Annotated in this window: 54 protein-coding genes, 2 pseudogenes and 1 other annotated feature (1 of these 57 running past the window's edge); of the genes and pseudogenes, 8 read left to right on the forward strand and 48 right to left on the reverse strand. The window is 41.5% G+C overall.

Annotation, left to right across the window (positions count from 1 at the left end; all coding sequences use genetic code 11):
* Window positions 1–447: 447 nt before the first annotated feature.
* A complete protein-coding gene (locus CLV36_RS14130) occupies window positions 448–693 on the reverse strand; it encodes a hypothetical protein (protein ID WP_102991508.1) in 246 nt (81 codons plus the stop codon).
* 209 nt (window positions 694–902) lie between these two features.
* Between CLV36_RS14130 and CLV36_RS14135 the strand changes: the two genes are divergently transcribed.
* Window positions 903–1,178 carry an integrase core domain-containing protein gene (locus CLV36_RS14135; protein ID WP_102991507.1) on the forward strand — a complete coding sequence of 92 codons (276 nt, stop codon included), beginning with the start codon at window positions 903–905 and terminating at the stop codon, window positions 1,176–1,178.
* A 300-nt stretch (window positions 1,179–1,478) separates the two neighbouring features.
* Here CLV36_RS14135 and CLV36_RS17735 read toward each other — a convergent pair.
* The 7 genes and pseudogenes from CLV36_RS17735 to CLV36_RS14165 form a co-directional block, all read right to left on the reverse strand.
* Window positions 1,479–1,622, reverse strand: a pseudogene (locus CLV36_RS17735) (sporulation protein YhbH); the annotation flags it as partial.
* 175 nt (window positions 1,623–1,797) lie between these two features.
* On the reverse strand, window positions 1,798–2,028 hold the full coding sequence (locus CLV36_RS17025; RefSeq protein ID WP_146130647.1) for a hypothetical protein: 231 nt from the start codon (window positions 2,026–2,028) through the stop codon (window positions 1,798–1,800).
* A 657-nt stretch (window positions 2,029–2,685) separates the two neighbouring features.
* Window positions 2,686–6,615 carry a helicase-related protein gene (locus CLV36_RS14145; RefSeq protein WP_106343108.1) on the reverse strand — a complete coding sequence of 1,310 codons (3,930 nt, stop codon included), beginning with the start codon at window positions 6,613–6,615 and terminating at the stop codon, window positions 2,686–2,688.
* A 34-nt stretch (window positions 6,616–6,649) separates the two neighbouring features.
* Window positions 6,650–9,940, reverse strand: a complete 3,291-nt coding sequence (locus tag CLV36_RS14150; protein ID WP_245888377.1) for a DUF1156 domain-containing protein — start codon at window positions 9,938–9,940, stop codon at window positions 6,650–6,652.
* Window positions 9,882–10,493: a DUF7680 family protein gene (locus CLV36_RS14155; protein ID WP_106343110.1), complete on the reverse strand. Its 612-nt coding sequence runs from the start codon at window positions 10,491–10,493 to the stop codon at window positions 9,882–9,884. Before CLV36_RS14155 ends, CLV36_RS14150 begins: the two co-directional genes overlap by 59 nt.
* A 14-nt stretch (window positions 10,494–10,507) precedes the next feature.
* The gene (locus tag CLV36_RS14160; RefSeq protein ID WP_245888378.1) at window positions 10,508–13,696 is read right to left on the reverse strand and encodes an ATP-binding protein; all 3,189 of its coding nucleotides are present in this window, start codon (window positions 13,694–13,696) and stop codon (window positions 10,508–10,510) included.
* A 251-nt stretch (window positions 13,697–13,947) separates the two neighbouring features.
* Entirely contained in the window at window positions 13,948–14,484 is a 537-nt protein-coding gene (locus CLV36_RS14165) for an HD domain-containing protein (protein ID WP_106343112.1), read from the reverse strand.
* Window positions 14,485–14,989: 505 nt separating this feature from the next.
* Window positions 14,990–15,239: a binding site (T-box leader), on the forward strand.
* 30 nt (window positions 15,240–15,269) lie between these two features.
* Here CLV36_RS14165 and CLV36_RS14170 point away from each other — a divergent pair.
* Entirely contained in the window at window positions 15,270–17,930 is a 2,661-nt protein-coding gene (locus CLV36_RS14170) for a valine--tRNA ligase (protein WP_102991500.1), read from the forward strand.
* Between the two features lie 47 nt (window positions 17,931–17,977).
* Here CLV36_RS14170 and CLV36_RS14175 read toward each other — a convergent pair whose 3' ends face one another.
* From CLV36_RS14175 to CLV36_RS14210, 9 genes are all read right to left on the reverse strand, one after another.
* The gene (locus CLV36_RS14175) at window positions 17,978–18,892 is read right to left on the reverse strand and encodes a glycosyltransferase family 2 protein (protein ID WP_102991499.1); all 915 of its coding nucleotides are present in this window, start codon (window positions 18,890–18,892) and stop codon (window positions 17,978–17,980) included.
* A 16-nt stretch (window positions 18,893–18,908) separates the two neighbouring features.
* Window positions 18,909–19,580 (reverse strand): methyltransferase domain-containing protein, encoded by a 672-nt coding sequence (locus tag CLV36_RS14180; protein WP_102991498.1) that lies wholly within the window; start codon window positions 19,578–19,580, stop codon window positions 18,909–18,911.
* 17 nt (window positions 19,581–19,597) lie between these two features.
* The gene (locus CLV36_RS14185; protein ID WP_102991497.1) at window positions 19,598–20,968 is read right to left on the reverse strand and encodes a hypothetical protein; all 1,371 of its coding nucleotides are present in this window, start codon (window positions 20,966–20,968) and stop codon (window positions 19,598–19,600) included.
* Window positions 20,969–20,991: 23 nt separating this feature from the next.
* The gene (locus CLV36_RS14190) at window positions 20,992–21,897 is read right to left on the reverse strand and encodes an ATP-grasp fold amidoligase family protein (protein ID WP_106343113.1); all 906 of its coding nucleotides are present in this window, start codon (window positions 21,895–21,897) and stop codon (window positions 20,992–20,994) included.
* A gap of 142 nt (window positions 21,898–22,039) precedes the next feature.
* A complete protein-coding gene (locus CLV36_RS18055; RefSeq protein WP_425436587.1) occupies window positions 22,040–22,285 on the reverse strand; it encodes a VVA0879 family protein in 246 nt (81 codons plus the stop codon).
* Between the two features lie 24 nt (window positions 22,286–22,309).
* Window positions 22,310–22,582, reverse strand: coding sequence for a hypothetical protein (locus CLV36_RS14195; RefSeq protein ID WP_102991495.1), 273 nt, complete (start codon window positions 22,580–22,582; stop codon window positions 22,310–22,312).
* Between the two features lie 56 nt (window positions 22,583–22,638).
* Window positions 22,639–22,956 (reverse strand): hypothetical protein, encoded by a 318-nt coding sequence (locus CLV36_RS14200; RefSeq protein WP_102991494.1) that lies wholly within the window; start codon window positions 22,954–22,956, stop codon window positions 22,639–22,641.
* A 101-nt stretch (window positions 22,957–23,057) separates the two neighbouring features.
* Entirely contained in the window at window positions 23,058–23,264 is a 207-nt protein-coding gene (locus tag CLV36_RS14205) for a hypothetical protein (protein ID WP_102991493.1), read from the reverse strand.
* Between the two features lie 97 nt (window positions 23,265–23,361).
* On the reverse strand, window positions 23,362–23,652 hold the full coding sequence (locus tag CLV36_RS14210) for a hypothetical protein (protein WP_102991492.1): 291 nt from the start codon (window positions 23,650–23,652) through the stop codon (window positions 23,362–23,364).
* Window positions 23,653–23,920: 268 nt separating this feature from the next.
* Between CLV36_RS14210 and CLV36_RS14215 the strand changes: the two genes are divergently transcribed.
* Both CLV36_RS14215 and CLV36_RS14220 read left to right on the forward strand, forming a co-directional pair.
* Window positions 23,921–24,505, forward strand: coding sequence for a helix-turn-helix domain-containing protein (locus CLV36_RS14215; RefSeq protein WP_106343114.1), 585 nt, complete (start codon window positions 23,921–23,923; stop codon window positions 24,503–24,505).
* A 74-nt stretch (window positions 24,506–24,579) separates the two neighbouring features.
* Window positions 24,580–25,326: a tetratricopeptide repeat protein gene (locus CLV36_RS14220; RefSeq protein ID WP_146130648.1), complete on the forward strand. Its 747-nt coding sequence runs from the start codon at window positions 24,580–24,582 to the stop codon at window positions 25,324–25,326.
* A gap of 141 nt (window positions 25,327–25,467) precedes the next feature.
* Here CLV36_RS14220 and CLV36_RS14225 read toward each other — a convergent pair whose 3' ends face one another.
* From CLV36_RS14225 to CLV36_RS14295, 15 genes are all read right to left on the reverse strand, one after another.
* A complete protein-coding gene (locus CLV36_RS14225) occupies window positions 25,468–26,193 on the reverse strand; it encodes an N-acetylmuramoyl-L-alanine amidase (protein ID WP_106343116.1) in 726 nt (241 codons plus the stop codon).
* Window positions 26,190–26,609: a phage holin family protein gene (locus CLV36_RS14230; protein ID WP_102993750.1), complete on the reverse strand. Its 420-nt coding sequence runs from the start codon at window positions 26,607–26,609 to the stop codon at window positions 26,190–26,192. Before CLV36_RS14230 ends, CLV36_RS14225 begins: the two co-directional genes overlap by 4 nt.
* A gap of 56 nt (window positions 26,610–26,665) precedes the next feature.
* Window positions 26,666–27,583, reverse strand: coding sequence for a hypothetical protein (locus tag CLV36_RS14235; RefSeq protein WP_106343117.1), 918 nt, complete (start codon window positions 27,581–27,583; stop codon window positions 26,666–26,668).
* Window positions 27,584–27,587: 4 nt separating this feature from the next.
* On the reverse strand, window positions 27,588–28,736 hold the full coding sequence (locus CLV36_RS14240; RefSeq protein WP_181353079.1) for a Gp37-like protein: 1,149 nt from the start codon (window positions 28,734–28,736) through the stop codon (window positions 27,588–27,590).
* Window position 28,737: 1 nt separating this feature from the next.
* Complete coding sequence (locus tag CLV36_RS14245; protein ID WP_106343119.1) at window positions 28,738–29,103, reverse strand: phage distal tail protein; 366 nt, start codon at window positions 29,101–29,103, stop codon at window positions 28,738–28,740.
* Window positions 29,104–29,132: 29 nt separating this feature from the next.
* Window positions 29,133–29,564 carry a hypothetical protein gene (locus tag CLV36_RS14250; RefSeq protein WP_219904919.1) on the reverse strand — a complete coding sequence of 144 codons (432 nt, stop codon included), beginning with the start codon at window positions 29,562–29,564 and terminating at the stop codon, window positions 29,133–29,135.
* Window positions 29,565–30,150: 586 nt separating this feature from the next.
* Window positions 30,151–30,435 carry a hypothetical protein gene (locus CLV36_RS14255; RefSeq protein ID WP_146130649.1) on the reverse strand — a complete coding sequence of 95 codons (285 nt, stop codon included), beginning with the start codon at window positions 30,433–30,435 and terminating at the stop codon, window positions 30,151–30,153.
* A gap of 731 nt (window positions 30,436–31,166) precedes the next feature.
* Window positions 31,167–31,652 (reverse strand): antitoxin YezG family protein, encoded by a 486-nt coding sequence (locus CLV36_RS14260; RefSeq protein ID WP_106343121.1) that lies wholly within the window; start codon window positions 31,650–31,652, stop codon window positions 31,167–31,169.
* The gene (locus CLV36_RS14265; RefSeq protein WP_245888379.1) at window positions 31,645–32,085 is read right to left on the reverse strand and encodes a DNA/RNA non-specific endonuclease; all 441 of its coding nucleotides are present in this window, start codon (window positions 32,083–32,085) and stop codon (window positions 31,645–31,647) included. The genes CLV36_RS14260 and CLV36_RS14265 overlap by 8 nt, the downstream gene beginning before the upstream one ends.
* 56 nt (window positions 32,086–32,141) lie before the next feature.
* The gene (locus tag CLV36_RS14270; protein WP_146130650.1) at window positions 32,142–33,302 is read right to left on the reverse strand and encodes a hypothetical protein; all 1,161 of its coding nucleotides are present in this window, start codon (window positions 33,300–33,302) and stop codon (window positions 32,142–32,144) included.
* A gap of 173 nt (window positions 33,303–33,475) precedes the next feature.
* Window positions 33,476–35,899 (reverse strand): pPIWI_RE module domain-containing protein, encoded by a 2,424-nt coding sequence (locus CLV36_RS14275; RefSeq protein ID WP_106343124.1) that lies wholly within the window; start codon window positions 35,897–35,899, stop codon window positions 33,476–33,478.
* A 2-nt stretch (window positions 35,900–35,901) separates the two neighbouring features.
* Window positions 35,902–39,276 carry a hypothetical protein gene (locus CLV36_RS14280; protein WP_106343125.1) on the reverse strand — a complete coding sequence of 1,125 codons (3,375 nt, stop codon included), beginning with the start codon at window positions 39,274–39,276 and terminating at the stop codon, window positions 35,902–35,904.
* On the reverse strand, window positions 39,254–40,396 hold the full coding sequence (locus CLV36_RS14285; RefSeq protein WP_106343126.1) for a restriction endonuclease-related protein: 1,143 nt from the start codon (window positions 40,394–40,396) through the stop codon (window positions 39,254–39,256). The genes CLV36_RS14280 and CLV36_RS14285 overlap by 23 nt, the downstream gene beginning before the upstream one ends.
* Before the next feature lie 202 nt (window positions 40,397–40,598).
* On the reverse strand, window positions 40,599–41,954 hold the full coding sequence (locus CLV36_RS14290; protein ID WP_106343127.1) for an ABC transporter ATP-binding protein: 1,356 nt from the start codon (window positions 41,952–41,954) through the stop codon (window positions 40,599–40,601).
* Between the two features lie 63 nt (window positions 41,955–42,017).
* Window positions 42,018–42,503: a GNAT family N-acetyltransferase gene (locus tag CLV36_RS14295; RefSeq protein WP_219904920.1), complete on the reverse strand. Its 486-nt coding sequence runs from the start codon at window positions 42,501–42,503 to the stop codon at window positions 42,018–42,020.
* A gap of 365 nt (window positions 42,504–42,868) precedes the next feature.
* Here CLV36_RS14295 and CLV36_RS14305 point away from each other — a divergent pair, with 365 nt between their 5' ends.
* Window positions 42,869–43,081 (forward strand): hypothetical protein, encoded by a 213-nt coding sequence (locus tag CLV36_RS14305; RefSeq protein ID WP_106343129.1) that lies wholly within the window; start codon window positions 42,869–42,871, stop codon window positions 43,079–43,081.
* Window positions 43,082–43,609: 528 nt separating this feature from the next.
* On the opposite strand, the gene CLV36_RS17430 is transcribed toward CLV36_RS14305, so the two are convergent.
* The 11 genes and pseudogenes from CLV36_RS17430 to CLV36_RS14350 all read right to left on the reverse strand — a co-directional run bounded on the left by CLV36_RS17430 (window position 43,610) and on the right by CLV36_RS14350 (window position 50,875).
* Window positions 43,610–43,771 (reverse strand): hypothetical protein, encoded by a 162-nt coding sequence (locus CLV36_RS17430; protein ID WP_181353080.1) that lies wholly within the window; start codon window positions 43,769–43,771, stop codon window positions 43,610–43,612.
* A gap of 147 nt (window positions 43,772–43,918) precedes the next feature.
* The gene (locus CLV36_RS14310; RefSeq protein WP_106343130.1) at window positions 43,919–44,575 is read right to left on the reverse strand and encodes a CPBP family intramembrane glutamic endopeptidase; all 657 of its coding nucleotides are present in this window, start codon (window positions 44,573–44,575) and stop codon (window positions 43,919–43,921) included.
* Window positions 44,576–44,672: 97 nt separating this feature from the next.
* Window positions 44,673–45,212, reverse strand: coding sequence for a DUF2199 domain-containing protein (locus CLV36_RS14315; RefSeq protein ID WP_281257263.1), 540 nt, complete (start codon window positions 45,210–45,212; stop codon window positions 44,673–44,675).
* Window positions 45,213–45,650: 438 nt separating this feature from the next.
* Complete coding sequence (locus tag CLV36_RS18060; RefSeq protein ID WP_425436589.1) at window positions 45,651–45,809, reverse strand: DUF7003 family protein; 159 nt, start codon at window positions 45,807–45,809, stop codon at window positions 45,651–45,653.
* Window positions 45,810–46,156: 347 nt separating this feature from the next.
* A complete protein-coding gene (locus CLV36_RS14325) occupies window positions 46,157–46,876 on the reverse strand; it encodes an N-acetylmuramoyl-L-alanine amidase family protein (protein ID WP_106343133.1) in 720 nt (239 codons plus the stop codon).
* Window positions 46,869–47,294: a phage holin family protein gene (locus CLV36_RS14330; protein ID WP_106343134.1), complete on the reverse strand. Its 426-nt coding sequence runs from the start codon at window positions 47,292–47,294 to the stop codon at window positions 46,869–46,871. Before CLV36_RS14330 ends, CLV36_RS14325 begins: the two co-directional genes overlap by 8 nt.
* Window positions 47,295–47,589: 295 nt before the next feature.
* Window positions 47,590–47,733: pseudogene (locus CLV36_RS17435) on the reverse strand (sporulation protein YhbH); the annotation flags it as partial.
* A gap of 46 nt (window positions 47,734–47,779) precedes the next feature.
* Window positions 47,780–48,226 (reverse strand): hypothetical protein, encoded by a 447-nt coding sequence (locus CLV36_RS14335; protein WP_106343135.1) that lies wholly within the window; start codon window positions 48,224–48,226, stop codon window positions 47,780–47,782.
* A gap of 3 nt (window positions 48,227–48,229) precedes the next feature.
* The gene (locus tag CLV36_RS14340) at window positions 48,230–49,063 is read right to left on the reverse strand and encodes a hypothetical protein (protein ID WP_106343136.1); all 834 of its coding nucleotides are present in this window, start codon (window positions 49,061–49,063) and stop codon (window positions 48,230–48,232) included.
* Entirely contained in the window at window positions 49,064–49,789 is a 726-nt protein-coding gene (locus CLV36_RS14345) for a DUF4244 domain-containing protein (RefSeq protein ID WP_106343137.1), read from the reverse strand.
* A 144-nt stretch (window positions 49,790–49,933) separates the two neighbouring features.
* Entirely contained in the window at window positions 49,934–50,875 is a 942-nt protein-coding gene (locus tag CLV36_RS14350; RefSeq protein ID WP_106343167.1) for an NAD-dependent epimerase/dehydratase family protein, read from the reverse strand.
* A gap of 464 nt (window positions 50,876–51,339) precedes the next feature.
* Between CLV36_RS14350 and CLV36_RS14355 the strand changes: the two genes are divergently transcribed.
* On the forward strand, window positions 51,340–51,780 hold the full coding sequence (locus CLV36_RS14355) for an endonuclease domain-containing protein (protein WP_022737721.1): 441 nt from the start codon (window positions 51,340–51,342) through the stop codon (window positions 51,778–51,780).
* A gap of 171 nt (window positions 51,781–51,951) precedes the next feature.
* Here CLV36_RS14355 and CLV36_RS14360 read toward each other — a convergent pair whose 3' ends face one another.
* Window positions 51,952–52,827 (reverse strand): cupin domain-containing protein, encoded by an 876-nt coding sequence (locus CLV36_RS14360; RefSeq protein ID WP_102993748.1) that lies wholly within the window; start codon window positions 52,825–52,827, stop codon window positions 51,952–51,954.
* A gap of 613 nt (window positions 52,828–53,440) precedes the next feature.
* On the opposite strand from CLV36_RS14360, the gene CLV36_RS14365 reads away from it, so the two are divergent.
* A complete protein-coding gene (locus tag CLV36_RS14365; protein WP_106343138.1) occupies window positions 53,441–54,763 on the forward strand; it encodes a vWA domain-containing protein in 1,323 nt (440 codons plus the stop codon).
* Window positions 54,764–55,083: 320 nt separating this feature from the next.
* Window positions 55,084–55,212, forward strand: coding sequence for a hypothetical protein (locus tag CLV36_RS17930; protein ID WP_281257264.1), 129 nt, complete (start codon window positions 55,084–55,086; stop codon window positions 55,210–55,212).
* 70 nt (window positions 55,213–55,282) lie between these two features.
* Here the strand turns inward: CLV36_RS17930 and CLV36_RS14370 are convergent, their stop codons facing one another.
* The 4 genes in view from CLV36_RS14370 to CLV36_RS14385 are tightly spaced (at most 23 nt apart) and all read right to left on the reverse strand, a layout consistent with a single transcriptional unit that may run on beyond the window.
* A complete protein-coding gene (locus CLV36_RS14370; RefSeq protein ID WP_106343139.1) occupies window positions 55,283–55,942 on the reverse strand; it encodes an ABC transporter ATP-binding protein in 660 nt (219 codons plus the stop codon).
* Window positions 55,943–55,965: 23 nt separating this feature from the next.
* Window positions 55,966–56,784, reverse strand: coding sequence for an ABC-2 family transporter permease (locus CLV36_RS14375; protein ID WP_106343140.1), 819 nt, complete (start codon window positions 56,782–56,784; stop codon window positions 55,966–55,968).
* On the reverse strand, window positions 56,781–57,635 hold the full coding sequence (locus CLV36_RS14380) for a hypothetical protein (protein ID WP_106343141.1): 855 nt from the start codon (window positions 57,633–57,635) through the stop codon (window positions 56,781–56,783). The genes CLV36_RS14375 and CLV36_RS14380 overlap by 4 nt, the downstream gene beginning before the upstream one ends.
* Window positions 57,635–57,671: the 3' portion of a hypothetical protein gene (locus tag CLV36_RS14385; RefSeq protein ID WP_106343142.1), read on the reverse strand. The gene runs 716 nt beyond the window's last position; only the last 37 of its 753 coding nucleotides appear in the window; its start codon lies off the right edge, out of view; its stop codon occupies window positions 57,635–57,637. Before CLV36_RS14385 ends, CLV36_RS14380 begins: the two co-directional genes overlap by 1 nt.

Genomic DNA, 57,671 nt, shown 5'->3' on the forward strand with positions numbered 1-57,671 from the left:
CTAAACATAGAAAAAACTCCTTATAGATTGTTTTTTATTGATTCGACAAAAAAGGCTGCTGACCCTGCCTTTCAAGGCAGTTTGTCAGCAGCCTCGATTAATTCTTCCTGATCCCACTTCACCCCTTACAGCTATAATTATCCACAACAATAAGATAACCCCCGTTCCCCCGTTATAGAAAAAACCGGACATCAAGCAAAACATACAATAGTCATAAAACATAAAAGCCGCCTTTCATTGATTGGCGGCTTAAGCTCTATTCTGAATGAGGCAGAATTGAACTGTAATTACCAAATTCGATATTTCTAAAATGACTTGTCACATCTTTTTTTGTAAATGAGGTACTAACTAATTTACTATTTTCATCAAATACATCAATTCGATAATCTCCATTTGCTTCAAATAGAAAGGTAATTAGCTGACCATCTTTCCATATTTTCCTGTTCTTTAAAAAAGCATATTACCCTCTTTGATAAATGAGTCGGATACCTTTCCTTGTGCATCATAATACAATACTCCACAGAAATAAATATTAAAAAAAACTTCAACTACATACTTAATCACTTCTTTGTCTTTGATCACGACTACATAATGCTTTCCATCTTCATGCAATTCTTTAGCCTCATCTTCTGTAATAGAAAATCGAGGTTTTTCATAATGCCTATTCCATTTCTTGTAATACTCTAGATTCAATTATTTTCAACTCCTCATTCAAGCGGATTAAGAATACGCCCTTTTTCGTCTCTGATAATGACATCCCTTTCAGAAGCAAAATCAAGTATTTGCTGTGGTACAGGTGTTCGTTGAATAGGTACCTCTAATATCAGATCTCCTTCTAAATTTTCATCTGACAATTCAGAATTGTTATGGCCTGAACCAACTCTTTGGGAAACGGTTGCCAAATGACGAGCCAACGTTATGTAAAAGCGTTGAAAGAGGCTGGAATTAAGCAAGAAAGAACGGGTTACAACAATCCTGACGCCGATGCTTACATTGAGCGTTGGTTTCGTACGCTAAAAGAGGATACGGTTTGGCTCCAAGAATATGGATCGTTCTTGGAAGCTAAACAGAACATTGATCATTACATAGCCTTTTACAATGATGAAAGGCCTCACTCTGCGCTTGGATATCTGTCGCCGCGAGAATTCCGTCAATCTGTAACTTCAAACGTTGCATAATTGTCTGGACATATGGGGTTCATTAAGGCGATTGTAACCGACTTTTTAAGTGGAGGAAGAGTTTTAGTTTCTTATAATATTTATCCTATTCTTTTGGGTTGTAGGTGTCCCTTGTTTAGCTATGAATTCGTGCGGCTATGTTATGGAAGAGCAAAATATTTTGAGCAGCGTTGTTATTCTCTTGAGTGATTTGTTCGGCAAAATCTTCTAAAACAATTAAGTAACTTAATCCCTATTTCCTCTCATAAAAGCCCCACCTCCCCAAGCTTCTACCCGGAGAGGTGGGTTTCTCTTTCCCCTTTACACTTCCCTCTTCCCAAAGAAATGCTTCAACGCCTCATATACTTGCGCTTTCTCCTTGATCACGAAATAGGAAAACCTATCTTCTTTTAAATGTCTGTATGCCGACATCAAAGTGGAATTTCTTTGGTACTGATTCAACTGCACAAGCTCTATACATTATTTAACCACCTGTTTACTTTACAGGTGGTTTCCCTCTATCAGTAGGCCTATTACCCTTATAACTCAATCATTATTATCCTCGAATATATCCCCAACCCACATGTAAATGTGTAAGTTCCCGGCTTGTCTGGTTTAAATTCAACGGTCGTTTCTCTGTTTAAGCCCCTGTTGAATATTGAAATCCTTCATGATAAAGTAGGCCAAGCACCCGCCGGGATAATTCTTTTGAAGCCGAAGCTTCGTTAGCAACAGCTTTCAACTTCACTTCTTCCTGCTCACACCAGCCAGAATTTCTTCTCCCAAGGGCGGAACGAAACACAATACGATCCCGATGATGACAACCGCTGCAAAGGCCAAGTATTCTTTGTATTTGACGATCCAATCCCATGCGGCGGACATCCCATCAACGACGACTTTGACGATTTTGTCACATACCTTACAAATCCAGTCCCATGCTTCTGAACAAACTTCCTTTGTTTTATTCCATGCACTGGAGACAGTTTACTTTGTCCAATACTATGCTTTCGTAAACCAATTCCCATCTTCCTCCTTTTTTCTTTTTGGATAGTTGGTGTGACTGATGTTTCCTTCAATGGAGCCGGGCCCTGTTGAACCTTTTCAAAGTGATCATTTACTCGAAGCACGTTAAAGCTGCTCCCAATGGCAAAAGCTGAGCCACTCCCCAAAATGCCCACGCCAACAAATGCGAAGAGAAAAGCGATGAAGAGTTGAAAAAGTCTACCATCAAGTCGCTTTAAATTCCCCACACCGTCCTCTTATGTAATTTTTACAGCAATATATTATGTCAAACGGAAATTTATAGAAAGCAGGGTTCATTGCTTATCACAAAAAGTTCTAAACCAATAATTAATCTCCAGTTCGGTGAAGGAATTTCATGTTTGCGAGCTCCATTTTTATCCGTAATCAAACAAACCCACGCTCCTTTAAGTCGTGGGTTTGCTCATATCGGACATTTTTATCAGCATTAATTCCCTGCCAATAATGCTGAGAACTTATAACTGATTTGGCTAAAATCATGTCTCTCTTAAAAAATCGATTCCATTCGATTTCTGGCTTCGCGTTTCAAAGTGGTTATCATTCTTTGTAGCTTGATATCTTTTTCCTGTCTCTTCATTCGATCCGCCATGCGTTTAATAAAATCTACTGATGTCAGACAGAAAAGAGGGGGGACCAAAACCGTAACATTTTGGCCGGATTTGGGAACATGGAGCGGGAATAGCACTTCATCCTTTACTTGACGTAGCACATCTCCAGGCATCTCAGCAATATGGATTCCTTCCGTGCGTTCTTCAATTAAAGAAATTACATCACGAAGGACTGAGCCAAACCGTGCCTTGGTTCCCGCGACTTTCGCTCTTTCTTCCAACAAATGATGACCAGTCAAGAAATTCATCATTTCTTGAATAATTGCAGCGCGAGTGTTTTCTCCCTCGATTCGTTTCACCGATGCAGTAAAGGTGAACTCATCGAGTGCTTGACTGTACAATTGCTGACGAAGTGGTTCAATTTCAGGATCGTTAAGTATCTCTCCTTCAGCAAGAGAGATTCCTTTCAAATCATCCCATTTTGTGATAAACCGCACTTGGCGGCTTCCATCTTCCTTTTTGCATAAAACCGCATACCCAACTATCTCTACATGAGGAAGGTCGGGGATATCTACTGAAATTCTCCTGACGCAACTAGGAAGCTTCATTTTCTCTGTTTTACGAAGGATCGCATCGAAATACGGATCGCCATATGAAGCAAAATGCACACGGGTTTTACCATCAGGGAGACCCGACTCATAGAGTTCTCTCGATACCGTTAAAACAGACCCATCAGGCACTCCATCTACATGATTAATTTCAAGGATGAGGTTATTTTCATCAAAGATCTTACATCCCAATTCCTGAAGATATCGGGATTCGGTTAACGTTGACCAAATGGACTGAAGATCGATCGGGGCTTGCCAACGCCGATGGAAGCCGTTCATATTTTTATAAATCTCATATAGGTCTTTGGGATTGATCTCCATATAGGCCAGATGTTTACGTTGCTCTTCAATCCGCTCTCGAATACGGTATTCCAGCTCTTCAGGTGTCAGCGTACCTTGAGCCAGTTCCTGAAAATCCTGTGGATCTACCGGAAGTAAGGCAAGCTGCTGCGTACCAACGATCAGGTTAGCAGCCTTCAACCGCTGAAGCAATCGTCCATAAACGATGGATTCCACACTGTCTACATAACAAAGATTCAGCACATAAACTACCTCGTGCTTCTGTCCAATCCGATCGATCCGTCCAATTCGTTGCTCGATCTTCATCGGATTCCAGCCGAGATCGTAGTTGATGAGCAAATCGGCGGTCTGAAGGTTCAACCCCTCCGCAGCGGCATCCGTACAGACAAGGATATCGATTTCACCGCGCAAGAATCGTTCCTTGACCTCTTCCCGCTCCGTATTAACCCATGTCTGGGCTTGAGAATCATAATAACCCGCACCCTTTCCGGAGTATGTCCCGATTCGCATTTCAGGATCGGCTCTTTTGAGTCGCTGAACGATATCCACCAGCGTATCATAGAATCTGGTGAAAATGACCGTTTGCCGAATCCTCCTCGTCTGACGGTTCCTACGGTTATCCAGCTCTCTAAGCAAGAACAGCATCTTGGAAGACTGACCGTGTAACTCTTCCATGTCTTTGAGCATTTTTTTGAGCCGTTCCTGCTCCCACCGAAGGTCAACAGGCGTCCGATTTTTCAACAGTTTGTCAGTGATTCCCGGGTCTTCCTCCTCCACCTCATCATTAAAGACAAGATCTTCTATTCCACTTCCGTCATATTCTTCTCCATTGGTTTTGTACTGATGCCGAAGCGTCTCTTCCACTCTCTTGAGACGCCGTTCGATTGTTTTCTGAAATGCATATAAACTGGAGGCAAATCGAAGCCTCAGGAAGCTGAGGAGGAAACTGATCATCTGCTTGTTCTCTTCTTGGGGGCCGATCTGTACCACCAGACCTTTGCAGTACTCTTCCAACTGATCATAGATCTTCCGCTCCAGTGCATTAAAACGGATTTGAGGAAGATCACGGATTTCCCTCTTAGCTAGGTTCTGTTGCAGTTCACCGTTTTCCCGATAAATCTCAAGCAATTGACGGGTATGGCGGAGCATGACCCGGGACAGGGGTGAGGCACTGAAGATTAGACGTGACATCAGTTGTTGGTTTCTGGTACCGCGTGGAACCCGGTTAAATTCCAACCACTGGCGAGCATCGCTTCGAATCCGACCGCTGATAACCACGTCGGTCAAAAACTCCCAATATTTATGATCCTGACGCTGGGTTCCCAAAATGGATCGCCGCAGGAAATCCCAATCAGCCGAACCAATTTTCTCGCCTTGTAGCAGCCTGCCGAGAATATCGTAATATTTCATGGTCAATGTAGGATCGTACTGAAATGCTCCCACCCGATTCGTCAAAGCGATCAAATCGCTAACCTCCACCGGGTGAATCTGCATCGGTGTAGCGGTGGCCAGCCACAAACTGCGCGTCCGCCCCCGTAAGTGATCCCGGATCGTCGTATAAAGATGACCGAACTGAGGATTGGCCTCTGCTCCCTTGGAAGGGTTTTTCCGCCGGGCCATATGGGCCTCATCCACCAAAACGATGTCAAATTCTTCAGCCATTTCCAGTTGCTTGATCCTCTCCCGCCGCGACATAAGGCCGGTTGACACAATGACGAGATTCGGCTCATAAAACGAACCAGAAGTGAAGTCCTCCTCAACAGGCAAGATATAGTGATGCCGTATTCCCGGTGTCATCACCCGGCCAAAAGACAACAATAATTTGGAGGCAAGCTGACGCTGCCATTGGGTGGTTAAACTTGCAGGGGCAGCAATTAAAATCCGTTTGGCCCATCCCGCCAAATGCAAACAACGAATGGCCAGTCCCGCTTCGATCGTTTTACCTAAACCCACCTCATCACACAGCAGATAAGAATACGGCCAGTTCTCCACTAATCGACGGACAACCATGATCTGATGGGGCCACGGTTCAACCGGTGCCGTTTCCAACCCAACATAACGCCCACCCGGCATTTTGGGTGCATCCCGTAACACGGCGAACTTCAGCCGCTCAAGCGCGGAAGGAATTCCATCCGGCTGAACCTTTTCCGCTTTTGTCGAGGGCTCGGGAATCTCGCTGGTTCCGTCGGTTTCCAGCGGCCTTTTCACGTCTTGAGCAAACCGAACCAGCCGGCGTCGAACCGCTTCCGGAAGAGTCAGCACGCGTATATGACGAACTTTCCCTTCCCAGAGCGTTTCAAATGATTCAGCCGCTTCATCGACTCTTTTCCGATCCGTTTCTCCCCACCAGTCACAATGGATATCAATATTCTCCGCATTCAGATGCAGTGCGGTTTTGGACTCATTGAGCGATCCGGCTCCATACATCCGGTTCCCATATTCGTCGGTAAACAAAAACCACTTCTCGTGAACATAACCATCTTCCATCGAATCAAAGGAAATCGGCTCTCCGGTATCTTTGTGCAGCCGAAAAGCGACCCGAACTTCCAGATATCCTTTCTCCACCATCCAGGCCAACAATGTCACACCGTTACGAACACCTTCCGGCCAAGAGTCCGCCTGTTCCAATTCTTCAGTCAGCTTTTCCGAAAGTCTTTTTGCATCTCCTTGTAAGATCGCTTTTACATCGTTCGGTTCCAGATCAGCACCAACGATCAGGCGCATCTTTCCACCTTGATTGGCAAAGGCAGAAAATCCTTGGGAAGCGGCTGCCAGAGAAGTGGACCGGAAATACCCGGCCACGCGGTCATAGCGAACCGCGCGGCTGAGTGCCGGAATGTAAAAGTCATGTAACATATTGACTGGCCTGTCTCCGATCATGGTAGAGGAGGTCTTGTAAGAGAGAAGCCACTCGCGTGATCTCAGTCCTTGGTTGTTCCTACTCTCTCTTATCTCGGTCATGATGTTCCTCCTATCTATGATCCGCCGGTGATTCTTATCTCAAGCCGAACAGGATAGCTTCTCCTTCCCGCCGAAGCTCTTCCTCTGTCATCTCCGCTGTCCAGACAGCTAAAAGGTCCAATACGGTCTGCCCTTTCTCCTTCGCATGTTGTGCCAAGTATGCACGAGCGACTGGAACATCACCTTCCCGGTAGGCAAGAATCAGGCCATGCAGCAGATCCCACTCTGTCTGGGGATTGGCCAAACGCTTCGGATGACGCTCTTCCGGTTTTACCAATCGCAATTTGGAACCTTTGCGTACCAATGGCGCATGGAAGCCTCTATCTTCCGCATCTGTACCACGGATGCTGCGGCCCCTGCTGGCGTCGTTGATTCCAAGCATCCGATTCTGAACACTGTATCCCGCCGGACGCATTTCCAGCGCGATGTTCAGCGAACGCGACAAGTTCAATGCCTCGTCATAAGGGAATTCATTAAGCCCAAAAATGCCATAAAGCGTTAATGACATCGCCGCTTCCGGGTTCAGATCTTCCACCTTCAGACGCCCTCGCGTTAGGCGGCTGATCTGGTGCTCTGCCACGACCGCACTGGCCTCGTTCATGGCCCGGATCGGGCTGACAAGTTCATCTCCGTCCAAAACCGGCCAATGCTCCGACAACACCTGCAGCGCCCGTCCGTAACACGCCACCATCTCATCCACGGGATTCAGCTTCAGCGGCTCAAACTCTTTCAGTCCTTCACGAACAGCCGTACGAATACGGTGCGCCACACCGGTGCCACCAAACCCGGTCCAGGTCGCCGGCATTTGGTTGTCCTGCTCCTTTTTGCGACAGGTGAGGAAAATAGAGCTGGCGGCAGCGGCCATCCCTTTTTGGTGCGTGGACTCACCTGCTTCTGATTCCACCGGCATCGACGAGGTAATTGTCCAACCCTGTTCAATCAGGGAACGTGTCAACGCTTCCCATGCCTCTTGTGTTTTATGGGTGAACATGATCGTCAAGATCCCCTCATCTTTCAGTACACGGCGACACTCGGCGAAGATTTCCCCCATCAGTTCTTCATACCGTTGAGCGGCATTTGAATTGGAACCATCCCGGGCCGGATTGGCCACGGCTTCATCCGTTTTGTTGGTCAACCGTCGCTTGAATAAATCAGGGTAAAGGTCCGATAAAGTCCGCTTCTGCCAGACATAGAAATAGTCCGACAGCTCGGCATACTGGACATTGTTGTAATAAGGCGGGTCCACACAGATCAAATCTACGGAACGATCGGGCACTCCAGTATGCGCCGCTGTACCATGGAGAATCGTAACAGGCGGAGCCGCTCCTCTTAATTCCTCATGAAGTGGAGCCACCAATTCTGCTATTCCCTGATAAGCATCTAACACCTGTGATAAAGCCCAATCCGGACCAGAATAAGGACCTGTATAGATCATCTCCCCAAAGGTCCACTTAAGCGAATAGTCATGACGGCCAAATGTATTCACCAATACACCACGTCCGTAATGCCAACGCGTCTGTTTACTGTTATAATCAAGTAATTTATCAATCACAAATTGCAGATAGGTGACAACCGCCTTGCCTTTCTCCTGACCCAGCTCTTCGATAATCCGTGGTTTGAGACGATTCAACTCCTCAACCAGAGTTAATTGCCCCAATAGCTGTCGCGGCGTAAACATATCGCACCAGCGATTCATTCCATAGTTTATTGGACGCATATCATTTCCTTGTGGGAACCTTTCGGTCGGAATCAATCCCTCCTGATCCCATTCATCCCAGCGCTGTTTCAGTTGAAACTCGGCTTCTTCCAAAGCCTTTAGATCTTGCTCATTGGGTGCACGGAAGAACGTGATTTTTTCTGTCTTGATTTCTCCTGCTTTTGTACCACTTTTATACCGCTCCGGTTGTCCGTGTTTGTCCAATTTGGGTTGATAGCGTACCGCCACGACACAGTACAGCCGATCCTTCCATGTTCCCCACGGTGACTCCCCACGTGCCTGTGCTTTGATTTCTTCCGATGGAATCGCCTGGCGGCAGTGAATGCAAAGCCCAACCCCTTTATTTACGGTAGCAAAATCAGGGTCCTCTCCATTCGGACCTTTCTTTCCTTGAAGACGGTAAGGTTCAAATTTTACTGTCCCCCCTTTTTTCTTGCCATCCGTAACAATACGAACTGCCCATTTCTCTCCCTCTTTGGATAGCCAAGAGGTATTTAGGAGAGGAGCTTCTCCTTCACAATGTGGACAGGTGACTTGGCGTGCAAATAAATAGGTGGTCGTCTCTTCCTGATCATATTCTGATACAAGTTCAGGAAATTGCTTCAAATGAGCTCTCAAAAACATTCGTTCGGTTTCTGGCAAAGGAAATACACGCGGGAATACCTCATTCAACCGATTATCCAAAACTGAAATCAGTTTTTGACCCCAATTTCCAATTTCCATTTTGAGATTTTTCCCGAAGCGAGCAGGATAATCCAACGTAGCGTATTGGATAACCGTTGCAACAGGATTCAAATCATTAGCAATTGCTCGGTATCCAAGCCTTAACGCTTCAAAGGGAATAGAGCCGCCTCCCGCAGTAGGATCCATTACAGTAATATTTGAATCGCCCCACTCAGGTTGACGGGTATATGCCCTCGAATATCCATACATATTAGGAACACGGACTCCAATATTTTTAGCAATCTCCATCAACTCTTTGAACCAGGCCGGGTCCGCTGCTACTCTTTCAACTCTCAACCTGGTACCCTCTACCGGAAAGGGTTCCGGGAGCGGTTGACTCAGAGTTTGCCATTTTTGAATTGCAGAGTATTCCTGCACATGAGGGGACTGATCTACAATCTGAGCAATCAATTTCCTATGTTCAGTCCTTGTCGCTTTTTCTCGCTGAAGTGCTCGATAAACAACTGCATCTAAATCTAATGTTTCTTGACCAAGTTCATCTCTCGCTACACGTTCTATTAATTTATCATCAAGTATCCACGGCACACCATTCACAATCGCTTGCACCTTTTCTATCCCAAGTTGGCGCAGGAACCAGTCCGGATCAGTTCCGGCTGGTAATAGTGATCCCAAGATCGCAGCCCGACTAGGAGTCAAAGGGCGCCGTGCCCACCAGACATGCAGACGATGAGTAGGAGGAGCTTTACCTGTATCTCTCTCTCGCTGAGTCTCCGCCCCCACCTGGTGACAGGGAAAACCCGCTTCAATGAATCGAACTTCCGCTCTTGTTTCGTTCTGAGTTGTCATTTTCTCCTCTCCCATTTCTCTATTTCCGGAGTTTTTGCAGCATATGTTGAATTTCTTCGTCTCCTGGTTGTCCGCCAAGCATGATCCTCATACCGGCCAGTGCCCAACGGCTGGCGGCCTCACCATACTGAGTCGCACGAGTAAACCAGTAGACCGCCTCCTCCCTGCTGAATCGTTCCACTCGCCAAGCCATCAGTTCAACGCGGTCCAAATCAACAACCCTCTCCTGTAATTTGAAAATGAGCGCCAGCTTGGCTCCTGCTTCTTCATCCAAAGGCAAGTTGCCGCGGTATTGAATTCGGTCTTTGTTAAAAAAACGCTGAAGTTCCAAGGGAATACCTGCAACATCATTTACCCTGCTGAGAATCTTTCTGAGAGCTGGCAAACAGCGACGCAAGGGCTGACCATACAACAACCCTTGGTCTTTAAGCATGGATTTGCCTTCAGCCTGTTCGTCCCCATAAGGACTGTCACCTGTGTAAATCCGTTTCTTAATAACCAGGACAGGAGTCGGTTTGTCTTTGTACTCCGTAAGTCGGAGAACCCAAGGAGCATGATCCAACTCCGGGAGGATACGGTGCTGAAAGTCCCGTTCCAGTTCCCAGTCCTGTACAGTGATTTGATTAACCATAACGACTACCTCACCTACTTTTTATCCAACTCCTTCACAAAGGGACAATCTTCGGCCGGATCCGCGATATCGAGTTCAACCTCTGTTTGCTCCCCATTTTTTACAATTCCATCAAGTACTTCAAACCATTCTCCCAGTGACTTAATGGCTTGCGGGGATGCATCCTCCAACTGAATTCTCAACGCTCCACCTGCTGGTATTTTAAAATACAGATCCAGAAAATCGATCTTTGTTTTGCCGCCTTTATTATAGAGACTACCCATCCGTCGAAGAAGAGGCAATACTTTTTCGATAGCTTCATCCCCTTGAATATGGATGCGGTAGGATCGATCCTCATCAATCCACCCGTTTGCCTTTGCCTTGTCTTCGGTGACCAAAACATCCTGGGACAGCGGGACATATTGCAATGCTTTTGAACCCGCGATCAGGTTGGGCTTAGTCCCAGCATCCTCCTTATTCCGGCAGGCATAAAGCTTAGAATCCTTTAATAAGGAAACGACTGTGTCATCCAGCTCCTTGCGCGTCACTTCTCCCACACTTTCCCGGATGACCTCCTCAATCCGCTGAACACTGACGCTTCCTTCTTTATCTACTACTTCATAAATTTGTTGCTTCAACATCTCCGGATCAACCTTCCGCTCAGCAAACCACCCCCGCTGTTTAGCACCTTGAGGAGTGATGAGCGCATATGAAGCCGTCATCAGGTTGACACCCATTGGCACATCATGTTGCTCGTGATAAAACTCGTCCGGTCGTGATTGATCAGGAGAGTCCAGACGAAATACACACCAAACTCCTTTTTGTACTCCACCGCGAATCAGTTGTTCCAAAATCCCCTCACTGGCGAGCACCGGCCAACTTCGGATACAAGCAAAAGAGTGTTTTAGATCTTCCACAGTGACCGTGTCCCCGCGTTCAAAAAACAATTTACTGAGGTTGATAAGGTCTGACTGGTTGTTATTTCGCTCAGTAAGCAACTCTCCTGCTTCGATGAGTGCCGCCCGGATCAGCTCGATAAAGGAAATACCGCTTTCTCCGCCGGTTGTTTTAATTTCCTTACGGACAATATGTCCGGCTGTAGACGGATAATAAAGGCTGATATAGATATCTGCAACAGCGGTCATGAGCGCCTGCTCCCGCTCTGCCTTTCGCTTGCTGAACCCACTCTCTTCCAGCCGTTTCGGATTAACCCCGAAGTTTTGCGGATTCTTAATCAGATCCCGCATCGCCAGAACTTGTCGGGCAATGGAATCTAATCGGTGACGTACATCCTGCGACTTGGCTCCTTGCCCCGGAAACAATTCCAGACCGGTATCGATCTCTCCAATCTTGACCGTTTCAGGCACCAGCAGAAAGACCAGATTTTGTTGCAGACGCGGTTTGTTTGCCCCCTCCATCGTCACCATGGTCTCAATGTCGATCGTTTCCACTGTAGGCGACACAATTCCAAGAATCGGCTTTCCTTTCCCGTCCGGCAGATGTTCCGGTTGGGAAACGTCATGTTCGACATGAAACAATCCACCTTTGTCAGCCTTAATAATATTCCGTGCCGTATTCTCAAGCAAGCTCTTCACTTGGGGATGAGTTATTCCATTACGAATGCGTGCCAAGATACTGTTAATCGTAGGTTCGTCGCTGGCGTAGTATTTTCCTTGTTCAAAGCGGAGATAGTAGGCACTTTCGGCAATCTCCTCCAAGGCCGTGCGCACCTGGGGCGGTGTCATCTCAGGGAACGAGACACTGAACATCGCCTCCGATTCTGTAATCCCGAAAATCTTGGACGGAATCCCTTCATCCCTTCCCACCAAGCTATGTAGAAATACGGTTTTCCAAGTGTACTCGAACAGTGGATGCCCTTCGGGATGAGGATTATTCTGATCCGCCCTCTCTGCGTTGCTGAGCCCCCCGTCCAACGATTCAGTGTCCACGCTGCCAATATCGGCGTTAAGCACTAGTAAAAGATCGGAACTCCCCGTCCGTCCAAGAACCTCATTAACAACCCGTTCGGTCCGGAGGTCCAGATGACAAGTATGAATCATAGGAACATCAATCTGCTTTTTCCATAAACTCCGTACTGCGAGAGACAGAACGCGGAGCACTCCCCGTGTCCCTTGGAAGTTTTCAGCTTCGGCCAATTTTTTATTTAGGAAATCTACCAAAGTGGGATGGAACGGGTAATTGGCAATCATCCGATCACGGTATCGCTCACTTGTGGCCTCCTCTGGAAGCAGATTACTGTTTCGGCGATACATCGCCATATACTCTTCTGCAGTTTCTGTTGCAGACAAACGATTTACAGAGACAAACAGCCGTTTCGCTAACACGGAAGAAATTTCAGTTGCCTGCACAGGTGTTACTTGAACCGCGTCTCGTGCCACCACGCTGGTGATATCTTTGATTGCCTTTTCGCTGATTCCCACGGCGTCATCCTCTGTGATTTCTTCTCCTCGAACAACCTCAATCAATTCGGCCAGACGTTCAGTTTGTCTGGCAAATGCATCTGTGGAACTGGCAAGTGTCAAAACAATAGCGATCCCAGGATGATTTCGGGCATAACCATGAAGGGTCATCAAAAATGCAGCCAATTGGTTCGCGCCGTCTGGTCGTGCAGCTTCCAAACGCGCGGCATACTGAGCCAACTCATCCAGCATGAGAAGAACTTTCCTTCCGCCAAATACCTTATCAAAATAGATGCGCCCCGGTGCGGCATAGGAAGTAGCTTCTTCCTCTACTTCTTTATATAGAGATTCACCACCGATTTGATATGCGATCTCACCCCAGAGCGTATACGGAATGAGATTTTTCCCTTTTGATTTATGTACCGGGATTTCATCCCCTGCCACACCAACGACAGATACTGAGCCTGGTACAGGAAGCAAATTCGGATCGAGAATTTCTCCTATTGATCCTTCAAGTTTTTTACCCTGATAAGCAATATGTGTACAAGCAATCAAAGTATGCGTTTTTCCCCCACCAAATGCCGTTTCCAAACGATGAATTGCAGGAACTGTCATATCTCCTGCAATTCGGCTGAAAACTTCTGTTAATGTGGTTTTCAAACCTTGCGTAGGGTAGGTCGCTTCATCAAAAAACTGTTGTGCATTCGTATAAATATGATCAATTGAGCTACGTCCCTTACGATAGAAGTCAATAATCGGGCTGAGCGAAGCAGTAAATACTTCCGGATTAAATGTTCCCGCCAATATCTCAGGGCGCGGTTGGCAAGTCTGTAAAACAGAAATCATATGATGTCCCCCTTGTTAGAATTTGTATTGTGAAAATAACTTTTGCAGGTTGACTTTAATCCTATTTTATCTTTTCCGTTTCTTTCATGTCTTGTATTTTTTCTATTCTTTCCAGACCAACAGGATATAAAATCGCCACAAGGACGCTAAGCAAAGTTCAGTATATTCTACAACTTTTTCATTCTTTCTGCCTTTAGAGATAAACCTCTCTAAAGATAAGGCTTCAACTCTTGAATCAACTCTCTTGCAAACTTTTCTTTTTCTTTGTAAAGAGCCTTGTTTTCAGGAAGCGCACAGATGAAACGATCAAGCAGCTTCTCTTCAACAATACGAATGGTTTCTTCCAGTGACTGTCCTCGCAAAGAACCTGTGATCAGCGACTTCACGATGAGAAAGGTCTTACCACCTTCAAGCAAATGAGCATCATGCAGGATTTTTCCCTCTAATGTTTCTGGAATGAAGTCTTTCTGAGATCCTTCTGCCGCTTGCAGGATCGCTTGCATTTTCTCCTTATTAACCCCTTGGGATTCAAGAAAGTTGAGGATTTGGTTTCGGTTTTCTTCCTTGTTTATGATTCCGTGAAAATAAGCACCAGCGATCAGGACTTCTTGATCGATTTGATCCTGATACGGTTTGGCAATTTGACACGCCATTTTTAAAACACGATGAATATGATCCAAGTTATGCATCATATCCTTTTCCTCATAAAAGGGCCAGCAAAAATCCTCCAGCCGTTGAACATCCATCTTATTTAACCTCCCAACGTTTTTGTAATATAAGCCTAGATGTAATCTTTATACTCGTCCTCAATCCCTTCCGTTAATTGATTGAAATCAAAGTATCCGGTCAACTTTGATTAAATTACATCAGTCGGTGAGACGGAATGTTATAATTTTAAACTGCCACCAAGGCGATTTTTTATCTTTCAAATGTACCTTAACACCGTGTACAGCTTATAGTGCTCGACTTTCGAACGACAAAGGTTTATTTCTTTTAAGAGTTAAATTTTTACTATCGAAGGTTTCAGTAACAATAGGTTGGTTGTTATCATATGATAATGAGTAATCACTCTACGTTGTATAATATGTATTTAGCTTTGTTCTAGAAATTCTCCTCCATTTTTATCCTTCTCTGTGATGAAATGGATCGTACAAATATTGACACAGATTCAGCCTCACTTGTAGAATGGTATTAATCCAACTGATATTGGTCAAAATGTGAGTGAACGGTTAATTAGTTGTATAGTTAACCAAAACAACAATGATGGAGAAGAGTAAACAGGGGAAACCCTCAGAGAGAAGAATCTGCCAAACTGTAGAGCTTGGCAGCTGTGAGATTCTTCGGGTGGAATCTGTTGAAGGTAGCTCCTGAGTTGTTCCCGCCAACGCCTTCACCGGTCAGTAGTGGGAAACGTGTTCCAGCGTTAATGGAAATGAGTGAGTGGAGAAATCCATGGTTTCTTCACTAACAAAGGTGGTACCGCGAGCCCTTCGTCCTTTGAGATGAGGGGCTTTTTCGTATTGTAAGGAGGATGAAACAGATGCCAAAAGAAATTCAAATGTCCACAAAATATGATCCAAAAGCAGTCGAAAGTAAAAGATATCAATTTTGGTTGGACCATGATTTGTTCAAGCCTTCCGAGGATCAAAATAGCGAGCCTTACAGTATTGTAATGCCTCCACCCAATGTAACTGGGATGTTGCATATGGGTCATGCATTAGATTTTACGTTGCAAGATATCCTTATTCGAATGAAACGGATGCAGGGATATGACACCCTATGGCTTCCGGGTATGGATCACGCCGGGATCGCGACCCAAGCGAAGCTGGAGGAGAAACTTCGGGAAGAAGGAGTCAGCCGGCATGACCTTGGCCGGGAAAAGTTTTTAGAGAGAGCCTGGAAATGGAAAGAGCACTTTGCATCCATCATCCATGAACAATGGAAGAAAATGGGCTTCTCCATTGATTACTCAAGGGAACGCTTTACCATGGATGAAGGTTTGTCTAAAGCCGTTCGGAAGGTATTCGTCGATCTGTACAACAAAGGATTGATTTATCGCGGCAAATACATTATTAACTGGGACCCCGTTGCACGTACGGCCATATCGGACATCGAAGTCATTTATAAAGAGGTCAAAGGTGCACTTTATCATATGCGGTATCCATTAAAGGATGGTTCGGGGTATATTCAAGTCGCCACCACTCGTCCAGAAACAATGCTGGGGGATACCGCAGTTGCTGTCCATCCGGAGGATGAACGTTACCAAGGAATGATTGGTAAAACAGTGATCCTGCCCATAGTCGAACGAGAAATCCCCATCATTGCCGATGAGTATGTGGACAAAGAATTTGGTACAGGTGCGGTAAAAATCACACCCGCCCACGATCCCAACGATTTTGAAATCGGCCTTCGCCATGATTTGCCTCAAATTATCGTCATGGACGAAACCGGAAAAATGAACGAGAATGCCGGCAAATATCAGGGGCTTGATCGCTTTGAAGCTCGGAAGCAAATTGTGAAGGATCTCCAAGAAGCCGGGGTCATGGTAAACATTGAAGAACATGTTCATTCAGTCGGACACAGTGAACGTAGTGGTGCAGTAATAGAACCCTACTTGTCCACTCAATGGTTTGTAAAAATGAAACCCCTGGCTGAAAAAGCCATCGAACTCCAAAAGAGTGAAGATAAGGTAAGGTTTGTCCCCGATCGATTTGAAAAGCTCTATGTCGATTGGATTGAAAATATCCGTGATTGGTGCATCTCACGTCAGCTTTGGTGGGGTCATCGTATTCCTGCCTGGCATTGCGCAGATTGTGGAGAAATCACGGTATCCATGGAAGATCCATCTTCCTGTTCGAACTGCGGAAGCTCGAACATCACGCAAGACGAAGACGTATTGGATACATGGTTTAGCTCTGGTTTATGGCCGTTTTCAACAATGGGTTGGCCCGAGCAAACAGCCGATTTGAAACGGTACTATCCTAACAACGTCTTGATTACAGGGCATGACATCATCTATCCCTGGGTAGCACGTATGATCTTTACCGCCATCGAGTTTACGGGTACAAAGCCATTTAAAGATGTCATCATCCATGGGTTGGTTCGTGACTCAGAAGGGGTCAAAATGTCCAAGTCACTTGGAAATGGAGTCGATCCCCTGGAAGTCATTGACCAGTATGGCGCCGATGCCATGCGGTTTATGATTTCAACCGGTACAACGCCTGGTCAAGACCTGCGCTTCCGCTGGGAACGACTGGAATCAGCAAGAAACTTCATCAATAAAATTTGGAACGCTTCCCGCTTTGTCCTCATGAACCTTGATGACTTCGGGGCCGACGATATCGATCTCACTGGTTCATTGAATACGGCGGACCAATGGATTTTAACCCGCTTGCAGGAAACCATTAACTACGTCACACAGCAATTGGAAGAGTATCACTTTAACGAAGCTGGCCGGGCTTTGTATGAATTTGTGTGGGATGAATTCTGTGATTGGTACATTGAATTCGCGAAGCTATCCCTGTATGGAGAGGATGAAGAAGCGAAGAAAACAACACGCTCAGTCCTTTGTTACGTTCTCGACAAGGTCCTTCGCTTACTCCATCCATTCATGCCATTTGTGACCGAAGAAATCTGGCAAAATCTCCCCCACAAAGGAATAAGCATCATGGTTAGCAAGTGGCCGGAGCCCGAGAATCGTTTCCAATTCCCTGAAGCAGTCGAACAAATGAAGCTGTACATGGAAGTCATTCGTAGCGTTCGCAATATCCGGGCGGAAGTGAATGTACCAGTAAGCAAAAAAGTCGATATCTTCATCCGTCCAGATAATGAAAAGACATTACAATACCTGCGCCTTGGAGAGAAGTGGATTCGCCAGCAATGCAATCCCGAAAATCTCACCATCGACTCCGATCTCTCTATTTCGGAAAAAACCATGAGTGCTGTGGTAACAGGAGCCGAAATCTTACTGCCACTCGCAGGGTTAATCGATATCGATCAAGAAATCGAACGCTTGAAAAAAGAGCTCAAAACGCTGAATGCAGAAGTCGAGCGGGTGCAAAAGAAATTATCGAATCAAGGGTTTATCAGCAAAGCACCTGCCCATGTAGTCGAAGAAGAACGAAGAAAAGAAAAAGATTACCTGGAGAAACGGGAGAAAGTAAAAACACGTTTAACCGAACTGCAAAGCTAACGTTAAAAGGGATGGACTCTGGCAGAAAGTCCATCCCTATATAGTTTCTAAGGAATATTCGTCGGTTCAATGTCTGATGTTAATCGATATCCTCTTTGCTTAGCCATTTCAAGAGCAGTTTGAATATTATTTGCTGCAACGTACAGCAGATCAGTAAGTTTATCGGGTTTACTTCCCATCACCTTATCTGTAATTTCGTCAACGTTCAATCCCGGAAATGTAGATTTGAATATCTCTATATTTTGTTCAATAGTCAATTTCGTAAATTTCCTTTCACTTACATTTCTAGAGGAAATTCGACTTGGGTTATCATGAATTCGATACAAATAATAGGGTGTTTCAAAGAAATGGATTTCGTTGCCCTTGTTTTGCTTAAATCGAGCATTTAATAGTGAAACAGCAAATGACCAATCTTGCCACTTTAAAATCGACTCATTATACAGTCCTGCTTGAAAGGCATCTTCTTTCCGATAAATGATACTCGTTGCTGCATGATGTTTGTGGAGAATTTGTGTGGCCGTGACGGGGTATGCCGATATGGTGTATCCATTGAAATTTCCGAACATACATGTGATAGAGTATGTGAAGGCTACATCGGGTCTATCTTCCAAGACCTGAATCGCTCGATCTGCATACGTACCTAACTTCAATATCGTTGGGTCAGTATTTAAACAATCATCGGCATCGATCCCTAGAATGTAGTCATACATAGCTGAGCGTAAACCAACATTCCGAGCATATTGCGCTCCTTTGTTGGTTTTCATACGAACGACTTTCGTATCTCCTGCTGCCTCTATCTCCTGTAGCGCTTCTAATGTTTCTGGATCGGTTGATCCATCGTCAATTACAATACACTCATATAGACATTCGAAAGGTTGCTCATGTACGGAGCTTACAGCTTCGATAAGGTAACGCCCAGCATTAAAACATGGGATAATGATGCTTATTCCTCGTCGATTCATAAGTGACCCCCTCTCATTAAATGTTATTGGCCATAATCGTCACTCTGTTAGCTTTGAAATAAAAACTGTCCTCTTTACCTGATCGGTCTTTTTCTCGGTACTCTTCGATTTTCAGATTGACTTTCCAATTACGATAAAAATAATTAACCAAATCGACTAAATAATCCGATGTAAATCTAGCCTCGTTTTCTATTACAATCTCATTACCATCGTTTGACTTTCTCCAAATGTCAGTGAAGATGACAATATAGTGCCAGCCTTTTTTGTTTGTTTTTTCAATTAAAACATTAAGTAACTCTTCAACTTTGCTTCTTCTCAAAAAATGAAATACATCTTTGCAAACAACAACATCGTACTCTCCTTTTGGTTCAAATAAATTCAGGTCTCTTTCTATTATCGTTATATTTTCTTTTCCAGCAGTGGATTGCAGTCTCTCTTTAAAATAGTCTGGTGCAACATAGTCAACTGCCGTCACTTTAAATCCTTTTTGTGCCAGTGCTATTGAATAGTTACCATATCCATATCCCAGGTCGATTGCTCTTAACCCAATTTCACTTTCATAAGTATCCAATATTCTTTGAAAGTCTGGAGTAATACAACCCGTTAAATTTTCCTCGATAGGTATTTGGTTTTTCAAAACATGATCATAAAATGACTTCACCGAACTTTGCGGTCTAATAATACGCATAGCCTGCCCACCATTTCTTAAATAAAATCAAAAGTCACGGGATATCCTGGTTGTTGAATGGAAATGGCAAGAGCCTGTGTCAGCTTCATGGTCGGTAAATGATCCGCTAACAGGCTTCTTTCTTCTTTATCCAAGAGCCATCTCGTCATTAATTCGCGATTGCTGTCACTATGAAACAACCCGCTAAAAGTTCTGCATGTGTTATATTCGTCATTCGGAAGCAAAGATGCATTTGTTCGTGTGGAAACACGCGCAAAAGCATCGATTCGCTCCACTTCTTTGATCTTGCGAATCGGTACATCAAAACATTGGACATTAACAGAATGGAGAGTAGATAGCTGCGCTTCAAGATCGACATTCGACACTCTCCCATTTTTATTATAGACCCCCTCAGGAAAATGCCTCCAAGATCGGACCGAAGGAGTGGTTTGTTCCAGAGATATAGTTCCAAGTGTTATGGTTCTTCCTGATTGTTTCTCTTTCATACAAAACGTTGTGGTAACGTCTGTTTCGCCATATTTAGATGAATTATCTCTGATTGAAGACCATTCGGGACGATTATCCCCGAACCTTTCACTAAATATTTTTGAAATTCGGTCGTTTTGATCCGAAGGGTAGGCAACATAAGAGCTTAAGGTCAACGTAAAACCGGCGTTCGGAAAAATTAATTTGTTAAGGCTGAGAAACTGAACAGTAAGGTCTATATAATGATAACCACCATGCATAATCATCCCATAACCATATTTGTAAGGGTGATCTTCCCGAGATTCGTATTCATGATGGAGATTCCAAACACCTCCAGCATGTCGAAAGTGAAAGGATGTCAGAGGGGCCTGTAGTTCGATCATTTTTGTTTTCAACGATTCGATCACGACTTCATTGTATATTTGATGATATCGGCTTAATGTCATAACCGAATGATTAACCGGGTGTTTCTCTGATTCATCTAATAGGTATTGCATCACAGGCTCAATCAAGCGTGGCTCAAATCGGCCATTTTTCATTGGTGCCAGTATTGGTTTTTCAGTAAGGCTGGGAATTCCATTTTCCACGCAATACCTTAAGTAACCTTCATGCGCTTTCAATTCCGTGGCAATGTAAACTTTAATTGTTCCTTTTTTATCCCTCAACTCTCTAAATATGGGCTCAAAGTCTTCTCTGTTGGCCCACTGATCTTTATATTGAGGATTTGGCAGAAAAAAGGCGTTTTCCGGTTTCAACGGGATTGATTTAATTCTTTTTAAAATTTCCCCTCGTTCCGATTCCAGATCAATGACGGAATATGAATCAATCGCTCCCAGGTTAATGGCATCTTGGATACAAGATAAATATTTGTTTGAAACAATCTCATCAAAGCCAACAACAACTAAGTGAGGTACTTTTTTCAATTTGATTCCTCCCCGTTGTCCTTTTAACCAAACGGCTTCCTGTTTTTGTCACGCAAACATTCTTCCTTTATCGTTGATAAATCAATCAATGATCCCCATTCGAAATCCCAATCTTCTGGAATGAACTTTTGATATCCACTTGCATGGAAAAATGTTAATTCTCCAAATATAATCCGTTCACCTACACAATAAAAATCGACCCGAACTTCGCAAAAAGGCTCGGCCAATTTTTCTGCGATCGAGATCATTTCTTCTAAATTGACCGGTTTTTTTATTTCAAATGGAACAGGAGGATAGCGCAACCTAAACTCCATCAGATTCCAATTGATATCATATATGTTTCGGCGATGATCCCCAAATCGCTCAACATCGACTTGAATATAATAGGCTTTTCCTCCAAAGCAAAAAATCTTATAATCATGAATCGATGTGCCATCCTCATTTTGAAGGAATTTTTCACAAAGGATTTTAGGCTGGATTTTAGAGTAATTCCATTCTCCCATCCAAAGTCCACATGTTTCCTTTAGCCATCTTGTTAATTGTTTTCTTGTCTTTTTAACATCTAATTCATTTTTATTTTTACAAATAATGTTGTATCCTGAACCATGGTTACACTTTAAAACAAACTGATCTGGCAATCTTTCAAAATCAATTTCCTCGACATGATTGTATACTCCATAAAGATCGTTGAGGATGCTTCCATGGCCTTTATCTTTTACGTATTCTCTGACTAGCCATTTATCGACACAAACTGTAAGCAAAGGATCACGCCAATTGTATTTTAGCCACTGGAGTTTTTCCGTGAATCGGACCGGATTATCCAGATTGAGAGTATAACCTGTATACCATTTGTATAAAAATTTTAGATATGCCTCATAATTGACTTTAAACAATACTGTCATGGCTTTTTTTCGGATCGAATTAAACATGAATTCTCTCCTATCTCTTCTCTTTTATCGAGATATATCGAAAAAATGGATTGAACTTAGGAACACACAGAAACACATGTTCCTATATATTTCTCTTTTTATTAGCCGTCTCCTGCGTAATAGAATTAAATTTCTGTAAATACTAGATAAAATTAAACACCTTAAATTCATTGCCATTTCGATCCACTACTATCCGCACACTATCTGTCAAACCTGCCTCGGAATCTACTGTAAACTCACACCCGAAATTCGTTACATATCTCCCAAGACAGTCCTTATAAGCTCTGGTTGCATCGAGATTAAGGTTAATAAAATCCTCGATCGACTGAACGTGACCGCACTGCGGACATTCAAAGGTCGCTTTTCTCGACTCATCTCCAGTAACCACTCATCTTCTGTTTGCTTGATAATGTTATCGTACCCTTTTCATTATTTTTCTTGCATAGTAAAAAGTCACGATTGTGTTTACAATCCCAACAACGAGAAAGAGATCGAGGAGTAGTAGCTGAATAACGTCGTCCATGTCAAATAAAAAAATCATTAGAGTCATCAAGAGTAGAAAGTAATCAAAAAATGAGGTTTTATCAGCGATTTCATATAAAAGAGGATCTTTACTTTTCCTTAGTAAGAAAATCATTTTCCCTAGAGCACATAAAACCCCAATCACACCTAAGCCAACCATCACGAGTGTTACCTCCTGGGTACATCTTCGAAGAAATACGTTGTCGTGAATCCAATGTTTTATTCCTTCAACAGACCAGCAGCGGCCCTTCCTGTTACTGAGATGATATCTCCATCCCGAATGACGTGCCCACTCAACAAATGAAAGTTTAAATACTTTCCATCCTTGGTTTGAAACGTAACGGAAATCGGTTCGTTGATTTCACTCAGCGGGATATGTCGAAAATGGCAAAGAATCTGTACCTCACCTTGTGCCAATTCATCATCTTCGTAAGGGACGGATGTAGCCAATACTTTATGTTGCGGAAGGATGGAGAAATCCTTCAAAAAAGCTCTCACTTTCTCTTCCGGTCCCTCTACCGTTAATCGCAACACCATCTAAACACCCTTTAACAGACTGGATACCCGGCATTTTGGTCCGAGTATCCAAGCCTTTTGTAATGTGTTTACCGCTTACCCATCATGACCATCCGCTTTTCCTACCACCAGAATTTCCTGAACAGCCCCAGATGATCAAAATCCCATCTAACACCCTTGCACTCTTCCAATGTGACCTGATGCACTTGCAAAAAACGTTCGATTCTTCTAGGATTTTTAATCTTTTTTCGTTTATTTCTGGAAGGACAAACAACAATAAGTTCTCGTTCTGATTCATCCCACCAGTAAATAATTTTTCCACTCTTCATTTAGGAACCTCTTTGATCTGGTTCCCTCTATCTCCCATCCATGATATAATTAGGTAAATAACTCTGCTTTGTATGAGCCATTTTTCTGGCTCTTTTTTTATCCAGAAAAAATGTCAAAGGATTTACCGGCAAGAATTGTTTTCCCTTCCTCGATTTCTGCAACAACCAAATCAAGCAGAGGCATTGTGATAATAGCTTTTCCCTCTCTCAAAAACTCAACAATTTTTACTCTACGAGATGGTTGCAGATCAATATCGCAAGTAATACAAACATGATCTTCATCCGATTGTGTCTCTTTTTGATGGAAATTAATCTTCGAATGATGATTAAGGTCAGTCATGAACGGTCCCACCTGATGCGCTTTACCTTCAACTCTCAATTTTAGCAATGATCTTCACCCCCTATAAAATTTTTAGATTCCCATTCATTCTCCCAATATTCGTGTTATTATTAAAATAACACCAACATTCTGATTTTCTTACTGGATGATCGATTACTTACATTATAAAACACAGGTGGATGTATTAGAATATTTATAATTTCGTTTCATTTTAACTCACGAATTAAAAAAACGGGCTCATTTACCCTTACAATAAGAAATACCTATATTTTCGTACTACTTTTTTAAAGAAGTGATTAAAAAACGGGAGGTAACTATGAAACGAGAGCAAGACGATATATCTTTAACCCCAGAACAGATACGTAAGGTCGGATCGGTTTTACAAAGACTTCGTCTAAAGGGTGGTCACAAATTACAAGTTTTAGCGACAATGGGTAATATATCTGTAGCAACCCTTTCAAACATCGAAAACGGAAAAGATCATGTCACCGTTGAAAAAATTGAAGTCTATTGCAAATTGCTGAATACCTCTTTGCAGTATGTCTTAGAACTCATTGAAACAGCTGAAACGCTTAACTCGAAAGACTTACGCTATTTAAACCATGTTGAACGGTTAATCGAACTCCATAGCCCTGACCGTGCAGAAGAAAAACTAATTCAACTTACATTCGACCCATACGACCCTCTTTATATCGTTCAACAACTCATCTTCGGGAAATGTCACATCTATCGTAGGAATTGGAATTCTGCTCGAAAAAAATTTGAGTATGTGCTTAATCAATTGAACAGACATTTCGAATTTGATAAGAGCAATTTAGCTGCTGTTTGTCATTTGTACTTAGCCAAAATAGCTTTTTTAAAGACAAAAACCTTATTAAGGCGTTGGACCATATACGTTTAGGAAAAGAAGTTTATCAACAAGATGGCGACCGAGCTGGTATTATATACAATTTATTGATTAGCGAGGTTATCTATTTGGAAAAACTTGATGAAGACGAGGATGCCTTAATAATTGTTCGGAAAATGCAAGAGGAAATTGGTTTAATCGATCATATTGACACCAAGTTACAAGTCTATGCCTTACACATTTTACTCCTCTTCAAAAAACGGCAATTCAAAGAAGCTCGTTCCTATGCAAATGAAGCTTTAGAAATTACACGAACCTGTAACCGTCCAGAACAAGCCTTAGAAATATATACTCTGCTTGGCGCAATCTACAAAGAGTGCGGCGATTTATATGAAGCAGAAGAATACTACCTTTATGCTCTTGACTTAGAAGAGTTAGTTAGTAATGAACATTTACTGGCTACCCCCTATATGCGTTTGGGCGAACTTTACTCTTTGAAAGAAGACTGGAACAGAGCAAAAAAAATGCTTGATAAGGCTGAAAAAATTAGCCGAGAAACGGAAGATCCATTCCGTCACATGGAAGTATTGGAATTGTACGGCGATTATTACATCCGTCGAAATGAATTACAAGAAGCGATCCCTTACTATGAACAAGTTTGGGATTATGAAGAAAGATTACATCCGGAACAGCCCTTACCTGAGGTTCGAGAAAAACTAGCCTTTTGTTATCGGGCTGTAAATGATCCTAAATTTCATAAAATCGTGGCAAGGATGCTTGAACTTGATGTACAATTGAAACTGAAAATTACAAAAGGGGTGAATAACATGCCACACCATTCAATGAAATTAGCTGGGGACCCACCGAATGACTAAGCCATATTTAAATTCCGACCTAATTCTTAAATATATTGTCGGAATCGATTTGTACTATTCACTTGAACCAGATGGCATCATTTTTATAAAGAAGGGGAGGGTATTTCCATACTCCCCCTTTTATTTATTCTATACGCTTACCTATAACTTTTTAAGGAGAATAACTTCTGCCTGCTTTTTTGTTGCTTCTAATACTATACCTACAATTTTCTCTTCATAAGCCGTGTCATAAATCACCTCCCCGTCCACCGTCACCCTATACATCGGCTTGTCCACTTTCTCTTTCAACCCAAAAGCGGCTGCCACTCCTTTCACAATGACTCTAGCCAACCCATCCAAGAACCTCTGATCCCGCAACAGCTTATTTTCCCTTGGATTATCAATAAACAAGCATTCCAGCAAAACCGCACTCATCCTCGTGTCACGCAAAACGGCGATCCGGGAATGAGCCCCTTGGGTGTCATTTTTGGCTGCATTCCCATGTGGACCAATCCTATATCCTTTCAGATATCCCAACACGCTTTCATTGATTGCCTTTTGAATCCGTTGCGTTTTGGCGGGAGCTCCTTTAGCAATATAAGACTCAAAGCCTGAACCACCCCCGGAATTGCAATGCAAAGAAAGGAACAGATCCGCGTTTTTACTATTGGCGTATTTAATCCGTTTATATAGTCCTTCTGGCGGCCCCGGATAAGAAGACGACGTGTTCCGGTTCCGCGTGAAGCTGACCACTGCGTCTGGATACTTTCCAAAGTAATCTCCCACCAATTCCGCCAAAAGCAAACTCACATCGGCTTCACGCAAACCAAAGCCGGTCGCACCCGAATCCGGCCCTCCATGTCCAGGATCAATGATGATAGTCTTCATTTTTTCTTCTCCTTTCCTCCACGTAAGATTTCAATTCCTTTTTTCAGTTCTGACGGAATCGGCAAACCCATTCGTCCTGAATTCTCCACAATAGACAAGGCTTCATTCGCCAAATAAAAAAACACCGCCCCGTCCCGGAGCAGGTGTCCATCTCCCAATAACGTATCAATTACATGGGCCACGACGACAATGGCAAAGATCATCACCTTTCTTGCAATCCCAAAGAAACCAGCATGACTGGATAGTTTCTCTTCTTTTCGGGCCGCGAGAAAACCGGTGACATAATCAATAGCAACAAAAATGAGCAACGCTTTTAAAGCATCGGACCATCCACCAAAAAGTTGAGCGACGATCCCTCCAAGTACACCCACAGTAAACTTGAGCAAAAATTCTCCCCATTCGTCGGTGGTCAACATTTGACTCCACACCTCCGTAAACAGAAAAACCGCTTTGCCTCGCATCAGCAAAACGGTTAAAGTCCCTTGGATTCCCCCAATTTCATACACCAAAAAACCGGAGAATATAGCCCCGATGCCTTAATATTCAATGTCGCTCCACTGTCATTATAAGCGGTCACATAGACATAGTCGTCCTTCTGCAAGTCAATCACCCGACGGGCAGAAACCCCCACATCCACCCCGACGACCCCGGCTCCACGACTCGAACCATGCGCGATCGCATCCACCGTTCCTCCACGGTTCCGAAAAAGAATAATCCGCCTCAGGTTATCCGAATTGGCTACCGTTTCCCATACGGTTGAACAGCCTACTTCATAAACTCCGTCTTCCCTAATCGTAATCCGGTCACTAACCAGATGCATTCCAACTGGATTCAGTTCTTCCGTATCCCATGAGAGAGTGGCATTGGTTCCTGTCGCTAAACTTTTACTGGTGGAGTTCCGCAAAATACAGATCGGACGAAATCCCGCGTGGTTCGATGTCACCCTCCGATCCTTAATATCCGCCGCGGAAATGCTGCTGGCGTTGTTTGGCACTGTCACTTCTGCCAACGGAAGATCCCAAGTTGTGGAATTGTTAATGGGAACCGCATACGGTCCCTGGATAACGGTATACGTCATGAAATTGTTCGTAAAGTCAACCCGAAGTACAATCAAATCAGTTCTTGAAGATCCCGATGTATTTGCATCGATCGGCAAGTAAATATAGTCCGCAGTGTGTTTCCACATGTGCCCCTTCACCCAGGCTTTTCCCGGAGCCACTTTCACTTGCAAACCCGTCCCCGGAGATACCGCACAATCCCCGGTTGATCCATCCATGATCGGTCCCTGAACAATAATCCCGGTCGATCGCATATTTTCCATCATGTCGCGCCAATCCGCTTCATAACTTGGCGTATCATCCCAGGGAAAGGAGTTCACGATGGCTGGCATAGACTCACCTTCTTTCCAAATTTCCTACTCTTGACTCCAAATTACGGTACTGGTCAAACAATCGGAATTGAGTCCCTACATTTGGCGTTCCCACCGTTGGAACAATTTTTTCACCGTCTTTTCCCAAGGTAATATTGATAACCCGGATCACATCCTGAATGATTTCCCCTTCCACCTCGACGGTACACCGATCCCCCAGATCATAGTTCTCCAAATAACGGGTAGGGTGGACATCGAGAGGGGAAATTTCCAAGCATGTTTTTTCCGTGTTTTCCACCAGTGCATTGTTTAGTGCTTGCAGAAGTTCATTGTTATCCGTTGTGCTTCGCTGATCGACAAACATTTCAATCGTCCCGTAAAGGGTCCGACTCGGTTCATCCCCGCTATACATAAACGTTCGCGCTTCCCCTTCTCCCCCTCCGCCGACAATCACATAATTGGCTGCCGGAGCCTCCACAGAATACCGATAGGAACCCAAGTTCCCCCGCTTTCGTGAAAAAACAAGATCCTGCGCACGATCTTGAGGGGTGTAGACCTGAAAAATCATGAAGTTATTCAGTAACTGCAACACTCGAAAGCCAAGATTCCCGTCGGCCAGCGCCGCTTCTTGCAATTTGTCCATCAAGGGGTCCAATCGCGAACGAATCGTCACCGTTTCCCCTTGCTTCATGTCAATATCCGTGTATAGACCCGGAATCCTTCGATAAGCCGAGGCCAGTTCTGCACAGTTCCGCTGAACGAGATGATATAGGGCACTTTCGGCAGGACCTGTGAATACGTCATATCCGTATCCGGTTCCGGCAATCGCATAATAAGGCGGAGGAAGAGCCAGACGTGTCGCTAACAAGCCGTTGTCATCCGTCCCATAGAAGGTATATCCACTACTTGAACTCAAATCGTTATTGAGTTCCACATTCCGAATGGGGCCGGAAAAAATGGGGTTCCCGTCTCTGGTGACAAGAATCCCTCCAATTCCACCCCCTTGTTTCCGAACCTCTAACAGCATCCTGACATCAGGTGAGTCAGGCGGTAAATCCAATGTCCATTTGCCTACATCATTAAATTTCATGGTCAATTCCAATTGTCGAAAGGTCGTGATCGAACCAACGAGATTAAGCTCACGGTCACGCACCCAAATTTCATAAAGCGCCATGCTATACCCCCAAATATCGCTCCCGATACCAAACGACGATTTTTGAATCCGAAGAAGCGCCGTCCATCTCCATATGGACAATATTGACCCCGGCATTTAATCTCCATAAGGTTGAACCAATGCTCAGTTCCGGATAAAGATTGGTTCCGTCATTCTTTTCAATGATGCGCTTTTGGGTATCAATGGTTACAAACTCGTTCACATCTAAGGAGAGATTCTCAAACATCAGGTAATAACCGGTCGTGAGATTGAGAAGCATAGGATCTTGGCCCGGCCCGTAAATGGTCCAAACCGGAAAGGTTTCAATATCCCCTTGATTATCCAACTGAATCTCGGTGCTAATGGCCTCTCCACCTAACCGTAACAAACAGCCGTTTCGCTAAAACGGAAGAAATTTCAGTTGCCTGCACAGGTGTTACTTGAACCGCCAACGACAGATACTGAGCCTGGTGCAGGAAGCAAATTCGGATCGAGAATTTCTCCTATTGATCCTTCAAGTTTTTTACCCTGATAAGCAATATGTGTACAAGCAATCAAAGTATGCGTTTTTCCCCCACCAAATGCCGTTTCCAAACGATGAATTGCAGGAACTGTCATATCTCCTGCAATTCGGCTGAAAACTTCTGTTAATGTGGTTTTCAAACCTTGCGTGGGGTAGGTCGCTTCATCAAAAAACTGTTGTGCATTCGTATAAATATGATCAATTGAGCTACGTCCCTTACGATAGAAGTCAATAATCGGGCTGAGCGAAGCAGTAAATACTTCCGGATTAAATGTTCCCGCCAATATCTCAGGGCGCGGTTGGCAAGTCTGTAAAACAGAAATCATATGATGTCCCCCTTGTTAGAATTTGTATTGTGAAAATAACTTTTGCAGGTTGACTTTGATCCTATTTTATCTTTTCCGTTTCTTTCATGTCTTGTATTTTTTCTATTCTTTCCAGACCAACAGGATATAAAATCGCCACAAGGAAGTTAGTACTTCAGTTGTAATTCAACCGAGAAGCCATGAATATCCAACAAATATAGTAATTTTAACCTACTGGAATTATCCGCTGCTTTCCTGTGTAGTCGGGTAATTAAAGGATTAACTCCAACTGCAGTACTAGTGTGCGATCAAAACGTGGTCAAGCGATAGCTTCCTGATTCTCAGTGAAAACCCGTTATACAATTCCACCCATTCTTTTTCATGTTAAAATCCCACCATCATGGAATTGGAGGTAGCAGGGAAGTGGAAATAAATCTCCACCTGCTTCCAAGAACCGATCAGAGAACCACTCGAATAAATATTCCTCCGAGTATTTGTCGGATTCTTCGATTTCATTATCATCCAGTTCAATTGGATCGAAATACCGAACGACGCAAGAAAAATTCATTTCTGATGCTATCTGCCATTTCTAGTTATACTTTTTTATCTAATCTCCTCTAAGATCCGCGGCTTTACTTTCTAAGTTATATAGCTTGCTTAAGAATATCTGAATACTTTTATAAATTATATCTTCATCTGCAAAAATACTTTTCCCATCATTTGAAAACGATAAAGTAGCGTTCCGTACTAGTATTGAAAACCAGAGTGCCCCTTGTTCAGCGTCAGAACTACGAAGAATCCATACTTTTTCTTGATCCTCCCATAATCCTGAACGTGCTGATCGTAAAATTCTCTCTGCTAATATAATATCACGAGCAATTTTAGCTTCCACTCCAAACATATCCCCATACCTTTAAAATTATCCATACAGTCATATCAACACGCGCTTCTTCAGTCCCAGCATATTTTAATCCAAGAGACAGTTCTGAAAAATCCGTCTAAGACAACATCTCTATCCATTGCGGTAGCGCTTGTACCAGCTCAGACAACTTGTTTGCCACTTCAATTGGGATTATCATCAAGGCTCATTCTCCTTTCAACCTTGAAATGTACATTTCTCCATCAACAGATTACATGATATTTTTGCTTTTTAGAATATACTCTTTGTATAACTAGAGCGGCCTGTTCCGGCACTTTTTATCAACAAGAAAAATAGTGGTTCTGTTTTAATTAATAATCTATTAATAAAAAAGCGAGCTTATACGCTCACTTCTAAGAAACTCGTTCAACTGCACAAGCTCTATACATTATTTAACCACCCGTAGTTATTGCAGGGACCTATCTGGTAGGTGGCTTGAATAAGACCATTATGGTTACGGCAAAGTCGAATCATAGTTCCCAAACTCGACTATACTCCGATAGTGATCAGAAACGTCAACTGTTTGCTTAGATGTATCCAGAAAATTTTGCCTTTATCACCATAGAAGGCCAGTCGAATTATGGAATGTTTTACCATTCTATTAAATACATATGAAATTGGATGTCTAGGCTTGGTAGACGTTAATATATATATGGATGGAGTGTTGTAAAAATGGCCAATGAAGCGGCTTGAGACTTATCCAATTATTCTTGATTATTTTCTTCAGTAGTTTGGAGATATTTTTCTAGAAATTTTTTGCCTGATTTACTTTTAGGAAGGATTCCAAGATGTTTATATGCCCAGATCGTTTTTTGTTCAAGAGGGTTGGCATTGCTTAAATCATCGTAATTAAAATGAACTTTGAATTTACCCGAATGATTAAGGTGTATTGTAAGATTTGTCCAAGGTTCTTGACCATCATCTTTAAACACTTTCCACAACTTCTGGATAGAATCAAGCAACTGGTGCCATAACTTCTTATAATCTTCCTCCGATATATGAAACAAATCGGGAATGTTGTTGCTATAAACCGGCTGACCATTACCTTCCGGATAGTAATAAAAATAGGCTGTCTGAGACCCTTCTGCAATCTCGCCGTATAGATAGACCTCAGACCATTTCTCGGGAATCGTATCATTAATTAATTCGGCTATTTCATGATATACAACTTTAAGTTTTTCCTCACTCATTAACTTTCCCTCCCGGCACATTGTCAAAGCGTTTACTCTCCCAATCTTCTTCTCCAATTTTATACGATATTTCAAAGCTAGATGGACGATTTGAACTCCCTTGATATCTAGGTGTTATTTTTACTTTTACATCATCTCCATCTTTAAGGGCTTGGGACCACATATTCTCCAATCTTTTCCATCCCCCTCTATTCAAGTTTCCATTCATGGGAACTAGGTTATCAATATTACCTGAACCGTTAAAGATGCTTGCTATTAAATGGCCTCCATCATCATCATCCAATCTATCTTCTCCACCAACTTTTCTTTGAGCATAAGCATTCCGTTTTCCTCTTCCTAGTTGTAAATCTGCTTCGCAATAAGAGATTCTTCCCTCACTGTCTGTCTTAAAAGTATAACCATCAGGGGTTGCATACTCGACATTTTGTTTCAATGCTTTATTTCTTCCGTTTCTAGTAAACTGATCTCCATATTTTACTTTAGTTGGAGCTATTGATCCATTATTACTACTTCCCCCCCACCACCTCGATCAGCCTGAGCATACAAACATTCAATAAAGTTCCCATTACCAAATTTAATCAGCGCAACGTATTGTGGAGTTCGTTGGTACCCAAAACACTTATCTACGTTTTGTATGGTCGGCTTAATCTTGGCCACAAGTGGTCCAGCATGTTTTTCAATCGCAGCCGTCGCTTTGTTGATGAGCGGTTGAACCAGTGGATATGAACCATAAGTAAAACTGACTAATGTGGCTCCAGCCAAACCAGATAGCAAGGCTCGTTTCCAGTTAAACTCCTTCCCTCTTAACCAGTCATCCACTCCACTGGTGATGGCCCCTTCCGTTGCCGTCATTGCACCCATTTTGCTGAAGAGCCCACCTGCCATACGTTGGACAAAAGCAGGTGCTTTACTAAGAATCTGCTTCCCACCACTAATGATTGGGCTTAAGAAACGTGATCCTGTTATGGCAGAGCCCAATCCTGGAGCAATCTTAGATAATCCAGAAGAGATCACACCCGCCGCTCCACCAATGGCCGCTCCCAACATCACCGTCTTGTCCACTTTGCCGCCATTTAGTAACGCTCCGAAACCAAGTGAAAGGCCCCAGTTCGCCAACAGCATAAGTCCCAATGGCTCCATCCCAGGAATGAGCAGGAGACCAACTCCCGCAACAACCACACCTGCTGAAGCAACGGCCTCTTTATTTTCCTTTACCCATTGCCATGCGCTATCAAAAGCGTTGGTTGTATTATTCCATAGAGATTGGGCGACTTCCCCCAGATCTTTGTTTTTTACACTTTCCCATTCATCAGAAACGCTTTTCTTAAACTTATTATTTAATGATTGAAAACCAGATGTTAAATTGTTTATCCACTGCGGTCTTCCAAACAGATCGTCTTTTCGTTCTTCCAGTGATTGTTCTTTTGGCTTATCTTTATCCAATGAGGCAGCCATATTTTGCCCATTAATCACTTGCATGATCTTGTCTTTTAAAGCACCTTGCACATCTGCAAAGAACATTACCTGGTTTAACAATAAAGCCAGAGCCACTCCACAGGCAATTACAATCACATACTCCATTGTTGGCGATCCTTTGCGACTTCTCATCAAACTAACAAAACTATTTAGAAATCTCTTCAGTCCAATCAATTAAACTTTCACCCTCCGGTTTGGGTTTTATCTACATGAATATATTATGTCAACCGGAAATTGGAGGAAAGGGTTTTATGAAACAAAGACGATTTTGCCCAGCAAAAAGAAAAAAAGACGAGGGCTAATCATTCTCCCTTGTCTTTTGATAATATTCAAGTACTCTTTTCTACCTAAATTTCTTCCATGTATTCTTTTAGTTGACTTAGTATATTCAAGCAATAATCAAACTTACCATGGAAATTAGTAGTTATATTAATATCTCTACTATTTTGGACTACTTTCGCAATCTCAATCAAATCAACACTTTCATTGCTTGCTATTAACATTTCCGCCAACTTTCGATCTTGGAACTTAGCAGACTTGCTTGTGAACCTTGTTTCCCATTTACCTTTACTATCAGAATCTGGTTTTTGACCAACGCCATAATACAAATGATCATGAATTTTGAAGATACCTTTTGTTTTAACCGTCTCCTCTTTCTTATGGTCAAAAAGATAGTATCCTGGAACATCCCAGCCAACATTATAACGACATAATGAAAGATTAGGAACATGGTTTAACAAATGATGATCCAGTGAAAAGTTGTTGTTTTGGAGATGATCAAAGTACCTGCGAACTCCTGCCGAGACCGTCAATATTTTATGCCCATGTTTGTCAGATTTAAGAAGTTCGATTAACGAACGCTCTATTTCATACCAATTAAGTTTTGTTACAACTTGATTTTTTATAGCACCAATGTGTGCCAGTAGGTCATCTTGATAGACAAACTGTTTACTCCCCAATAAATAATAGCCCACTTTTTCTGAAGTGCAGCACGACACAATTGGTAAGTAATGAATTTTGCTATCATCATTCGCTTCATCTTGAAACTTAAACACATCTAGCCCGTAAAGGTTAAATTTAAACTCATTCATTGAGCCTACAAACCCTGATTTTGCAAATATATCAAAAAGAGCTTTTTCCAATCTGATATGGTTTGAATTCCATATTTCATTTTTCTTTTCTTCTTGCAGAGTTGTATCAGGTATCTCCATCGGATGAATGAATTGAGTTTTCATTTCTTTTAAGGCAAAGGCTTTTCTAATGATCTCTTTCGGATCTCCCGTTTGATCATCATCATGCTCATAAGCAGGAATTTGAATAAGATGATAAGTTCCTTTTGTCCATTTTCGCTTGTCCAAAAGATTTAATACCTCATCCATCCTATTTTTTTGAGAAGCATGTGAATCATTATCCATTTTCCGATCGATATCGTTTAAGGATTCGTTTTTTACAGCAAGAACAACTTCTCTATTATTGGCGGCATGAATCAAATATTTATGAGCACCAAATTTTTCAAAGCTCAAAAAGCTGTGATCTAATACATCTATGACCGCCTCCATTAAAATCTCATTATCAGACCAAACATGTAATGAAATAAACTCCGTTTTACCCTTATAGTCAATTTGTCCAAAATCAATAGTCCGTCTTCCTTTTGACTTCGGAAATATATCAGCAGGTTCTTGAATTCCTTCATCTTTCACCACTGTAACAGGCTTTATTAGATCAACTGGATGAAAGTTATCCATAAAATACCCGTATAGTGCTTTTTTTAGCTGTGGCTCAATACCAGCGCCAACTCGATGAGAACCACCAAAGGTGCTATTTCCGTATGGCACACCTATGAAGAAGTCATTCAGATCCATAAGCGATTTAGGATTTTTCACAATCTCTTCTAATTGGTATTTTTCTCTTACTACTTTATTGAAAATATATTCATGGTTGTAGCAAAAGACTGGCTTGAATTTGTTATCTCCCAACTTCATTGATCTGATTTGAAAGCGAAAAAATGAGGACTTATCAACTTCTTTATCTAGTACATATAGTGAATGTTTCTTTTTGGGATTTAATCGCAATGCTTTCGACTTCTTAGTGTCTCTTTGCCATCGGCGAATTGAAGGATGAATAGTGATCCTCTTTTCCTTAGTTATTGGATCAACCGTGGAATTAAACGTGATGACAAAAGAGAAATAATCTTTTTTCAACTCAATAGGAACACAAATAGCTTCATGGCGGCGGCCAGAAAATGACGAACGGAAATCGCAAATAATTTCTCTCTCTATTTTTTCCTTTGTTTCCAAGACATTAAATGTTTTGGTCTCCTGACAAAAAAATCGGGTTAACAAGCCTTCAATCAGATTATCATTTTCCTTAATTTCATCTACACTAAGCTTTGAGCCATAGCTTAATTGAAATTTCATTAGTTGTACCAAGTTGTCTATTTCCTTTTGTTTATGAACCCATAAAAACCATTCTTTAATTAATTCTTGCAGCTCCTCTAGGTAATCAAGTTTGTCTTTTATATACAGCCAAGGTTTATTCCCCTTCAGAGTATCCTCTGAAAGGGAATAGGAAATCACTCCCGGATGCAACAGCTTTATCTGATTTCCCAACGGATCGAGTTTCAATTTTTTTACATGCTGCATTGGCTCATTATCATTGTAAAACAACACACTCCAGGTTCTGGGCATATAAACAGGATATACGTCCATCGAACCTAACCAGTCTTCGTTTAGATTACCCATTAAAAGCTGGGCCGTATATTTGCTTTCCATTGTCAACTACCCCTCATATATATATATTTGATTTCTATGTTCAACAGGGCTTCTACCCAAGCTTTATTGACCCTAACTGTCAATTCGTCAGCCATTTCGGTAAGTGATTTTTTCCAGTGAACAATCATACTACCTTCATCATCTTCTATTAGCACTTCGCTGTTTTGTGCCACTGTCGCCGGTATCATTTTATTGTCTAAGAAAAAGAGATGTAATGAAGTTCCTCCTCTTTGACCTCTACCTGACAATTGGATCGTAGTTACTAATTCATTGGTACTGGCGATTTTTTGCTGGTCACTGTCCATATTGGCAAATGATTCATCAGACGAGAACAACTCATGCAAATCCTTAAATGCTTTTCTATGGAGATCCTTCTGTGCCTCATAGAAATATTTATTGGCTTTAGCAAGCTCATTTTTATATTGATCGAGATTTGAGTGAATCGTCATAATGACATCTTTAAAATCACCAGGGATTGGATGGGGTCTTTCATAATATACAATCGTTCTTAATAAAGAACGTGACGTATTCTCCCCAGCCAAAATGTTGTATCCCCTAGCCAATGCAGGGCGAACAAATACAAACACTTCTGGTTCCTCTTTGTGCAACTGTTCTACCTCTAATGTACTGACATGGTAATCTTGCCTTTGGATTGTTTTCCCATCATAATACGGTTTTTCGCTGTACAAAACTTTAAACTTAAATTTAAAGCCATGCTGCTTAAAGGTATCAGCTATCCACTCAGCTTTTTGATAAGAATTAACAACCAATCCTAAACAAGGCGATACCTCAGCAGAAATCCTTTCAAATTCTTCAGCCATCCTCGCTTGCTCTTCCTCTGTTTCGGAAAGGAGCAGCTTCCGTTTTAATAATTGCTTTTCTTCTTGATGCATTTGCTTTAGGCTTTTAATCTGCTCGTCAAAGAAGCCTGAGTTAATGAGCTTAAGGGTTGCACCTTGAATTGCTTTCTTCTGATCTTGAGCTCCAGAAATATCAGCTATAGGACAAAGCGTAATTTTTATTTTTTGATCCTCTTGATTCGTATTCTCCAATAACCAATTCGGGGGAACCTTGACACCATAATATGAAGAGTCAAGAAAGTCACTGGTTGCTGAGAGAATTAGAAGTGCCGGATACGCAAAGTCTTCGACACCTTCAAATAACCTTGGTAGATCTGATAATAGTTTTCTACCAACTCCGCGATATTCGTGTGCCACTAACGAATAGTGCTTCTTTTTATCATCAGCTTTTTTGAGTCGATAAGCCATGAATGAATCGGTTAGAGCATCTGGAGTAAATAAGCTACTGTCATCTTTTTTAAAGTAAAAATTATTAATAGACATTCTCTTATCAACGCTAAATTTAGCTCTTTTCATGAAGTTCTCGTAACGTGATCGCAAATGTCTCAACAATTGTTCCGATAAGAACAAGAACAAGATCAATTCAAAGTCTTGATAAAGATATTTTGTTTCCTTTTCTTCTGACTGTAAGTTAGACAATAGACCAAGGCTTCTAAAGCAATCATCAATTATGACGCTTTTTTCATCGGACAATTTCTTTTCCGATATAATAGAGCCACAAATATTTTGTAGCCTCTTGGCAGTTGTCCATAAAATTGAAGTATCCATCTTATCGACCTTGCTTTTTGCCTGCATTTTTCGGAGCAAACACTCAAACGACTTTTCATCCTTACTAATGTGTTTGTTATGCCAACTCTTAAGTAAGGAATATGGAGTGAATAGCTTATTGTATATGTAATTGACAATTTGTTGATTAGTAAAAATTTGTCCATACATATAGTTAAACAATTGGCGTAGATTAGTTGCCTTTTCTATATAATTATGGACAAAAACATCATTCGTGCTACTTTTTACTACTCGAGGAATTAAGTTAAACAGGTACTCGGAAAAAACTTCATTTATTACTCTATCATCCGGTTTGTCCGTAGAAATATTTAAGTCCCCTAAAAACGCTTGGTCCAACCTCATTTGAATTTGATCCACTTCATCAATAATAATCAGATCCGACCATAACACACCCAACTCCAGAAAATTTCTTTCATATTTATCCCATGCGTAAGGCGCCTTTGTACGAAGAAACGATTCTGGCGTCCCGATCCAAATATCAGCTTCCATCAACGCCTTAAAGCGATGATGATATCCACAGATTTCATAAGCGGGGCAAACAACTCTTTTTTTTCTACCTTCTATACATAAATTCTGACAAGGGTTACTGGTATCTTCATCTAATTTTAAAACCTTTCTCAAAAGACAGTCTGGGCTTAACGTTTCGACAGAATCACTATGTTTTTGAAAAACTTCAAAGGGGTGATTCACTAATGGGGCCTTATTTTTAATAAAACCTGTTTGATAGTTGGCTAAATTACTTTTTCCAACAATTACTCCTACTTTAAGGCCCCATTGCTCAAACCGCTCTTTTTCTTTCATTGTTTGTTTTGTATTCTCGGTAAAATACATTATTTTTTTCTTACCTTGTTTACATTGACGATAAATTAGCCCATGGGTCAGTGTTCCCTTACCAGCACCTGTCGTCGCTATAACATGGTTTATTTCTCCAGTAAAGTAGAAATCAGTAGGTTTGTCTGCCAACTTACGGTTCTGAATTTTATAAGCCTTTAATGCATGATAGCGATCAAGATAGCTAATTCCCATCTCCTCGTACAGTTGGCGGTTGGGCAGAAAATTATTTAGATCAGAAGCGTCTTTTTTATTCATTTTCCTTTTATTAATCAACTCAGTAAGAGGAAAAGTATGCTCTTTTTCTAACCACTCTTTTTCAAAAAGCTGACTCACTTTTTTCTTCACTTTAAATCCTTCAGTTTTTAGTGGTACATACACCTCCTTATTTTCATATTTATCAGAAATAAATTTCCTTTTGTTCTCTAAGTGCCTGATTGCTTCCTTATCATTAATTACTTGTTGGTAAGTAAGAACTCTGTCAGGTTCATACTTAGGAACCTTGAGAACGATCAATTCTGAATCTTTAATGTCATATAGTCGCCATTCACTTGGAATTTCACTGTAGACAGTTTCTACTATTTGCATAATCTGTTTTCGTGAATATGTATCTTTCATAAGTGACCGAACTCTCTTTAACATCGCTAGATCATAGTTTAAATCTCTAAAGACGATATCATCATGACCAATCATCATGCTAATCGTTGATTTGTAACTGAATTGGCTTTTATCAAATATCACTTGAAAACTGTAAAACAAGAGCTCGATAAATGTAATATCTCTTACATAATCTTGGTACTTTTCATGCTGCGTTTTAAAAACATCACCAAAAATACGTTGCAACTTCCCATCCATGAAACCGAAATCCTTGAATAAATCAAAAAAGTTTGATCTGCTCATGTTCTTCTACCTCATCACTATTAATATTTTGCTCAAGCTCATACCTATTTTGGTAATTTTCTGCCATTAGCAATTGACTGATTCTTTTCTCGGTTGTAAAGTTGTACTTGTTTCGGTGTTTAGCATTTAGTTTGTTCAGCTGCGATTTATACTCGTTTTTATATAGAAAACTGGGTAATATATAGAAGTGCATATCTTTTGATTTAGGATCTTTCTCCAACGTTTCAAAGAGACGATACGCGCTTTGATGAACCTTACAGTCTAAGTAAACGGAACGACCATTAGGCAAAAGAACTTCAATATCGCCGAGTTGCTCTAATTCCGGATGGCGTCTCGTCTTAAATCCTTTGGACTGTAATTTTTGCTCCACTTCTAACTCAAACAGACTGGGCAAAGTAGTAAAGATATAAAACCCTTTATGCAAAATTTTATGTCTCTTGGATTTGGTATCAATTACTATGCCAGTCGAGTGATAGTGTTTGCATATATAATGACCCACACATTGGTATTTACCAGATGGCAACTTCTCCATTGGATATTTACAATGGGAGCAAATAATAGCTCTGTCCTCAACATAATCTTTGTAAGCTCCTTCCATAAGAGACATTAATAAAGGTTGGCTAACAAACTTCGTCGTTAAGTTACTGTAATATTTTGTACTCTTAATTAACGGTTGCTTCGTCATTAACTCTATTCTCATTAGATCATAATCATCTTGCCTTTCCTTTATGGAACGTGGATCTTCTCTACGTAAGTACTTCAAAACAGGTACCCAAGCTTTTTGATATAGGTCCTCCAGCGAGTCATAATCATTGAGGAAATGCATAATTTCATCGTTTATGCTTCCATTTTCAAGGATAATGGGACTGTGGTGATAAAATTTAATTTCCTCGCTTTTTGTTGTGTCAAAAGGAATTAGCTGTTTCAGAGGCAACGAAGAATATAATGTCATAAATTGGCTGAATGTATATATTCTTTTATCCTTTATTCTGCTAAATGACTTCATCCTAATTTCCTCAAATAATTCTAGCAAATCATCGGAAATTTCATATGTATTTATATAGTGGTTAAACCCCTCGAGGATTCTTCTTAACATCGCCTTATCTTCTAAAATTGCCATATTCGCTAACCCCTGTTCTCATTTGGTAAGTTTCTCCTGAACTGAACAGTTCTTAGAATACAACATAAATTAGTAAAAATCTAGCCTATAATTGTTTACACATTTCTCACTATCCCTCTTTTATGGATCTAAATAGCCTATCATACATATAATCCCAAAACAAAAAACGGCATATGCAATATTCACAAAGATCATATCCATACTAAGTGACCTGAGCGATGTTGCATGCGTGAATTAGTTCATCCATCGTCGCTTCAGGATTGGCGTAAAGTAAATTTTCTTTGATCGTTTTGTCCCATAAAAAAACATCCTGTGTAACGAGGCCAATCCGATTTCGAAGGTCATAGAGCGTGTATTCTTTGATGTTTCTACCATCCAGAAGAATTTCTCCTTGATCGGGATCGTAAAAGCGCAATAACAAATCCAAGATGGTACTCTTGCCGGCTCCCGTTGGACCGACGACACCAATGAATTCTCCAGGTTGGATATGAAATGAAACGTTATGGATGTTTCCTCTTTTCGGTTTATAAGAAAAAGATACTTGTCTAAACTCGATTTCTCCGCTTGCTTGTTTCAAAGGGACGGATTGAGTAGATGGTACGATTTCGACAGGAAGATTCAACACTTCTTCTACTTCCTTCAACATCGGCTTAACTTCTCTATACTGCATGTATGCAGATCGAATGGCTTTCGCCGTACCCAGAAAGTTCGGGAAATACACCGTGAACGCGAGTAGTGTTCCTATTGTCATTTGTCCCTTTAAAATAAGCCAGATGCTGACAGAAAAAAGAACGGCCAGACCCAAGGCTTTCTCTAAAGAGGACAAGAGTTCATAGCGCCACTTTTGAATAAGAAAAGTATCGTTTCGAATGCCTCGATACTGTCCGATTTTTTCTTTCTGTGCAGAACGCTCCTCCTCTTCCCTTGTTAGCAGTTGAACTGTTTTCATTCCTCCATATAATTGAACAGCATAACTTTGAAGTTTCCGGTTTAAATCCATGATGACAGTAAAGTTTGTTTCAATCTTCCGTCCTAAGTAAGAAGCAGTGACAACCACGATCGGAAACATGAAAAATGCGACAAGCGCAAGGACAAAATCAAGTTGTAGCATGATGATCACGATTCCAATAAGAGAGAGTATCTCAGTAGGCATCGGAAGCAAATTCCACTTTACAAAACCATCCCCGATATCTTCCACTCGGTCCATACGAATGGCGATGTCCCCCGAATGAAACTCATTTAACGTCCTCGGCGATAAACGCAACAAATGACGAAACAGTTGATGATTTAATTTGTCTGTAATCTCGCCTCCAATTTTATTGTGAATCACTTTGGATAGGGCTTCGAGGATGGTTGAAACAATCGGCAATAATACCAATCCCCCGGCAGATAATAGGATTAAGGAATATTCTTTTCTTGGTAGTGCAACATCAATCATCTGTTTCATAATCAATGGATTGAGAAGGTGTGCTCCGACTCCTAATAATGAAATAAGTGTAGAGAGTAAAATTAACTTCCAATAAGGCAACAGGAGTGTTCTCATTTGAATTTGATTCATCTCATCGCCTCTTTTCTTTGACTTAACCACTCGCTACGCAAGATACCCAAGTAAGCAAGGTCATCATATTGACCAAAGCGATAGACATGTTGTCGTAAGATTCCTTCTTTTTTGAGGCCAACTTTCTCCAATACGCGTATAGAATCTGGGTTTCGTGTTAATGCCGTGCCAACAATGCGATTGCGGGCTAACTCTATCAAAACCAAATCGTAACACCTCTTCTGCTGCTTCAGTCGTATAACCGTTGCCCCAAAAGTCTTTTCCTATCCAATAACCCATCCCGGCGCGATATGCTTCTTTATTGACTTTGATGGAGATCGCTCCGATTAACAAATCCGATTTTAAGAAAATAGCAAAAGGGTACAATTTCCCCTCTTTACGGTCTTTTTCATGAAAACGAATCCACTCAATGGCAATCTCAAGTGGATAAGGATGAGGAATATTAGCCGTCATGCAAGCGATTTCCCACTCTCCAGCAAGTTTTTGTACCCGCTCTGCGTCATCTAATGTAAAAGGACACAATGTTAATCGTTTGGTTTTTAATAACATCAACTGTAATTTCCTTTCTTCCGCTTTCTTAAATCAAACAGAACTACATTGTCAACGATTTGGATAGATGATCCCTTAACGATTAATGCGGACTCGTCAGGAATGGCGTAGATAGGCTGTACTTTCCCAATGGGAATAAGCTCTGAGCCTATTTGTGGGGTATAAGGAACTTCTTCCATTTCAGGAAACAAACCTAGTCCCATAATAATCTGAGTTTCAGGAAAATCTTTATCCGCAGCAATTAAACAAAATTACCGGTTGTAGTTTTTGAGGAATTTTCAATTCCTGTTGACACCAGGCCTCTTTGGGCATAAAACAGACCGAATGAACCTAAAATAATCCTGCTAATGGAAGGAGGAAAACGCATGGATGTATTTGACAATGAATTGAAGAAAAAACATGATGCTGACGTTTACGGCGTGACCTCGGATACGTTTGAGGCCGATTCGGATGTGAACGAGGATCGCAATCGCGAGCGGCAGCTGGATGAATCTTTTTACGATTGGGTGGAGGAAAGTGACAGTATCGGAGAAAAGATGAAGGATTCCCTAATGGGGATAAGCGATAGGCATAAATAAATAAAGGCCATTCTTTATTGATTGGCGGCTTAACTTGTTATTTCGTTTATGGCCAGTGAATTCTAACTATCTGCCGTAGTTGCCTTTAACACTGCCATCCTCTTTGTACAACATCTCCACATCGGTGTGTGGGTTGTAACCGTAATAGGAGGTCTTGTCCCAGGTGGTGTGCTGTCATGTTTCATTTGGGACAGGCGTTTGCCCCATGGGGAATACAGAAAAGACTTCTGGACCACAGTGCCTACTTTCTCTGACAGGACTTCGCCGCTCAAGCCGAGATAGTTGGAGTCAGTCGTTTTGCCGGTCTTGTCCGTCTTGCTGGCTGTCCGATCCAATGGGTCGAACGTGTATTTGGTAATGTAGTATTGGTCTGTCGTTCCTTCTTTCAGCTTCTTATGCTCGATGATGTGGTCGAAGCCATCATACTTGTTTGCTCTCGATCGTCACACTGGCGGAGACCACGGAGCGCAGACGGCCGTAGACGTCGTAGTTGTACTTCGCCGTCGAGCCGCTGACCAGCGCGGACACCTAGCGGTTGCGGTCATAGGTGTACGTGGCCGTCTTGCCTTCCAACATCTGCTCGATTACGTTGTTGTTGGCGTCGTGTACGTACGTTTCCATCTTGACATTGTCGCCAGTTCTCATCAGCTTGGCGATGCAGTCTTGCGGATCGTATTCGTATGTTTCCACGTTGTTGTATTGTTGTATTGCAAATTAGATACAAAAAAGCCAGTATAAAAAACGGACTTAACTCCGATGTGTTACTTATACAACAAGTTATTGAACAAATCTCCCTAATTTTTAATTCTACTCACTTTTTCCGTTCAGTCAAACCCTTCAATTCCCGATAAGAAGCACTCCTAAATTATAAAATGAATGAAATAAAACCACTGTCCATAAAGAATTACCTCGACGAAAGACAAACCCAAAAATGAAGCCCACAATAAACACTTGCAATGATCGGACCAACAAAAATTCTCCTGGTAAATCTGCATTTATCCAATAAACAAAATGGATACACACGAATAACACCGCCGTGATGACATTAGCGGGGACAAAGGTCATGTATCTATTCAGTGTTTGCAAAATGAACCCCCGAAACACGATTTCTTCCACGAGACCTGCCAAGATGACCGATTGAAAAAAATTAGAAAAGCTCCATTCAAAATCCACTTCTCCACCGTTCAATAAGATGATCATCACGAAATACAGACTTAAAAAAGCAAAGGGGATGATCAGACGCCTCAAGCCATGGTGAAAACTCCCTTTTAATTTCAAAAATTGCCAAGGATCAGCCTGATCCACTTTCTTTAAATAAATATAAACAGGAAAAAACCATATAAGTACCTTTAGCATTACAGATGAAACGCTCTCCAGATCACCAAGATGTACTTGTTTCATTATCCATATGATTGAAGTCCATGAAAGAAAAAATAAACCCAAATACGCTAAAAAGAAAAGCCCTTTTCTATTTTCATTTTGTTTCTGTAACATAACAGCTCCTATTGCATACAATCTATATATTTTGATTGATTTGTTATCGCTCTATAGAATATTATTTAAGGTTTGATATTCCTATACATAATTACTTTTAACTATTTTCTGTTTCACTTTCACTGTTGCTATTACAAATTTCCTCCGCTATTTCTTTAACACGAGCCAAAGTTATTCCTTCTCTTTGTTCAACTGCTAAAGGATGTTCTGTCGGCTCTAACTCAATATAAGGACTGATACCAACTTGTCGAGTATGTACCATCGTTTTCAAATTCAACGTTTCAGGATAGTTTGGTAATGATGTTGAAAGCCACCCAAACATAGGCTCTAATTTTTCTTCTCTACCTTTTTCATTCCATAATTTAATTGAACGCTCAAAGTTTTCTTGACTTAACGAAACCCATACGTCCCAAATAAAAGGTTGCTTTTGCCCTTCAACAGGTATTTCGATACAACCACGAATAAAAAAGTGTTTATTATCAATGACACATAAATCCGAAGTAAGTTTATGTCTTTTTTCTGGTTCATCTGTATTTATTAAAAACCAATAATATGGTGCAGGACTTCTATAACTCATTGGTAATTCATCATGATATTCACCACAAGTTGAACATACAAAACCCTTTTTATCATTCACTTTTCTAATCTCCTTTCGAGCTAAAAGTTAGTTACAGTTATCATATTTATTATACCTTAATAATGAATAATAGGTATCAATTAGCTCAATATCATCATCGTGTTTAACAGACTCAAAGCTAAAAAAACTATAACCTAAAACTTGTCTATCAGTCCCTCTCGATCTCAAGAAACTTCAATGGATCGATCTCATCAGCCTCCTTAACATTGAAATAAGTAAGAAGAACCCAAGCCACTACTCTTTGAATGACAGACAAAATACCCATCAGGTTACCAAGAGGTACCTGTCCCAATATCCATAAAATGGAAGTGATAAAAGAAAAACAAGTCCTACTATACATCATAATTTTTCTTTTCTTTGTCGGTATAAATAAAAAGAGATCTCTATTTTCTACGTCTGTAGTAAACAACTTACCTCTTCATCTCATATTTATTTGTATTAATAATCTTCTTCTTGTATATGTGTACCCCAGTTACTCCAATGAGTGTTGGTATTTTTGATACTAATTAAAGTGGCATCATTTTTTTCTAATGCATTAGCAATCTGTTGAAAAAAAATAATGCTGACTAGGTTCTTCATCTTTATGGTCCCATTCATCACTTCTAAAAAACAATGGCATTGACCGAATTTCAACTGTTTTAAGCAAGCACTTGAGATAGCTACACAGCACTCTTTTATTAAGCAAAAAAATCAATCACTTTTAAAGCTTGGCCACTTTCTAAAAGCGATTGGCAGTCCTGACTTTCGCGAATATGCATTACACTTTTTTGAATCACATGTTGAAACACTGATTAAACATGATGAAGGGGGTGAAGAAGAAATGACTTATAACCTCGGACCGGTGAAACGTCATTCTGCGGGTGATCCACCTGATCTGTAAAAGCTTGAATATCCCCTCAAGGTACTCTTTCTCTGTATAGCTACTTTGAGGGGATTTTTTTACTTTATATTTTTTTAATTTCTATTTCCCTTTTCTGCTCAATGATTGCCTGCTTCACAACCCCAACAATCTTCTCCACATAAGCCGTATCAAAAACCTCCTTTCCGTCCACCGTAACCCTATACATCGGCTTCGGTTTGTCTGGTTCTTCCGGCACGTACTTTACCGAAAAATACTCGCATATCCCTTTAGCGGTCGCAATTGCAAACCTTTTTTGCACTTGAGGATCAACCATCTGAGCTGCTTCCACCAATTTGGGATCGTCCATAAAACCAAATTCAATTAATACAGCCGGCATCTTCGTTTCCCGGAGGACTAAAAAGTTGGCGGTCTTGACTCCACGATCCCTCCTATTTATCCCTGACTGCAATACCTGTTTATGAATCAATTCAGCAGCCCTTTTCCCTGTTCGGCTACCGGACCAGTGGAAAGTCTCAACCCCTTTGCCACCGCCGGCATTGTAATGGCAGGAAATAAAAAGGTCCGCATTATGGCGGTTCGCCAAATTGGTTCTTGTCGACAACGGAACATCCTCATCGCCGGGGGCCGCCAGAATACAGCGAAACCCACATCTTCTCAATTCAACAAATAGATACCTTGCCACTTCGCGGTTGAACTCATTCTCCCTCACGACCCGTCCCTTCAATTGCGGAATAGGAGGCGTCCGTTTCCCTAGCGTCTGTGCCTCATGGCCGTCATCGATGCAGATTAAGTAGTTACTCATCTTTATCACTCTCCCTCATCTTTTCTTCTTGTCTGTCCCATAACAAGTTGATCGCTCGCTTCACCACTTCTGGAACCGGTAAACCCAACCGGATACAGTTTTCAATGATGCTGAGACCTTCATTGCAAACATAAAAGGTGACAGTCGCATCCCGGATGAGATGACCATCACCTAACATCACATCCACCTTATTGGCCACTGCCGCGATTAGAAAGATGAAACACTTCCGATTGATGCCCCAGAAGCCGACCTCACTTGAAAGCTTGCCTTCCTTCGCTGATGCAGCAAAACCGGAAAGGTAGTCAATAACGACAAACGCTAACAGGGTTGAAAGCGCATCGGACCATCCACCCCATAGATAGGAGGCGGCAGCCCCGCCAAACGACATCACTGCGTTGATAATCGTCCTGATCTCCATCTTGTTTCACCCCATTAAAAAAAAGCGCCTATCGCACCTCCCTCAAGTCCTGCAACATCAATTGTTCCTCTCGTTCCAATCTTGTTAGGATTTCTTGCAAGATCAAACGATTCACCGCGGCCCCGAGATTATTCTCTCTCATGATCTGTACATAATTGTTTCTATTCTAATCACCAGCTCAATTGGTTGTTGTTCTGTGCGCCCGATTTTTTCCGGTTCCCCAGAAAATGAATACATGCAAAAGAACCCCGCCTCCCCAAGTTCACACTTGAAGAGGCGGGGTTCTCATTTCCCGTTACGCTTCCTTCTTTCCAAAGAAATGCTTCAACGCCTCATACACTTGCGCTTTTTCTTTGATCACAAAGTAAGAGAACCGATCTTCTTTCACATGCCGGTACGCCGACATCAACGTGCTGTTGCAGTTGTACTGGTTCAACTGCACAAGCTCTATACCATCATTTAACTAGCTATTGTTTCCTATCATGTTACAAAAGACCATTCTCTTCCATCCGTCTCTTCTTTTTCATAAACACTGAATACATATAATCACCACGTCTACGATCTGAGCTGGCTACGATTTCCGAAAACGGGGAAACATCCATATCATCTGGAGTTGTTACAATTGGCATGCTGTAATAAGCATATTGGGGATCATCTAAAACAACATTCCATTTTCCTTTCAATTGTTTAACATAGACTTGCCCTACATATCGTAGGATACCATCAAGAATTTCAGCTTTTTCGTCTTTTACAAGGGACTGTGGGGAAGGATGCTTTTCTAAAATCCATTGTTCTAGTCTGATCAATGACTCAGGTGAAAAATCCAAGTTTAAGTGATCGAACTCATCAACAAAATTTTCAACTACATCTGATTGAAAAAACAACCACTCTTCGAATTGGTCTCTTGAAGAAAAAAACTTGTTTCTTGACATAAACTAATCACCATCATTCTCGAATTTAATTTTTATTCCATTTTCCTTTAGTGCTTGCTTAAGTGGCTCGCTTGCATCAGCATTTTCAAATACCCAAGTAATATCCCAATCTTCTTCCTTTACCAGATATGCGTCTTTAGCAACCTCTTCTCGTATCCTCTCATTAAGTGAAAAATAACCAACTGTACCTTCTTTGATCGTTGTTTTATGTTCAATTGCTTTTTTCATTTCCTCATTCGCAATATCCAATAAACGTCTACCATAAGGAGTTTTTACCGAAACTTGCATAGAGCCTTTCCAAGGAAGTGTGTTCCTATACTCATCTACTATTTGATGAGATTTCGTTGGCTTTCCCATATTCCCATCATACAGTTTACTCCAGTGGCTGTAACTCATTTGCCCGCCGTTCTCTTGATACTCTTTCCACCTTTGTGCCTTATGCTCAGAGCTTCCCGGAACCAGATCATCTCTTTTTACCTTTTTATTTCCGCTTCCGCTAACCCCATTCCCTGTTTCAACAGAAAACTTCTTCAACCATGATCCAAAAGCAGTATCCCCTACTGTTTTGGGCGCAGAAGCTGTTCCATCTTTGAAAACTGAAACATTCGTTAATGGAATGCTGTTGATCTTGGACACAATGGTTTGGCCATGGTGGGCAAGAGCGACACCACCAAATCCGAAGGTGAGTCCAATAAGCGCGGCAATACTGGCTTTCTTGATACTCGGCCACTTCCCTTTTAGCCAATCAAAGACCACACTGTCAGCAAAGGCTGCGGCCCCTCCGGAGATTCCGATATTCATTAATCTTTGTGCAAACGGCAAAAAGGCTCTTCCCATCTATCCTCCGATGCGGCCCCCAGCGAGCCATGTACTCATACCACGGAAAACGGCCCATCCTACAATTCCACTGAGTCCACCGGCAAACATGCTTCCAGAAGCCGCCCCGCCGATCAAGCCGGCCAACCCGATTTCTGGTTGTAATAGAGACAAGAGAATAAATCCCGCGGTTACCGCAGAATCAACAGGATGTTCTGTTATGTATTTTGTTAAGTTTCCAAGTGGATCAAATCCACTAACCTGCTTCATCAACTCATTAGCCATGATCAGTGGATGAAGCCAGGTCATAAAGTCCTTTAACTTTTGATGGGGGCTTTTCTCTTCATCCGTCAACCATGCGAGTGATTTATCTTTCACCGTTTCCCAAGCTTCACTTAAACCATCGTTCACTTTCTTCTCAAGGAACCGGTAACTGGATATGAGGGCTTCCATCCACTCGGGCCTGCCAAACAAATCATCTTTTCGTTCTTCGAGTGATTGTTCCCCCGATTCCCTATTTTCTGCGCGCTCTTCATCTAAAGAGACAACCGTATTCTGTCCAGTAATCACTTGCATGATTTTTTGTTGTAGCAACCCCTGCACCTCTGCACTGGCGACCACTTGATCCAGCAAAAGTGCTAAGGCAATTCCACAAGATATGACCACTACATACTCTATGGTCGATGACCCTTTGTGACTTTTTAAAACCCTAGCAAGACTATTCAGAAATCTAGTTAGTCTACTCAACTAAGCTTTCACCCTCCAGTTTGGGTTTTTCTTCTTACAAGAACATATTAAGTCAACCGGAAATTGGAGGAAAGGGTTAATTACAAAATAAAAAACGCCTAATGCCCCTTAATCAAAGGTCACTTAGGCGTTCTATTACTTCTTTTATTGTTGTATGCTCAAAAAATGATTATACGTCTTCTGAATTCCTTCTTCCAAGCTCACCGTTGGTTCCCAATGCAGCACTTTCTTTGCACGAGTAGCATCAAGTGCACTTCGTTTCACGTCACCTGTTCTTTCTTTTTCTCTAACCAGAGGCAGGTCTTTGCCAGAAACCTTGAGAATGACATGGTACAAGTCTTCCGTGTATGTTTCCATCCCCGTTCCAATATTAAAGACCTGATTGTCACCTTTCGTCAGAGCAAGTACATTGGCGCGTGCAGCATCTCCAACATAGAGATAGTCACGGGTCGTTCCTTTTGGCATATCCTCATATGCAAAGAGAACCGATGGACGATCAGCCAACACATTGTTCATGAAGATCGGCGTTACTCCGCAATCACCATCTGGAATCTGTCTTGGCCCAAATATATTTGCGTAACGCAATACAGTATATTTCATGCCAAAAATCGCGGCATAGTAATGCAAATACTTCTCGCATGTCAACTTATTGATGGCATACGGCGAAATCAGCTGTGGGTTTAAATTTTCGGGTGTTGGAATTTGATCGGTCTCCCCGGCCAAGGCCCCACCAGATGAAGCAAAGATCACCTTCTTGACATCCACTTTCTTGCAGATCTCAAGAACGTTGATCAGCCCCTCCACATTGATTTTCAAGTCTAAGAGCGGGTCTTCAACAGACTTTGGCACCGATTTTTGTGCAGCATGGATGTTGATCACTTCCGGCTGTTCTTCTCTCAAAACCTCTTCAAGTCGGTCGCGTTGTTCAACAATATCTAGTTCATAAAAGCGGGCATCTGGATACAGATTTTCTCGCTTTCCTGTGGATAAGTTGTCTACAACAACCACTTCATGACCTTCTGCCAAATAATGATCAACGACATGTGAAGCGATAAATCCAGCCCCACCAATTACCACAATTTTCATCTGTTTCACCCCGGAAATTTAAATTACATGCTGCTATTCTCCTCTTTTGTTGCATATCCAGTTTGACAGTTGTGATGATGAACGTTCCCCCTGCAATAATGATACCAATCTTCTTGTAATCTTTGTGCAACAATATTTCAACAATGTAACAAAACAAACATGCACGTTTCTAAATTTGCTTCTCCAGAAACGCATTGATCACTGATTTTGCTTATTTATAACCTGATTTCCAAAGGTCTTTTACAAGTATCCCCTCTGATGTTTGATCATTCATATAATTATTAATATATTTAAGGATGAGGTTCTGTTACCCAATACTCAAAAGTCGTTAACGTCTTTGGCAATCACACGGAGTTCATCTGAGCTAAAAACGCAAAGTTAGCGGAGTGGTCAAACGATGGGGACAAAGTACGTGGCCACGATCTAGTTTTGCAACAAAATATAAAGTAAGGGGAGGCCATTGTATGGCAAAGTTCATTGTTCAGTTTCGTCGCGATCGGGACTACCTTATCTGGATTGGAATGTACCTTAAACAACTGTTCCAGACCAAACGATTTCCAGATTGGCAACGAATCAAATGCAGCCGTAGTCCCATTCAAATTCGTCTATACGATGCTCTCAAACGTGAAGGTTATCGAGTCAAGGCCGAATATGAAACTTGTGGTTACCAGGTTGATTTGGTTATCAAGAAGTATCGCCTGGCCATCGAGTGTGATGGGGCCGCTTTCCACTCTAGTCCGGAACAAAAGAAACGCGACCGGAAAAAAACGGCGGTTTTGTCTAAGCATGGTTGGAAAGTGATGCGCTTCAAAGGATGGCAGATCAATAAACAAGTGGAGAAGTGCGTAGAGCGAATCAATGAGTATACTGGTATCCACCGCAAACGCTGGTGGCAAATATGGTGAAGTATTTTTCGATGAGGATTACATTTATCTAGACACGCTCATTTATGTGACGTAAAAGCGGCGGAAAAACCTTTTCCCGATGAGCGCCTCGTCACGTGTGAAGCACATGGGAAAACGATTCCTCCGCCGCTACCTATTCATCAGACAACCTTACTCCACTTATGACTCCGATCATCGTTCCGCTTCCATTGCGTCTGCTTTCGTTCTATGAACCGTACCAAATGGATGCTCAGGTGGCGCATAAATGGAATAAAGCTTCAAGGGTTTATTGCCTGTGTTTGTTAAATTATGCCATTTACCGGCAGGTACCATGATTGCATAATCATCATAAACTTCTGCTCTAAAATCCAATCGATCTTTGCTATCACCCATTTGAACCAATCCTCGCCCTTGTTCAATCCGTAAGAATTGATCCACATTGGGATGAACCTCTAACCCAATGTCATCGCCGACACCGATACACATCAAGGTCACTTGCAAATGATCTCCTGTCCATAAGGCAGTGCGGTACGTATTATTTTGCTTTGTCGCCTTTTCAATATTCACAACAAATGGTGTTTTTCCATAATCCCTTAATTCAATGCCAACTTGATTGAACGATAACGAACTTAAACGGTTAGCATGATGCATCTCGTTATGACAAGCACTTAAAAACACCTCGCCTACTGGCGAATGTTGGGTAAGTAAATAACTATTCCAATTTTCTTTATAATCCCTCGTTGCCACTTCATAAGCTTTTTGTATTCCCTCTTCATAAGAGTCAAATGGAACTTGATCGATTTGATAAACAGGCTGTCTTCCTGTGAGCATAACATACAGATCAGTCAATTGATGCAAATAGGCTTTTTCATCTTCTAACGTTTGAAGGATCTCCCTTTTATGCTTTTGATTAGGCGCAAATTTGACTAGCCGTCCCAATAAATCAATCTCCGTCGCTTCTCTTTTTATTCCAGCAAGTATGGCATCACACACTTGGCGGTTAGGCTGTGGTAAGTTGCCGTAATAAAGGTATGGATTCATATAATGGGGATAGACCACTCTGCTCATTCCCTTCACCGTTTTTATAAAACATCCTATGCACTCTGGTCAGGGAAAATACATTACTACATTCCCGAAGCTAGTGTTTAGAACAGGTGTTCCATACTCAGCTATCCTTCATGAATACGCCTCCTCGCTGCTACTACCATGTCCGCCGCTACTTACCAGTAATGATTGTTCAACAATCCAGGCGGCATTGAGGAATATTGGGAACAATAAACTGGTTGCTTGTTCACTTCAGGGTAAAACAATAACCAGTTGGCAAATTTCGTATTCAAAGGCGGGCCAAAGATTCCCTTAGTAAGTGGGTTGGTCATTGCTCCGTCGATTATGTTGCTCATGCTCAGTGCCATTATCTATATCTATTTTATTGCAAGAGATATTTTTAGCTGCATTTAGCATTTAATTAGGTGAGAACTGAAAAAAGCGGGAATATAATGTAGGAAGTTGTCGTAAAGGTAGGGAGGATAATGAGATCACAGAAACACTAAAAGGTAAAGTGAAAGATGTAGTTGAGAAGTCCGGTAATCTGGAAGAAGCCGATTAAGACACTAATTGGAACAATAGAATATATGGTTTACTTTATCGCAAACCATAAATTCTTATTTAAGAGGTGATTAAATTGAATTCATTTTATGTCAAGGTGGTAAGTGGTCTCGTTGTCTTTTCTGTTGCCATTGCCGGTTGTTCCACACCCGTCTCCAAGACAGAAGAGGGAGTAACAGCAGAGCAAAACAAAGAAACTAAAAAAGCGTATGCGACAGAAGTCGAAGAAATGTTAAAAGAAGGTCCCGGCAAATATGCGGGTGATGCCTATCATAAAGAAAATGCCAACAAAGAGTTAGATACGCTACCTAAAAATCTCACAGGCGAACAAGTATACCAGAAGTTAGTTGAACTTTTTGCAGAGGATTATCAACCCTATGTGAAAAAATTGGATGCATTTGACACTACATATACTATTGGTGGCGACCCAGGTGACTTAAAAACGCTTTCAGGCAAGCAGTTGAATGTCATGATCCTGATTGACTCCTCAGGAAGCATGGCTGGTAAGGTCGACGGCTTTTCCAAAATGACTCTTGCGAAACAGGCGGTTTCCCGTTTTGCTTCTTCACTTTCCACACATGCTAACGTCTCTTTAAGGGTGTATGGCCATAAAGGCAGCAATGCTGATAAAGATAAAGACATCTCTTGTAAAAGCACCGAAGTCGTTTATCCTTTGGGTAAATACGATCAACAAAGGTTTAACAAGGCGTTGGACGCATTTAAACCCACTGGATGGACACCCATTGCATTGGCAATGAAAGAAGCGGCAAATGATCTAGCGAAAATAAATGGCCCCTCGGAAAATTTGGTTTATGTAGTAAGTGACGGCATTGAAACTTGTGGCGGGAATCCGGTTCAAGTGGCGCAAGAGTTGAATAAATCCAATGTCAAAGCCGTGGTAAATATTATCGGATTTGATGTGGATAATGCAGGTCAAAAAGCGTTGCAGGAAGTCGCTAAGGCTGGCGGCGGCGAATATGCAACAGTCCGTAATGATGAAGGGTTGCGGCGATATTTTGATACCCAAAGAATGAAAATCTGGGATCAATGGTTAATGTGGAAAGTTAGAAATACTAGCAACATTATTCAACAATTTACTCGAAAGGAACGTGAATTGCAAAGACTTACTTTTGGTGGACTTGGAATAGATAAACTATCTATGACAGAGTCACATCGTATGAGAGTTGCCGTGAGCCATTTGCAGAGTAGAGATAAACTGTCTATCGAAGAAGCTGATAAAGTCAGAGAGTTAATCAATAATCGCGAGGATAAAATTGACAAATATAGAAAGAGCCGTTATGACTCCTTAATAAAACTCCTAAAGGAGAACAAAGAGAAAATAGAAAAACTCGTAGAGAAAAAAGGCGAGAACAAGATGGATGAATATGATACCAACTAATAACGAAGGCAAATCAATATTTTAGAGGTCGTTCAGTCATAAAAAATTATGTAGATTGCTTATCTTTGTACAAAGATAAGCTATTGTACATCCTTCTTTTTGGATTTACCATTGCGTTTCCACTCTTTTTTATCAATCAATTTGTATCCACATTCTATTATAATCTCTTTGCATTGGTAGGAGTTATGGAATTAGGGAGTTACCCACAGTTCATCTTTTCTACCATTACTATCTTTATCAGACGAATTTCATTTATTTTGTTAAAAGTAAGTTGATCGAAGCTTATACTTATTATGATAAGAAGAATAAAGGAGATGATGATGATTAAAGAGGAAATCAAAAAAGATTCGGCTGATAAACTTTTCGATTTTGGAGCGAATGTGATTATTGTGGCTATCGTTGTAGCTGTTGCATTAATTGGATTAGGCTTAGCAATTGAATGGATCTAAATAGATAAGAAACGACGATGAGAGTCATCTCTTTTCTCATCGTCGTTTCTTATTGCATCCTCATATGGCCTCAACTTTTAAAATCGGTGATCGGCGTTACCGTTCCCTTTTCTACTTTATAAACTTCATCACACAACTTCTCGATTTCTTCCATATAATGACTTGCTAAGAGAATACTTACCCCATCTTTGCGTAAGTTCAATAGAAGTTGATGAAGCATTTCCACTCCATCCGTGTCTAATCCATTTGTAGGTTCATCCAACAAGAGGAGTTTTGGTTGTTCCATGATGGCTTGTGCAATTCCTAATCGCTGGCGCATTCCCAATGAATACTTACGGACGGCCTTTTTATCACGGGGATCAAGACCTACTTGCTCCATTACTTGTTCAATGTCGGCATCAGATATTTTATTTCTTAGTGAGGCCAACATTTTCAAATTCTTAAAGCCACTATATTCAGGAATAAATCCGGGTGTTTCGATAATCACACCTACATTTTGCGGGAAGGTTCCATCTTTGCCTACTTCTTTATCAAAAACAAAAATGCGCCCTTCTGTCGGATAAACAAAACCACTAATCATTCGAAATAACATCGTTTTACCCGACCCATTTCTGCCGACTAAGCCAACAATTTTCCCTTCGGCAACTTCAAGATTGACTTGGCTAAGTATCTGCTTTTGATCAATGATCTTCGAAACGTTTTCTAATTTCACTGCCAATTTCGATTCCATCATGAAAACCTCCGACTACGTTTTTATTGCAAACTATCTTTATGCGCATATCCGAATATATCGGCTTTTTTCACATACAAATAACCCATATACATAGAAAGCATCAAAACAATCGCATTATAAACAAAGGACCAAGACAGGCTAAAACTGGGAACATACGGATCTACCATGGTATGCCGAAGAAACATCCCCTGATTGCCTGGGAACCATTTTATCAACTGCTTGCCAAATAAAGGACTAAAACAAGAAACGACATAAAGCACAGAAATAAAAAGAATTGGCTTAAATACACTCTTCCATTTTACAGCCAACGCTAGCTGTAGGACTGCCATCGCTAAACTGGTACTCCAGCATAATACAAATACCCATGCTAGCATGGTAAATGGATGGATACCGGTAAACTGCAATGGCCCGTCAGTTCCTTGCCATTTGCCCAAATGAGCCGCCCATGAAAATTGGCTAGATCCTATCACTAAAATCGTACAGATAGCCATGAAATAATAAACAAATGAAGTTACCCCTAATGCAAGAACCTTCTTTATCCACCATTTGTTGCGCGTAGAATAGCGCGGCAAAACAAATATTGCACGCTCCACCCATTCACTGCACGTAGCGTTCCCAATTAATACAAGGAACAATAAGTTGAGAATAAGCCATTTTGACCATTCATAAAATGATACATCATCCTGAGCAATGGGTCCCCCCAATGAAACCATAACAAGATCCCATACAGTGATTAACTCTTCATGACCACCTGATGAAGAACGGAGCATAGCGGCGCTACTCATACTAACCAAGACGAAGAGACCACATGCAATGATCGCGTACCATCTTTTTTTCATTCTGCCACTCCTAGATTTATGTCTTCCTTCGAGATTTTTACACTACCCCATATCCATAATAGAACGGCTACTACCATCCAGTACCCAATCGATATACCTACTTGAGACCAAGATGAGAAAAGATCATTTATATCCAATAGGTGATACACAAAATGTCGCGGAAATAAAAATGCACTCTCTACTAACGGAATCCGAAACAACAATAAGACATAGCCCAAAAATGGAATACACGAAGAGATAATAAGCCCCCACACTTCACTTCGTGTATACATGGATGCAATGAAGGTTATAAGACCAAAAGTAAATAACCCGAAATATAACAAACATCCTATTTGAAACAAGACGATACTCGGTGCCATGCTCCCTATGATCTGTGGTTGCACTGGCAAAGGGAACAAATGCTGTACCTTAGCCACGCTCCATCCCTCATCCCACGGAAGATATAAGAATCCAATCAAATATGCATACGCCATTAGAAAAAAAACATAACACAAGGTTAATAAAGCAAGAATAACCACTTTACCAAACCACCAACCCGTACGACTACCAATGCGTAACATCCACTGTTCTTTACTATCTTGATCAAACATTAAATCGCTGACCAAGAATAAAAAAAACGGAATCATAAAGATGAAAATATAGCTATAGCTGAACAAATCAAATAAGATGTCCCATATATTTAATACATGTTGTTGAATTCCCATATTGTTTAGCTGAATGATAAATCGGTTCGCTTCCTGGTAAAATAAGACAGGGCAAACTATCAAAAATACATACCACCTGACTTTCGTAAATTGACGCTTAAGTCCAATCCAAATGAAATGAGTATATGAAGCACCCCAAAAATTCATTATTCCACCTCATGACTAGATACTTTTTTCCAAACA

This window comes from Laceyella sediminis, assembly GCF_003003125.1.
GTDB classification, from domain to species: Bacteria; Bacillota; Bacilli; order Thermoactinomycetales; family Thermoactinomycetaceae; genus Laceyella; species Laceyella tengchongensis.

Excerpts from the sequence above, each read along its gene's own strand:
- CLV36_RS14135 (WP_102991507.1), top strand. The coding sequence starts at position 903 with ATGACGAGCCAACGTTATGTAAAAGCGTTGAAAGAGGCTGGAATTAAG.
- CLV36_RS17025 (WP_146130647.1), bottom strand. The coding sequence starts at position 2,028 with ATGGGATTGGATCGTCAAATACAAAGAATACTTGGCCTTTGCAGCGGT.
- CLV36_RS14145 (WP_106343108.1), bottom strand. The coding sequence starts at position 6,615 with ATGACCGAGATAAGAGAGAGTAGGAACAACCAAGGACTGAGATCACGC.
- CLV36_RS14155 (WP_106343110.1), bottom strand. The coding sequence starts at position 10,493 with ATGGTTAATCAAATCACTGTACAGGACTGGGAACTGGAACGGGACTTT.
- CLV36_RS14165 (WP_106343112.1), bottom strand. The coding sequence starts at position 14,484 with ATGGATGTTCAACGGCTGGAGGATTTTTGCTGGCCCTTTTATGAGGAA.
- CLV36_RS14170 (WP_102991500.1), top strand. The coding sequence starts at position 15,270 with ATGAAACAGATGCCAAAAGAAATTCAAATGTCCACAAAATATGATCCA.
- CLV36_RS14175 (WP_102991499.1), bottom strand. The coding sequence starts at position 18,892 with ATGAATCGACGAGGAATAAGCATCATTATCCCATGTTTTAATGCTGGG.
- CLV36_RS14180 (WP_102991498.1), bottom strand. The coding sequence starts at position 19,580 with ATGCGTATTATTAGACCGCAAAGTTCGGTGAAGTCATTTTATGATCAT.
- CLV36_RS14190 (WP_106343113.1), bottom strand. The coding sequence starts at position 21,897 with ATGTTTAATTCGATCCGAAAAAAAGCCATGACAGTATTGTTTAAAGTC.
- CLV36_RS14200 (WP_102991494.1), bottom strand. The coding sequence starts at position 22,956 with ATGGTGTTGCGATTAACGGTAGAGGGACCGGAAGAGAAAGTGAGAGCT.
- CLV36_RS14205 (WP_102991493.1), bottom strand. The coding sequence starts at position 23,264 with ATGAAGAGTGGAAAAATTATTTACTGGTGGGATGAATCAGAACGAGAA.
- CLV36_RS14215 (WP_106343114.1), top strand. The coding sequence starts at position 23,921 with ATGAAACGAGAGCAAGACGATATATCTTTAACCCCAGAACAGATACGT.
- CLV36_RS14225 (WP_106343116.1), bottom strand. The coding sequence starts at position 26,193 with ATGAAGACTATCATCATTGATCCTGGACATGGAGGGCCGGATTCGGGT.
- CLV36_RS14230 (WP_102993750.1), bottom strand. The coding sequence starts at position 26,609 with ATGTTGACCACCGACGAATGGGGAGAATTTTTGCTCAAGTTTACTGTG.
- CLV36_RS14235 (WP_106343117.1), bottom strand. The coding sequence starts at position 27,583 with ATGCCAGCCATCGTGAACTCCTTTCCCTGGGATGATACGCCAAGTTAT.
- CLV36_RS14240 (WP_181353079.1), bottom strand. The coding sequence starts at position 28,736 with ATGGCGCTTTATGAAATTTGGGTGCGTGACCGTGAGCTTAATCTCGTT.
- CLV36_RS14250 (WP_219904919.1), bottom strand. The coding sequence starts at position 29,564 with ATGATTTCTGTTTTACAGACTTGCCAACCGCGCCCTGAGATATTGGCG.
- CLV36_RS14260 (WP_106343121.1), bottom strand. The coding sequence starts at position 31,652 with ATGAGTGAGGAAAAACTTAAAGTTGTATATCATGAAATAGCCGAATTA.
- CLV36_RS14275 (WP_106343124.1), bottom strand. The coding sequence starts at position 35,899 with ATGGAAAGCAAATATACGGCCCAGCTTTTAATGGGTAATCTAAACGAA.
- CLV36_RS14280 (WP_106343125.1), bottom strand. The coding sequence starts at position 39,276 with ATGAGCAGATCAAACTTTTTTGATTTATTCAAGGATTTCGGTTTCATG.
- CLV36_RS14285 (WP_106343126.1), bottom strand. The coding sequence starts at position 40,396 with ATGGCAATTTTAGAAGATAAGGCGATGTTAAGAAGAATCCTCGAGGGG.
- CLV36_RS14290 (WP_106343127.1), bottom strand. The coding sequence starts at position 41,954 with ATGAATCAAATTCAAATGAGAACACTCCTGTTGCCTTATTGGAAGTTA.
- CLV36_RS14295 (WP_219904920.1), bottom strand. The coding sequence starts at position 42,503 with ATGTTATTAAAAACCAAACGATTAACATTGTGTCCTTTTACATTAGAT.
- CLV36_RS14305 (WP_106343129.1), top strand. The coding sequence starts at position 42,869 with ATGGATGTATTTGACAATGAATTGAAGAAAAAACATGATGCTGACGTT.
- CLV36_RS14310 (WP_106343130.1), bottom strand. The coding sequence starts at position 44,575 with ATGTTACAGAAACAAAATGAAAATAGAAAAGGGCTTTTCTTTTTAGCG.
- CLV36_RS18060 (WP_425436589.1), bottom strand. The coding sequence starts at position 45,809 with ATGAATGGGACCATAAAGATGAAGAACCTAGTCAGCATTATTTTTTTT.
- CLV36_RS14325 (WP_106343133.1), bottom strand. The coding sequence starts at position 46,876 with ATGAGTAACTACTTAATCTGCATCGATGACGGCCATGAGGCACAGACG.
- CLV36_RS14330 (WP_106343134.1), bottom strand. The coding sequence starts at position 47,294 with ATGGAGATCAGGACGATTATCAACGCAGTGATGTCGTTTGGCGGGGCT.
- CLV36_RS14335 (WP_106343135.1), bottom strand. The coding sequence starts at position 48,226 with ATGTCAAGAAACAAGTTTTTTTCTTCAAGAGACCAATTCGAAGAGTGG.
- CLV36_RS14340 (WP_106343136.1), bottom strand. The coding sequence starts at position 49,063 with ATGGGAAGAGCCTTTTTGCCGTTTGCACAAAGATTAATGAATATCGGA.
- CLV36_RS14350 (WP_106343167.1), bottom strand. The coding sequence starts at position 50,875 with ATGAAAATTGTGGTAATTGGTGGGGCTGGATTTATCGCTTCACATGTC.
- CLV36_RS14355 (WP_022737721.1), top strand. The coding sequence starts at position 51,340 with ATGGCAAAGTTCATTGTTCAGTTTCGTCGCGATCGGGACTACCTTATC.
- CLV36_RS14360 (WP_102993748.1), bottom strand. The coding sequence starts at position 52,827 with ATGAGCAGAGTGGTCTATCCCCATTATATGAATCCATACCTTTATTAC.
- CLV36_RS17930 (WP_281257264.1), top strand. The coding sequence starts at position 55,084 with ATGATTAAAGAGGAAATCAAAAAAGATTCGGCTGATAAACTTTTCGAT.
- CLV36_RS14370 (WP_106343139.1), bottom strand. The coding sequence starts at position 55,942 with ATGGAATCGAAATTGGCAGTGAAATTAGAAAACGTTTCGAAGATCATT.
- CLV36_RS14375 (WP_106343140.1), bottom strand. The coding sequence starts at position 56,784 with ATGAAAAAAAGATGGTACGCGATCATTGCATGTGGTCTCTTCGTCTTG.
- CLV36_RS14380 (WP_106343141.1), bottom strand. The coding sequence starts at position 57,635 with ATGAATTTTTGGGGTGCTTCATATACTCATTTCATTTGGATTGGACTT.